We start from the raw sequence: 43,706 nt of genomic DNA on the forward strand, positions 1-43,706 counted from the left end.
CGTCGCGCTCAGGCGGCGCTGCGACGCCGCGCGAGCACCAGGCCGCCGACCCCGGCGGCGGCGAGCAGCCCGCCTGAGGCGAGCAGGGCGCCGACATCACCCGCGGTGCCGCCGGCGCCGGCGTCGACGCCGCCGGAGGGCATGGCCATGCCCTCCTCGCCGCCGCCGGTGCTGCTGGAGCCGCTGCTGGCGTAGTCCGTGTTCTCGCAGGCCTGGCCGTCGTCGTCCCGGTCGAGGCCGGACGGGTCGCCGGAGACCCGGTCGAACTCCGCCTGGGCCTCCGCCTGGCTGCTGAAGTCGTCGCAGTCGTAGGGGTCCGCCGCGAGGGCCGGGGAGCCGGCGAGGCCGACGACGCCGGCGGCCAGGGCGATGGACAGAGCGGTGCGGTAGGTGCGCATGTGTCGTGGTTCCCCCGTGTGAGTCGTCTTGCCCAGGTCGAGCACGCATGACGCTAGGCGCGCACTGCACCCCTCGTGCGGCTTTCGGGAGACCCGAACGGGTGACTCTCCGCGATGGAGAGGCAGGACGACGACGGCCCCCGCCCGACTGCGTCGGACGAGGGCCGTGAGGTGGTGCGCCGCCTGGGACTCGAACCCAGAACCCACTGGTTCTGGTCGAGCCGCACCGACGGTGCCACGGTCACGCCGATCCGCCGTGCGGCCGAGCGCCGTGCACCTGGCGAGCGCGAGCTCGCTCCGGCGGCGGCTGCGGCGTGACGCGCTACGGCGCCGCGGTGGTCGGCGTTCAGGCGGCCGTGCCGGTGTCCCCCGATGAGGGGACGCGACGTGCCCACCTTCGTGTGGTTGCCCCAACGACGCGTAGCGCTGTGCATCGAACGGGTGTTCGGGTGGCGCCCATGGGGGAACTGACCGTCACGACGGCGTGGCAGCAGCAGCTCGACGAGTGGGACCGGTGGCTGACCGTCGCCGGACGCCCGTCCACGACTAGAGGTCTGCGGACCTACCACCTGCGCCGGCTCGCGCACCGCTACCGCGACCGGGCGCCCTTCGACCTCACCCATGACGACCTCGTCGGCTGGATGGCCGAGCACGAGTGGGGGCCGTCGACGCTCAGGTCGGTGCGCGCGTCCCTGCGTGGCTTCTACGGGTGGGCTGTGCGCACCCGGCTCCTCGAGGACGACCCGACCACTGCGCTGCCCATCGTGAAGGCGCCTCGGCGGACGCCCCGGCCCACCCCCGACGACGTTCTCCTCGACGCGCTCGAGCGGGCCCCGCTGCGGGAGCGGCTCATGCTCGTCATCGCCCACCGCACCGGCCTGCGCGCCGGGGAGGTTGCCCGCGTCCGCCGCGAGGACGTCGTCCCCGGCGTCGCCGGCGCGTCGCTGCACGTGCGCGGCAAGGGCGCCCGCGAGCGCCTGGTGCCCCTCGACGACGAGCTGGCGCGGATCCTGCGGCTCATGCCCGCCGGGTGGGTCTTCCCGTCCTCGACGAGGCCGGGGGAGCACCTGACCGCGCACACGGTGTCCCGGCTCATGTCCGACGCCCTCGGGCCCGGGTGGACCGCTCACACGCTGCGGCACCGCTACGCCTCGCTGGCCTACTCCGTCGAGCGGGACCTGCGCGCCGTGCAGGAGCTCCTCGGCCACGCCCAGGTCACGACCACGCAGGTCTACACGCTCGTCCCCGACGAGGCCCGACGTCGCGCCGCCGCCGGCGCCGGCGTCATCGGCGGTCACGGCGGCGAGCGCTGGTCGGTGCTGCGGCCGGCGGCGTGACCCGATCGAGTGGCCCCGGTCACGAACCGGTCACGTCGCTGCGAGATGGACGACGCCTCGCAGACCATGCCAGCACCGCACGTCACGACCACGGGGGATCCACCATGCGCCGCTCACTGCTCGTCACCACCACGGCCCTCGCGGCCGCGGCCGCCCTCGCGGGCTGCGCCCTCGGCCAGCCCGCCTCGCCCGCGACCGTCACCGTCACCGCGCCGGCGCCCGCGGCGGCCGAGGAGACGCCCGAGGACGCTGTCGAGGCGGTCCCGGCCGACGTCGAGACCACCGACGGCGCACCGATGGACGACATCGACGTCGAGGACGAGGAGGCGGCCGCCAGCGAGACCGACCTCTTCGCCGACAACAGCGTCGATCCCGGCGCGGCGCCGGTCGGCACCGAGCGGCCCGTCGGCGACTACCGCGTGACGCTGCTGTCCCTCGACCCGGACGCGACCGACGAGGCCGTCGGCGGCAACTTCTTCAACGAGCCGCCCACTAACGGCGCCTACGCCATCGCCCGCGTGAGAGCGACCTACACGGGTAACGACGAAGGCAACGTCAGCTACGACACGTCGATGCACGTGAACGGCACCGACGGCGTCCAGTACACCGACTACGACTGCGCCGCCACGCTCGAGGACGGCGTCTACAGCGCCCCCACCCTCAACAACGGCGGCACCGCCGAGTTCAGCCTCTGCTTCGACGTCCCCCCGGGCGCCCTCGACGACGGCGCCACGTTCGAGGTCCAGGACGACCTCGGCTTCACCGGCGCCAGCGAAGAGTGGGACATCCGCTGACCCACGCGGTCAGCGCGCCACGACGCCCCGCCCACCACTCAGGTGGGCGGGGCGTCGTCGTCCCGGGTCGGCGGCGCGCCGCGGCCGCGGCGAAGGACGCCGCGGCGCTGCAGCAGGTTCCGCACCGCGCTGTGCGACCGGTCGGTGAGCTCGGCGATCTCCCGTAGCGAGCGCCCCGCGGCGTACTGCTCGAGCACGAAGGCGACGAGCTCGGGGTCGGCGTAGGCGCCGCCGCCCTGCCCGGCGGTGCCGGCGAAGCGGGGGAGCGGCCGGAGGACGGGGCGACCCGGGTAGCTCATGGCTCGGGCAGTGACTCGTCTGCGTCGAGGAGGTCGCGCAGGAGGCGCTGCCCGGCGGGCGAGATCTTGAAGAGCGGATTGCCGACGTGGCCGAGGAGGCTCTGGCCCCCCAGCGTGTCGACGAGACCGTCCCGGAGGAGGCCCGCCAGCAGGAGCGAGACCTCCTCTTCGAGCTCTGGAAGCGCGAGGCTCATCTGCCCGGGCGACCAGACGCCCGGCGGATCATCCGCCGGCTCGTCGTCCTGGCTCACCCCCGTTCGTGGAGGGACGTCTCGGTCCATCGTCTCGAGGAGCCAGAGCTGCGGCTCCTCGAGACGGGCGATGGCCTGCGCCCAGAGCCGGTGCTTGTCGCAACTGGCCGGCTCGCGCAGACCAGCGGCCAGAGCGCGCGCGAGCACATGGATCTTCGCCTCTACGACGGCGTCGGCGGCGGCTCGCCACGTCTCGTCCGCCAGCGCGCGCGTGCTCCCGTCGACGCGCATGCGCTGAGCCACCGTCTCCACGCTGACGCCCGCCTGAGCCGAGGCGAGCGCGAGGGCGGTCTGCGCCTGAGCCAGCTGCTGTTCTCGCGGGACCTGGTCGAACCGCGCGAGGACGGCTTCTACGGCGGGCGCCAACATCGCGGCGCCGACAGCCAAGGCTGTCTCGCCGGAGACGCCGGCAGCAGCCACGCCGCCCGCGAGGACGACGCGCGAGGGCGTCTTCCGCCAGTGACGCAAGTGGTTGGTCATCGGGTCGCTTCCGGCGGCGAGCCGACGAGCTGCCGGACCTGGTCTGCAGCGAGGTACGACTCGATGAGGTCGCCGTCGAGGGCGTAGACCACGCGGACGCGGTCGCCGCGGACCTCGCAGATGATCCCGGGTAGGGCCCCGTCGACGTCGTCGCCGAGGCGGGACTCGGCGAGCACCTCGCAGTGCCCTACGCGCATGGGCGGGGACTGGCGGCCCATGAGCCGGTCGAAGGCCCGCGTCGTCGGCGGGGGCGCCGGCGCGTCGAGGTGCCCGTCAACCGAGCGCGCGCCGAGCGGGGTCCCGGGGCCGCGCCGGGGATGCATGCCGCCTGCCATGGGGCAGGAGCGTAGGCGCGGGGGCGGACGGTGAGCTGTCCCTCATCGAGGCGACGAAGCCTGCGAGGGATCGGCCTCGCACCCCCGCTGGCCTGGTTACCCTCCGGCGACCACGTCGCAAGGGGGAAGTTGCCGGGATGTCTCACTCAGCTCAACCGTCCTCACACCTGGGCGCTGGCGAGGTGCTCATCCAGGTGGTGAAGCTCCTCGTGTGGCCCGCCGCAGTCTTCGGCTCGGTCGTGCTGGGGTTGCCGCGCCTCGGTGAAGCGATCGCTGGGCAGGAGACGGACGTGGCCTTCCACTTGGAGACGGGTCTCGGCTTGAGCCTCGGCATCAACGTCTTCCTAGGAGGCGGGCTGCTCGCATCCGAGCGGCTCCGCCGGCGAGCCGAGGGGCGGCTCTCGGCCTCGGTGCAGCCGCCCGGGAGAGCCCATTGAGCCGAACGTGAACAGATCGGCGAGACTGTTCCCGCGGACACGTGAGGCTGCGACGATGCAGCCTCAGGCGCGTTGAGTCCAGGAGGTGGCGTCCCATGGAGGCGTCGGAGCTGATCCTCATGCTGCTGCTGCTGGGCACCACGGCGGCCTTCTTCTACATGCTGATCGTCGTCATGCCGAGCCTCGCACGCACTCGCTTCACGATCCGGCTCTACGACGCGCTGCGTGAGCTCGACCGACTCACCGAGAGCCCGCGGTTGGCCAAGCAGCCTCGTCTGCTGGAGGTTCGCCAGCGCATCCTCGCGCTCATGAGCACGCCGACCCCAATCGGGGCGCGGCCACTGCTGCGCGCCTACCGCTCGATCATGACGGGTGAGGCGCAGAGCCAGATGGAGTCCATGCCCAAGCCCGAGCATCTCGGCCTCACCACCGCGGAGAGGAGCACCGTCGCACGCTGCAACCGGGTGCTGGTCTTCGAGCTGACTCGCAGCGCCTTCCTCGGCAGCGTCGTGTGGCCAGTCCTAGTGCCCGCCTGGTGGATGGCGCGTTGGGTGCTGTCCGGGCGACGTCCTGTGCCCAACGCTGCAGTCGTCGTCGACCGCACGGTCAGCAACCACCGGGACGACTTCTTGCACGTCCGCTAGCGGACCTGCGCGACGAAGAGCGCCCCCGCCCGGCCGTGTGGCCGAGCGGGGGCGCTCTGTCGTGCTGGGCGGTGCTGAGGGCATCAGGTGCCGAAGGGAAGACCGGCAGCGACCGCCCGGTAGGCGGCGTAGTGGTCCGTCGGGTTGCTCGGGCTGCCGTGCGCGAGCGCCTCGAGGAGGTAGGCGCGGGCGTCGCCGCCGAGGTTGGGCACGTCGACCTGCTCGCCTGAGGGCAGACGGACGCTGTACGGGCCCGTGTGCTCAGAGGTGGGCATGGGCGTCACGGTGGTCTCCGGGAGCTCGTGTCCGCCCGGGAGCGTGCTGAGGAAGTGCGCTGCGGCCGGCTCGAGGTAGTGGCTGTCGCCGCGGGGCGCCAGCTCGGTGAAACCGACCGTCGTAACGGTGGGGGCGCCCGGGCGGTTGGTGTAGGCCCCCGCCGCTGGCGGCACTTCTCCGTGCGGGTCGAAGGAGAGCATGATTACCCGGCCCTGCTCGTCAAGTCTGTCCCACCACTGCTGCAGCTCTTCCGTCGTCATGCATCGACGGTAGGGAAGACGGCGGCGGCGCGTGCTCGCCGTGCACAGGGGTACGACGAAGAGCACCCCACTCGCGCTGTCTGGTGGCCGTTCGGGTGGGGGGCGCTGTCGTGCTCGAGGCGCGGCAGGTGAGCGGTCAGGTGCCGAGCTGGTCGTCCTGGACCCACTCCGACCAGGGGTCGGTGTTGGGGAGGATGACGACGCCAGCAGCGGTGAGGACGGCGATGGCGACCTGCAGCCACGCGGACAGGTCGACGCCGTCGCCGAGTACGGCGACGGCGAGCGCCTGCAGCCCTGCGGCGATGGCCGCGGCGGCGAGCTTGGCGTAACGGCGCCACCCGGCCTCGAGGTTCGGGACGAGGTAGACGACGACGGCGCTGACGAGGGCGATGCCCACGTTGATCAGCTCGACGGTGGTGACGGTGTTGTCGGCGAGCGCGGCGACGAGGACGACGAGGACGGCGCCGATGATCGAGGCGACGGCCTTGGCGTAGTTGCTGGCGCGCTCGATGGGCTGGGCGTCGCGGAAGTGGCCGTCGTCGGGGCCGGGGAGGTCGGCGGGGTCGGTGACGGTGCCGCGGGTGGGCTCGCCGGCGGGGGCGGGGTAGGCGGTGGCCATGGTCAGGCTCCGGGGGTGAGGGCGGGCGCCTGGGGGGCGGGCGCGTGGACGGTGACGTCGACGGCGACGGCGCCGCCGGTGAGGGCGGCGCGGACGGCGGCGGTGATCTGGGCCTCGGTGAGGGGGGCGCCGCTGTCGGTGGTGGCGGCGGCGAGGTCGCGAATGGTGCGCTCGACGCGGAGGGCGACGAGGCGGGCATCGGCGGCGTCGGCCTGGGCCTGGGCGGCGTAGCCGAGGACGGTGTCGTCGCGGACGAGCGCGCCAGCCTTGCGGGCGGGCAGGCGGAGGGTGGCCTCGTGCCAGGTCTCGTGGAGCAGCTGGACGAGGGTGCGGCGGCGGCCTCCGCCGACGTCGTGGCCGGTCTCGGCGGAGCGGAAGACCTTGGAGCCCTCGGCGGGCGGGCCCATGTGCTCGACGAGGAGCCGCTCGAGGATGTCGCTGAAGCGGGCGTCGTCGGCGCGGGCGGCCTTCAGCCACGCGTAGACCTCGTCCTGCTGGGCGTCGGTGAGGGCCATGAGGAAGCCTCCTGCTCGGGTGGTGCCGGTGAGGTCGTGGCGGGCCCGGAAGGGGCCCATGGGGAAGTTCGGGTCGGACTTGCGGCCGGCGGGCGCGGCGATCTCCTTGTGGCCGAAGAGCCGGCCGATCGGCAGGCCGAACTCGCGGAGCAGCTCCTCGTTGAGCGCGATGAGCGCGACGAGGACAGTCCCGGACCACGGCTCGGTGGTGCCGTTGTTCGCGACCTCGATGCCGACGGCCCGGGAGTTGCCCTGGTAGGGGTGGAAGGTGCGGCCGGCGTGGTTGGCCAGGCCCGCCGCGATGAGGCGGATCGCGCCGGTGCGGCCGACGCCCCACTGCGCGAGCGGGCCCGGCAGGTCCGACCGGCCGTCGCGGACCACCCGCAGGGACGGGTAGTCGCCGGGCGGCTGGTCGACGGTGTGGTGGTCGACGACGGACTCGACCGCCGTCAGCGACCGACCCTTGTAGCCCCGGTCGACCCAGCCGGGCTCCTCGAGGACGGTGAAGCCGCGAGCGCGCAGCCGGGTCGCGACCCGGGCGAACGCCGCGGCGTGGCGCATGGGCATGAGGTGGCTCCTGCCAGTCGGGGCGGGCATGGGCGAGGGCCGGCACCCGGGGTGGGGTGCCGGCCCTCGCGGGTCGGTCGGCGAGCGCTGCTCGCGAGCGTCAGGTCGGTGGGCTGGGGGTCTCGGTGCGCTGCTCGGGGTCAGGGAGCAGCAGCGGGACGTCGGGCCGCTCGGGGTCCAGGTGGGGTGGCAGGCCGCCGGGCGTGGCGGCGAGCGCGACGCGGAGCTGGTGGGTCTCGGCGACGAGGCGGACCTCGCGGCGGCGGCACTCCTCGAGCTGGGCGCGGTGGCGGGTCTCCTGGGCTTCGCGGCGGGCGTGCTGCTCGGCTTCGACGGCGCGGACCTTCTCGGCGTGGGCGACGTCGCGGGAGCGGAGCTCGGCGGCGTGCTGGCCGTCGCGCTCGGACATGGCGCGGCGGACGCCGGCGAGCTCTTCGCGGACGCCCTCGAGCTCGGCGCGGACCTCGTCGAGCTTCTCGTCCCGCTCGGTCTCGGCCCGCTCGGCGCGCTCCTCTGCGGCCTTGGCGCGCTCCTGGGCGGCGGAGTACCCGTCGTGGCGGAGCTTGGAGATGTCGCCGACGAGCTTGATGGCCAGGCCGATGACGGTGGCGATGCCGGCGAGGACGGCGCCGGCGGCGCCGGCCGTGGCCAGCGGCACCGCGGGGACGGCGGGCGCCGCCGTGAGCGCCGCGGTGGTGAGGAGGTCGGCCAGGGCGGCGGCGGGCGTCACGTGGCGGTGCTCCTGTCGTCGCGGCGGCGGGCGTGATGGCGCCGCTCGGCCGCCGGGGGCAGCCCGGTGAGGGGGTCGGCGGCGAGGGTGCGGACGACGAGGCTGATGTGGACGAGCGTCAGCAGGACCCACAGGACGGCCGCCACCGCGGTGGTGAGGGGGAAGCGGGCGCCCGGTCCTGCGCCGGCCTCGAGCCACCCGCCCGTCAGGGAGGCGGCGTAGGAGACGTAGGTCCCGGCGATGAAGGCGTGCGCGGCGAGCACGACCCAGTTGCGGCGCGCGAGCGGCACGAGCATCGACAGGATCACCGCGAGGGACGCCGCGACGAGGGCGATCCCCCACTCGAGCTGGCCGATCTGGGAGACCCACAGGTTGATCTCCGCGGTCGACGTCGGCGAGCGCACGAGGTCGGCGCCGCGGACGAGGCCGGCGCAGGCGACGACGACCGACAGGGTCGGCGTCATCCACGTCGGCAGCTGCTGCGGCGCCCAAGGGCGCAGGGCGCCCGACATGACGGTGCCGTAGCGGACGCGCTGACGGGCGATCACGTGCCGTTCCTGACCGTCGTGGTGGTCAGGAGCCGCTCGACGCCGCCGGCCCGGTAGACCACCGACTCGACGGGCCGGTCGATGCCGCCGGCCCGGTAGGTCCAGCTGGGAGCCGACGGGGAGGGCGCGGCGTAGGGGCCGGGGTCGGCCGTGGTGTCCCAGGCGTGCTGGTCGGTGAGCATGACCAGGGTGCCGCCGGGGGCGTTGACGAAGCCGTCGTGGGTGCGGTCGAAGCCGCCCGCGCCGAACGGCGCGCTGATGGTCTCGAGGACGACGTCGTCGGCGGCGCGGCGCACGGTCAGGGACTGGGTGGCCCCGTCGATGGCGTGCACGAGCCGGTAGGTGCCCGGCCCGTAGGCGGCGGTGGTCTCGGTCCGCAGCGACTGGACCTCGCGGAGGCCGAGCGTGCCCGTCGCGCGGCGGGTGACCTCCCCGCGGAAGGTAGTCCCGGAGATGACCGAAGACAGGACCGCGTTGCCGGCGGTGGTGGTCCCGTCGTCGAAGGTGACGTACCAGGAGTGCACCAGGGCGCTCCGGGTGCCCGTCAGGAAGCGCAGGAAGCCGGAGCCGTCGGCCGCGGACCGGCGCGCCGCGAAGCCCCCGTCGACGGGCGACGGGGCGTAGACGGCGGCCACGCCGACCTGGGCGGCGTGGACGGTGTCAGCGGCGTCGATCGGCTCGCCGGCGGGGCCCTTGCTGTAGCTCTCCCGCGCGAGCAGCGTCACGGCGTGTACCTCACGACCACGCACGGGTCGGGCAGGTCGGCGGGGAGGGTCGCGCCGGTCGGGAGGGCCACGACGGGGGTGCGGACGTTCGGGGCGGTGACCTTGCCGGTGCCGTCGACGCCGAAGAGCGTGACCCGGTTGTCGCGGGCGTCCTGCACCTCGAGCACCGACCCGACGTGCGCCGGGTCAGCGGCGGCGGTGCGCGAGAAGATCCGCAGCGCGACGGTGTTCACCTTCGCGGGCACGAGGCGGTGCTCGCCGTACTCGTTGACCCACTGCACGAGCGTGCCGGTGGCCTTGCCGACGGCCCGGAACAGCCACTCCCACCGGTTGGGCCAACCGGCCGTCGACGAGCCGTCGTCGACGACCGTGTAGCTCGCGACCAGGCCCGTCGCAGCCGGCTGGTCCCCGCCGAGGGTCGGGGCCGGGCCCGGGGTGCTCGTGCCGCCCTTGCCGGGGCCGAAGCTCAGCGGCATCAGCGCACCGCCTGCACCGAGACGACCGCCGCCGCAGCCGAGAGCAGCTTCACCACGCTGGGGCGGAAGGTCGCCGGCGTCCGCAGGTCCGAGGCGGGGGCGGCGGGGATGACGAAGGAACGGGGCCCGCGGACGGCCGGGTCGGTGCCGTCGACCGTCAGCCACACCGGCGCGGTCGAGGAGTGCACGACCACCTCGACCTCGAGCACCGCCCGCGACGGCAGCGGGCCCGGCGCGGCGGGCTCGGTGGTGAAGCGGATCTCGGTGATGACGCCGGCGGCCAGGTCGACGTGCGCGGCGACCTCCGGGGTCGGGGTGGCGGTCCCGTTGACGGTGACGGTGGGCATGGCTCTCCCGAGGGGCGGGGGCGCGCGAGCGCCCGGCAGGTGGGTGGGCTCAGGTGGTGGGCATGTGGGTGGCGACCACGCCCACCCGGGTGCCGTCGGCCATGAGGGCGGCCAGGCCGGCGTTGCGGACCCGGACCGTCACCGCGGTGCGGGTCTGCGCGGAGACGCCGTCGATGACGACCTTCCCCAGCAGCGACGACGACGCCATGAGCACGGGCGCGGCGACGTAGGTCGCGTCCGGCATGGGCTGCTCGAGCGCCACGACGACGTCGCGGGTGCCGCCGGCGAGCAGCTGCCCGGCGACCGCGACGGCGCCCTTGGTCACGACCTGCCCCCGGGACGGCGGGGGTGGGCCCATCCGCAGTGGCACGGCGCGCTGGGCCTAGGCGCTGAAGAGGGTGGTGCCGTCGCGGACGACGCGGGCGTAGGAGTTCGCGCCGGGCGCGCCGACGACATGGGTCCCGCCGGAGGGGACGGTCACGAAGGCGGACAGGAGAACCTGCGGGGTGCCCGCGAACTCCAGGCCCGTCGTCTGAGGCCAGCGGCCGCCTGCGCGGGAGGTCGCCCGCAGGCCGGTGAAGACGCCGGCGCCGGCGATGCGGAAGCCGGCGCTGTTGGAGTCGGCGAGGAAGCCGGTGACGGTGGCGTCCGCGGAGGAGACGTTGAGGCCGTAGCCGCCGCAGTCCTGCGCGGCGCAGCCGGTGACCTCGCACCGTGACGAGGAGATCTTGATGCCGTCGGCCCCGGTGGTCGACCCGTCGGTGTTGCCGCGGTAGTAGACCTTCGAGTTGGCCAGGCGCGTGTTCCCACCGCCGAGCTCGATGCCGGGGAAGGCGCTGCCGCCGGTGGCGCGGATGTCGCTGATCTGGGAGTCCGAGGAGGAGTCGACGAGGAGGCCCTGCTCGAAGCAGTTGAAGAGGACGCACTCGAAGATCTGCATCTCCCGCGAGCCACCGGACGAGCCGGTGCACCAGATGCCCTTGCCGGCGGCCTTGTGGACGTTGACCCCGGAGATGCGGTTGAAGGGGTCGTTGCCGGTCTTCAGCTCGTAGGTGTCGCCCGTCCCGGCGCCGACGTACTTGATCCCGTGGCCGTTGAAGGCCGAGGCGTTGGCGCGGGCGATCGTGAGGTCGCTGACCCTCGACCGCGTCACGTTGGCGTTGACCAGCTGGATGGCGCCCCGGTCGATGGCGGAGGGGTACATGGGCTGGATGAGGGTGCCGTCACCGGCGCCCCGCAGGTGTGTCGAGGGGTGCATGAGGATCGACGTGGCCCCGTCGTGGCCGACGTAGAAGTTCGGGCCCACGAGCTCGACGCCGACGTACCCCTGGCCCCCGAAGCCGTCAGCGGGGCGGGACGCCTTGACCAGTGCGGCGGTGATCTCCGCCTGGTCGTTGGTGCCGTCGCACACGAAGTCGGCGCCGGCCTTCACGTCGGCGGGCAGGTCCGCGGACGCGACCTTCAACAGCCCCGGGCGGGGCGTCGTGGTCGCCGGCGTGGTGCCCTTGCCGGCGTCGTAGTCCCGCGCCAGCGCGCGCAGCGCCTGCCCGAGCCGGAAGAGGTCCGGGCCGCTCTTGCGGGCGGCCTGGGCGGTGTCCGACGGCAGCGTGGCCGGCGCCGCGTCGTCGAAGGTCTTGAAGTCCGGCTCGCGGTCGATCAGCGCCACGGGTCCTCCTCAGGTGATGGCTGCCGCTTGACGTTCATGCCCACGAGCCGGCCCACGTGCCGGCCCACGTGCTCGAGGTGGTGTCACCCCCGGGGGACTCGCCCCCGGGGGTCAGCGAGGGTCGTAGAGGTTCACCGCCACCCCGGGCGCGTAGGGGCCCGGTCCGACGTTGTTGACGGCCCGGACGTCGTAGAAGTAGCCGTTGCCCGAGCCCAGTCCCGTGTCATCGAGGCTGGTGCCGGTGACCCGCCGCGGGGTGACGGCCCCGATGTCCTGGCCCTGGACGACCCGGCGGACGTCGTAGCCGGTGACCGGCTGCCCCGTCGGCGCCGTCCACGAGACCGTGGCCGTCGTCGTCGAGGTCCTCTGGCCGGTCAGCCCGGTCGGGGCGGCCGGAGCGGCGGTGGCCGTCGTCGGCGCCGTGTAGGTGCCGAGCGTGGCCGCGGCCGAGGGGTCGGAGACGTTGGGCACCGCGTCGAAGGCGACCACGGTGACCCGGTAGGACGACGTCGCGCTGAGGTTCGGCAGCGTGGCGCTGGTCGTCGTCGTCTCGACGGTGACCGAGCTGCCCGAGGCCAGCGAGACGCGGGTGACGCGGTAGCCGCGCACCCCGGTGCCGGCGTCGGTGGACGCCTGCCAGGTCACGCGGCCCTCGGTGTCGCTGGTGCGGGTCGCCACCACCCCGGTCGGTGCGGTCGGTGGGGTGGAGTCCACCGGCGCCGGGGTGGTCGAGCCGCCGCCGGCGGGCGTGGTCGCCCCGATCGTCCCGTCGGTCACCGACACGCCCATCACCGACCGCGAGCCCGGCGGGGTCGCGTTCGGCCCGGTCGGCGCTGAGGTGATGGCCGTGGCGCCGACCGGGCGCACGCCCCGCCAGTCCAGGTGCTGGGGGTAGGTCCCCTCGTCGCGCCAGGACAGGCCCGCGTTGACCTTGCCGTCCATGACGACGTCACGGAGGACCACCGTGCCGTCGTCCATCGCCGATGACCCGTACTGCACCATCTGGATGAAGGCGCCGTCGACGACGCGGCCCTTCTCCAGCAGGACGTTCGACTGCTTCTTCCCGCCGGTCACGTTGCTGGCGATCATCTTCAGCCACATGCCGTCCTGGATGAGGCTGCTCGTGCTGCCGCCCTGGGAGTAGTAGGGCCGCAGGCCCAGGCGGTACCGCGAGCGCAGGAAGGTGAAGCGGCGCAGCTGCACGTCGGAGGTGTTCGCCATGTCGCCGTCGGAGCCGACGAGGATGTTGGCCTGCGCGCCGCCGTCGACGAGCATGTCGGTGACCAGGCAGTGGTGGGTGCCGCCGAAGGCGAGGCCGCGGCCCCAGTCCTGGCCGATGGTGACCGGCGCGTCGAAGTAGATGTTGTAGGGGCGGTTGGCGTCCCCGTTGCTGCGGTAGCCGATGATCCCGTCGTCGTCGCCGCAGTAGACCGAGGTCTTGCGCACGAAGTAGCCGTCGTGGGCGCTGGCGGTGACGTGGGTGCCGTCGGCGTTGGTGTGGTCGGCGACGACGTCGACGATGTGCCAGTCGGAGGGGCCGTTGTAGACCAGGAAGCCGGCGTCGCGGCCCCGCTCGGCGTAGCAGCGGAGCAGGCGGATGCCGACGGCTCCGGCGCCCTCGATGAACCACTGCCCGGAGTCGCCGTTCTTCCCGTCGCCGCGGGTGCCGGGGCGGGCCGGGTACTTGGGGTCGGCGCCGGTGGGGGCCCACAGCTGGTGGACGTCGCGGTAGGTGACGTCCGGGAGCGTGATGCGGGTGCCGGCGGTGTCGTAGCGGTTGGAGGTGAACAGGCACCCGGCGCCGTCGAGGGTGAAGCCGCCGCGGCCGGCGTTCGTCCCGCCGAGGCCACCGTCGAGGTCCATGTGGTTCACGAGGTAGGTGGGGTAGCCGACGACGGCAGTGGTGCCCGTCACGGCGGTCGTGACGGCCTTGGCGAGCGTCGCAGTGCGCCCGTCGCTGCTGACGGCGGTGATGGTCGTGCGGTGCACCCAGTTGTCGAGGGGGTCCGCGGCGCCGGCGTTGCCGGCCGCGAGGGGCCCGTCGGTGCGGCCGGCCCGGTGGACCATGACCTTCTTGCCGACCATCGAGGACGGGAAGGAGCCCGCCGCGGCGGTCAGCGACGTCCCGGACGCCGTCACCGCGGTGACGACCGTGCCGGGCTTCTTGGAGCGCACGACGTCGCCCGGGTTGCAGGCGCGCAGCGCCTCCCGCAGCGGGCCGGTGCCGACGCCCGCGACGAAGTCCGTGCCGTCGACGGCGACGCCGTCGCCGACCGCGCCGAAGTCCTCGAGGAACAGCACCCGGCCGGTGGGCGCGACGAAGCGGGTGGAGTGCGTCAGCGACCACTGCCCGTCGGAGGCCTGCACGCGCACCACACCGCGGTAGCGGCGCCCGGCCACCGGGGCGGCCGTCGACGGGGCGGTCCAGGACTCCGCCGCGCCCTGCGCGACGCCGGAGGTGACCACGACTCGCCCGGCGGTGCCGCCGTCGCCGCCGACCTCCTCGACCCACGCCTCGTAGGCCGTCTGCGTCAGGACCGGCACGTCGACCTCGAGGAGGGTGGACGGGAGCCGGGAGTCGGGCATCGAGGAGACCCACGCCACCTGGAAGCGGCCGCCGGTGCCGGTGGCGCCGCCGACGACGTCGGTCTCGTAGGTCGCCCGGGCGTGCGGCTTGGAGGCGAAGGGGATCCACCAGCGGCAGCCGCTCGGCGGAGCCGGGTTGGTGCCGACGACCTGGTTGGCCACCGAGACCGTCAGCTCCGTCGAGCCGGTGTTGCCCGACCCGTCGGTCGCGAGCGCCCGCAGGGTGATGGGGCCGTTCTGCACGGACGTCGTCGACCAGGCCGGCAGGGACCACTCGAGGTCGGCGCCGGTGCCGGTGAGGGTCGCCAGGCCCAGGTCGATGGTGCCGGCGAAGACGCGCACGGACGTGACGACGACGTCGTCGGAGGTGGTGCCCCGCAGGGTGAGCGTCCCGGCGACCGAGGCCCCGGAGGCGGGGAAGGTGAAGGCGACCAGAGGGGACTGGGTGTCGCTCTTGGACTGCTGCAGCGCGGCGACCTGGTCGCGCAGCTGCTGCACCGACGCGCGGAGCTCGGCGACCGCGAGCGCGGCGGTCGCGTCGACGGTGGCGAGGCGGTCGGTCTCGGTGACGGCGGCGGCGCCGATGTCTCCGCGCAGGGCGGCGGCGTCGACGGCGTCGACGAGCTCGCGGAAGAAGTCCGACGCCGCGGGCAGGCCCTGCAGGCCGAGCTCGCGGACGATGTCGGTGAGCGTGTCCAGGCGCAGGACGCGCTTGCCGCCGGAGCGGGCGTCCTTGATGTCGTCGACGGTCGGCTGGTAGTCGCCGCGCAGGGCGTCCGTCGCGGCGGTGCCGACCTTGACGTTGGAGGTGCCGGCGCCGATGCCCTCGCGCCACGACGACCCGGTGCCGCGCTGCAGCAGCTCGGCGGAGAACGCCGACGCCGACACCCCACCGCCCCCGCCGCTGAAGCCCTGCAGGGCCTCAGCGAGCTCGTCGTCGGTGACGTAGCCGCCGAGGGAGGCCTCGAGGCGCGCCAGGGCAGCGGCCATCTCGGTCACGGTGGCGAGCGCGTCGACGCCGGCGCGGGTGGCCTCGACGGACACCGTCGGCAGCTGCACCGACCCGAAGTCCCACACCGCGGTAGCCGCCGTCGTCAGGACCGCGGGGAAGGTGCCCAGCGCGGCGGACGTCGCCACCTGCGCGAGGGGCTCCCGGGAGACCGGGTCGAACATCGGCAGGACCGCGGTCGACCCCGCCTCGGGGCGCAGGACGCCGGTGGCGCCGCGAGCGGTCGTAGCCCCGTCGGCGGACAGGGCCACGCCCGGAGGGATCGTCCAGCCGGTCGAGCCGTCGGGCAGCGTGGGCATCGGGCCTCCGTAGGCGCGCGAGCGGGGAGGACGCGCCAGAGGCGGCCCTCGCGGGGGACGAGCGGTGTGGGGAGCGCGGTCAGGCGGCGAAAGGCGTGGCGCGCAGCAGCCCCGAGGGCGCGTGGTACTCGCCGCGTGAGGTCCCGTAGACCCGCTCGGCGACGACGTAGACCTTCTGGGAGCCGGTGAAGACCTGGTTGTAGGGCGTCGTGACCAGCTGCCGCCAGATCGCCCTCTCCTGCTCCCGGCCGCCCAGGCACAGCAACTGCCCGATCTGCGGGCCCGTGGCGGAGCCGACGCGGGCGAAGAAGTCGAAGCGGGTGCCAGAGCCCTCGGCGCCGGCCCAGAAGCCCCAGTCGACCGCGAGGCGGTACGGGCGCCCCGGGTCGGGGACCGCGACCTCGCCGAGGGTGATCGTGTCGGAGTTCCAGATCTTCCAGTTCGCGTCCCCACGGACCGGGGACGCCGACCGGGTCGTGTACATGCCGCCGGCGGCCGAGTCGAGGACGCCGCCGCGCTCGACGAAGCCCTGCACGACGATGTTGCCCGCGGCGTCGCGCCAGTAGCGGAAGGCCTCCCCGTTCGGCTTGCGCACCTCGGTGCCCGCCGGGGCGTCGCCGCCGCGGCCCAGGGCCGCCGCGAAGTCGCTGAGGGTGGCGTACTGCGGGGACGCCACCACCCGCAGGTCGTCGATCGCCTGCACGGCCGTCGAGCCACCCCGCACCCGCACCCGAGCCAGCATCTGGTCGGCGACCACGCCCGGGTTCTTCGCCAGCGACGACGGGACCGCCGCATTCGACGAGCCGCCCGCCACCCGGGTGAAGGCACTAGTGCCCTCCGGGGTCGGCCGCCAGTCCCGGCGCACCGTGATCCAGTCCCACCGGTCGGCCGTCCCGGACGGCACCGGCAGGGTCATCCGGAACGCCGCGTCCGTGGTGTCCCGCACCGCGTCCCCGACACCCGCCCCGGGCGCGATCTGGATGGTCGGCTCCGGCTGACCCGGCACCGCCGTGACCTTCCACGACCCGTCGCCCAGCACCACCGGCAGGCTCCCCAGGGCCGCGCCCCACACCGCGAGCTGCCCCTCGGTGATCGTGCCGTCGTAGCCGATGGACTCCACGAACGGGGCGACGAGCGGCATGGGGGTCTCCTACCTGCGGGTGAGCCTGCGGACGGTCGACTGCGCCTTCTTCAGCGCCTTGATGAGCACCACGTCGGGGGACTCGTCCCGGTCGCCCACCGACAGGGCCGGGACCTGCTGCTGACCGCCCCAGGAGACGGTCACCTCCCGCAGCCGCTCCGTGAGCTGCACACCGCCCGCGAGCGCCATCGGCAGGCGGGCGCCCAGCTGCACCGCGCCGGTGCCGAAGCGGAAGGTCCTCGTCTCGGAGAGCTGCACCGAGGCTGAGCCGCGGGGAGCGCCCTCAGCGAGCGCGGCCGCGCCGCGGGCGGCGAGCTCGGCCTCGTACTCGGTGCGCTCGGTCGCGACGAGCGCGGCCGCGGCGCTCTTCTGGGCGGTGGTGGCGTCGGGGTCCTCGGCCAGGCGCTCCTGGTCGGCGAGCGCGCGGTCGAGGTCGGAGCGGGCGTCGCGGGCGTCGACGGTCGTCTCGATCGCGACGTTGTACTGGGCCTCGAGGGGGTAGTCGGCGAAGTGCCGCAGGTCCCGGTCCTTGCCCTCGCCGCCGCCCATGACGATGACGCGGGTGGCGGTGGGACGGCCGAGGCTGACGCGGGAGGAGCGCACGACGCCGGAGGCCTTCGTCAGGCGCACCGGGTAGGTGGGGGGCTCGTGGACGTCGAGGACGAGGCCGGTGCGGCGGTGCTCGGGCCCGGTGGGGCGGATGGTGAGGCCGAGGCCGGCTTCCTCGAGGAGGGGGTAGACGAGCTCGTCGAGCTGGTCGAAGCGGGACCGGACGGTGACCTTCGGCAGCCCGCGGCCGAGGTTGGGGGCGATCTGCACGGGTAGGCCGACGCGGGCGAACTGCCCACCCACGATGGCCTTCACGACGCCCTCGGTGGTGCCCCGCCAGGTGGCGTACTCCCGGCCCTGGTCCTCGATGGGGCGGGAGGCGTCGACCCACCCGAGGGTCTGGCGGAGCAGCTCGGCGTAGTCGAAGACCTGCAGGCGCAGGACCTCGACGTCGCCGGTGTCCTCGGGCTCGACGACGGTGCGACCGCCGAGGAGGTACTGGTCGCGCCAGTCGACCTCCACGCGGGCGGCCTGCTGCTGCAGGGCCGTCGCGCGCGGGTGGTCGAGGGGCACCTCGATCGTCGCCGTGCTGACGCCGAGGTGGCGGCCCGTGGCGACGAGCAGCCGCGGCGCGCCGAGCAGCCCCAGGCGCCGCCGCTCCCGGTCGTAGACCCGCACCCGGAACGGATGCGCCTCGTCGGGCTCCAGGGCGGCGAGGACGGCAGCCGCGGCGGGGGAGGGCACCTCAGAACCCCCTGTCGTGCAGCGGGACGAGGGAGGCGCCCACCAGGCCCGTGCCGCCGTCCATGCGGATCGTCAGGGGCACGTCCCGCCCCGGCGGCACCGGGGCGAAGGACAGGCGGGTCAGCTCGTGGGTGCGGTCGCCCGCCGAGCCGGGCGCCGCGATGTCGCGGACCCGCACCCGCCCCGCCTCGTCGAACGTCGGCCGCCCGGCGGCGTCGGTGACGACGGTCGCCTCGAGCGCCCACTGACGGCCCGGGTCGCCGTCGAGGACGACGGCGCGCCCGTCGGCGATCTCGAAGCCGAGGATGTCGACCTTCCCGTTCACGCCGAGCTGCAGGCCCGGCGGGCACGGCCCGCACGCGATCCACTCGACCCACGTCTCGACGTCGCCCGGGTTGTCGATCCGCGCGCGGGCGAAGGAGGACCCCGAGCCGATGACCAGCGGCGGGCCGGCGCCCGGCTCACCGACCGGGCCGCCGCCGAGGAAGGACCGCGGCTCGGCCGACTTGAAGGCCGTGACGACCGGCTCGCCCTCCCAGTACGGCTGGTCGTCGGCCATCAGCGACACCCGGTAGCGGGCCCACCCGAAGCGCACCGGGTCCCGCAGGTACGCCCACTCGCCGTCGGACTCGAACCGGCACGTCAGCGTCCGCGCCGGCCGCCCCGGCGCCCGGACCGTGAAGCGGCCCGGGCGCCGCGGCGACATGGTCCGCCAGAAGGCCTCCTCCTGGTCGAGGTAGGCCTGCTCGTCGCCCTTGGAGAAGACGTACAGGTCCCACTCCACCGGGCGGGGCTTCGCCTGCCACGACAGCCACCGCTCACCCGGCAGCGCCGGCGAGGAGTCCCGCCGGTGCTCGCCGGGCCCCTTCCCCAGGCCCTTCGTGCCCGTCGTCAGCCGCACCGTCGACCCAGCCGCGTTCAGCGGCCAGACCGACCCGTCCCAGCCCTCCCACGTCAGCTCCAGCGCCTCCCGCGGCGGGACCGCGGGGAAGGGCTGCGTGGGCGGGAGGTAGGCGGCGGGGAAGACCCCGACGCTCACGACAGCAGCCCCGCCGCCGCGAGCGCGTCCCGCTGCGAGCGCTGCAGCTCGCGGAGGTCCTCGTCGCTGCGGATGACGACGTCGCCCGACACGTAGAGCCCTCCGATCTGCTGCTCGCCGGCGCCGGTCAGCTGCCCGCGCTGCTCGACGAGCTCGACGAGCCGCTCGAGCACCGGCAGGGACCGGTCGTAGGTGTCGGTCTGCCGGGGCGAGAGGACCCGCTCGGGGCGGGGCGTCAGCTTCGGCAGGTAGCCGCGGCCGGTGGCCACGCCGCCGTCGTCGTAGACGCCGAGGCGGCGAGGGTTGATGAAGGAGCCGTTGAGCTTGACGTTCTGGTGCAGGTGCTTGCCCGTCACGCCGCCCGTGGCGCCCTCGAGGCCGACCAGGCCGCCCCGGGCGATGACCTGCCCGGCGCGCGCCTGGATGGCGCGCAGGTGGGCGTAGCCCGTGACGTAGCCACCGGCGTGGGCGATCTGCACGAAGTTGCCGTAGGACCCCGAGGGTCCCGCCGACAGCACCCGCCCGGCCTGCATGGCGTAGACCTGCCCGCCGTTGGCGCCGCCGGCGAGGTCGATGCCGTTGTGCAGGCGCATCACCCGACGGATCGGGTGGAAGCGCATGCCGAACTCGCTGGTGACCCGCCCGCCGCGCATCGGCCGCATCCACGGCCCGGCGGTCGGCGGCAGCGGCCCCGTCCCGTTCGACGTCGCCACCGCCGCCGCGGCCGCGGCCTTGTTGACCGCGCCCGTCATCGTGGAGACCGCCGCAGCGCCCTCCTGCACCAGCCGCAGCGACGACGCGTTGAGCGTGCCCACCAGGTCGTCGATCGCGCCCGTGGGCGGCGTCGTGCTCGTGACGTGCACGCCGCGCCCCGTGCGGCCCGGGGAGGACGAGGAGCCCTGTCGGCGCGCCAGCTCGGCGCGGGCAGCCGCCGCAGCCGCAGCGCCCGCCGCGGTGCCGCCAGCCGTGCGCGGACGCCACGACCCGTCCTCGAACATGACGTCCGTGGCCGCGTCGTAGGCGCGGCCGAAGCGGGCCGCCGACTCCCGGCCGTTGACGACCGGACCGCCGTCACGACGACGAAGCACGCCGCGACGCATCGCCTCGACAGCGGCGTGCCCACCCGCGGCGGAGACCTCCTTCGCCGACCAGACGTGCTCGTTGTTCGAGAGCATCGCCGGGATCGAGTCGGAGGTCTCCGTGCCGGGGCCGCGCACGGCACCGCCCGACGCAAGCATCTTGCGCGCGAGCGCTTGCGCCTCGGACGCCGAGACGCCGCGGGAGGCGGCCAGGTACTTCGCGCCGGCGTCGAGCTGGGCGCGGATGTTGACGTCGCGGTCCTGGATGCCCGACAGCTGTGCGTTGACCTTGTCCTTGAACTTCGAGAACTCGTCGGCCGCCGTCTGCAGCTTGGGGCCGATGCCCGGCACCCAGCCGAAGGCGTCGGCCGCGCCCCGGATGACCTTCTCGACCAGGTCGAGGAAGGACCCGACGGCCGCTCGCGCGCCCTCACGGAAGGCGATCTTGACGACCTCCCAGACGGCGGAGAGTCGGTCCCGGAACTCCTGGAAGCGCAGCCACCCGTCGATGACCGCGGCGACGAGGGCCTGGAAGACCGGCTGCAGGACGTTCTCCCACATCCAACGGCCGGCGTCGGCGACCGCACGCAGCGCGCCGTCGACGATGTTCCTGAAGGTCTCGCTGTTCTTGTAGGCGAAGACCAGCCCGCCGACGAGGAGGGCGAGCGCGGCGATGACCAGCCCGATGGGGTTGGCCGTCATCGCCGCGTTGAGCGCCCACTGCGCGGCCGTCATCGCTCCGGTCGCGACCGTCGAGGCGACCTGCGCCACTCGAGCCGCCACGGTCGCGGCCACCTGCTTCGTGGACGCGACGACGCCGCCGTTCTTCGCGACCGTGCTCGCGACCTCCGAGGCGGTCGCGCCCTTGGTCGCCGCGGACGACGCGTTGATCGCCACGGTGTTCGCCGCGAGCGCCGCGGTGTGCCGCTGGTTGGAGAGGATCTCCGCGACCCGCAGGGGCACCGCGGCGGCCATGGCGACGTTCCCGGCCGCCTGGGCGACCTTGACGGCGACGAAGCCGGCCACGAGCAGCGGCATGAGCTCGATGAGCGTGTCGACGTGGTCGGCGAAGAAGCCGAGCACGGGAGCCGCGACCGAGAGGACGTCCGAGAGGGACGGGACCTCGCGGATGAGCTCGACGACGAAGGGCAGCAGCTCGCCCGCCGACGTCGCGATCGACGACAGGGCGGGGCCGAGCTCGTCGCCGTCGCCGGCGGCGCCCTTGATGGCCGCGCCGAGGGAGGACCAGTCGAAGGCGGCGATCGCGTCGACGGCGTCGCGGGCGGCGTAGGCGGCGTCACCGACGCGGCCGAGCCACCCGACGGTGGTGACGTCCTCGCCGGCGAAGGCCGCACGGGCGACGGTGGCGGCGCGCTGCACCTGGTCGCCGGCGTCCTTGACGACGTCGATGACCTCGCCGATCTTCACGCCGGCGCGCTCCATGTCGCCGACGAAGCCGTCGGAGGTGACGTCGCCGTCGCGCATGGCGTCGAAGAGAGCGCGCACGCCGAGGCCGGCCGTGTTCGCCCGGCCGGTGAAGCCGTCGATCGGGCCGCGGCGGTCCAGCCCGACGATGAAGGCGCCGACCTGCTCGGCGGCGTCACCGAGCGCCGCACCGACCGCGGGCGCCTTCTCCTCGGCGAGGGCCGTCAGCGCGGGCAGCACCGCGGTGTTGACCTGGTTGACCAGGGTCGTCTGCGCGGGCAGGAGGCCCTTGCCGATGACGCCGGTGAGGTTGCCCCACCCGGCGGCGGCGATCCGCTGCGCGTTGGCCAGGCCCGTCGAGGTGTTGGCGAAGTCGCCCTGCACGTCGGCGGTCTGCTGGGTGATGAGCGCGAGGGTGGCCTGCGCCTTGGCGTTGGCGTCGAGGGCGCCCTTGCCGGAGTACATGCCCATCTCGAGCGCCTTGGCCTTCACCCGGGCGTCGTCGATGGTCACGTTGAAGGCGCGGATCGGCTCGGTCTCCCCGCGCAGGGCGGCGCCGATCGCCTCGACGGCCTGCGCCGGGTCCTTGTTGAAGGCCGACCCCAGGTCGGCGCCGAGAGTCAGCACCGCCTTCGACGTCTGCGCCGACTCGCTACGCGTGTAGCCCATGTTGTTGAGCAGGCCGCCGATGTTCGACGCCGCCTGCCGCGCCGCTGCCTCGGTGAGGCCGATGGACTGCGCGCTGGTCTTGAAGAAGGTGTCCAGCTCCGGCGTGGCCTCGCGGAAGGTCAGCGAGACGACGTTCATCGACTCGTCCAGGTCGGAGGCCTGAGCGACGGCGTCCTTGAAGAACGAGCCGACCTGCAGCGCACCGAAGGCCGCCGCGGCGACGCCGGCCGCCCGGCGCATCGTGCGGCCGATGCGCTCGGGGACCTCGCGGTCGAAGCGCCGCGTGTCCGGGCGCACCTCCACCTCGGACGCGCCGGAGCGCTCCACCCGCCGGGCCGCGTCCTCCACGCGGGTCTGCAGCTCGCGGGGCAGGCGGGCGCCGTCGACGCCCACCTCGACGTCACCGGCGCCCGAGCGGGACACCCGGCGCGACGCCTCGATGACCCGGCCCTCGAGGACCCGCGGCAGACGGCGCGTGTCCGCGCCCACCTCGACGTCCGCGCCGCCCCCGCGGGAGACCCGCGCGGTGATGGCCCGCACGTCCGCCTGCAGCTGGCGGGGCAGCTGGCGGGTGTCCGCGCCAACCTCGACGTCGGTGACGCCGCGGCCCGACGCCCGGGAGAAGATCGCCCGCAGGTCACGCTCGAGCTCGCGGGGGAACACAGAGGTGTCCGGGCGCACCGTCACGAAGGCGTCGCCGAGGGTGCGAGCCACGAGCACCTACCCCCTCGACGACGTCCGTACCCGCCAGGACGGGCCTCAGCCCGCCTCGGCTTCCATCTGCGCGATCAGCGCCCGCCGCGACGTCGACGGGCCGCCGGTGCCGCCGGGGGCGGTCAGGTCGCCTTCGAGCGCCGCGTCGACCGCGCGGCGGTGCTCGCGCTCCGCCTCCGAGGCGACGTCGTCGACGACGTGGGCGTAGACGACGTCGAGGAAGTCCCCGAGCTCGAGGTCGAGGAGTCCGCCGGCGCCTTCCTGGCCGCGAGCACCGCGGCGAGCTCGTCCTCGGACAGCTGCACCGCGACCGGCGGCCCGTCCCCGGCCAGCGTCACCACCGGCCCCTCGAGCGCCGCCGCCGGCGACCCACCTCCCGTTGAGGAGGTGCCAGTCGGCGAGGGCCCAGGCGCAGAGGTTGAGGGCCGCTCGGTAGGGCGGCCTCCGAAGTCCTCCACCAGGCCGGCGAGGACGTCCATGAGGACGTCGTCGTCGAAGCGCTCACCGACGAGCCGGTAGAAGCGCTTGTACTCGCGGACGTCGTCCTCGCCGGGCCCGAAGGCGTGGCGGAAGAAGTCCGCGATGAGCGCGGCACCCTCGGGGGTCGCCGCGTCGAGGTCGGCCTGCCGGGCGAACTCCGACAGCAGCAGCACCGGGACGCGGCCGCGGCAGGTGAAGGTCTCCACCTGCTCGCGGACCGCGTCGGGCACCGGCTGGCCGGTGGCCTCGTCGGGCGTGAGGTCGGGGACCTCGTAGGTCAGCTCGAAGGTGACCGGCTCGGCGACGGCGGCCCGCTTGGCGGCGGCGTAGCGGCGGCTCACGCCGCAGGCTCGCGCTCGTCGCTGATGATGCTCTTGAAGAACTTCTTGCCGTCGTCGGGCTTGTACAGCGTGAAGGTGTTGCTGATGGTCGTCTTCGCGGCGCCCTTGCGACGCGCCATCTCGACCGACCCGGTCTGCTTGCCCTTGCGCCAGACGTGGCGCTCCTTGCCGTCCTCGGACTCGAAGCCGATCATCACGTAGAGCTCCTCGCCGAGCTCCGGCGGCTCGAACGTCTTGAAGCCCGCCCCGGTCGTGATGGTGCCGCCGTTCATCGCCCGGCGCAGCGACTGCGTCGTCACCTCGGCCGAGGCGAAGGACACCGAGCCGGTGCGGCCCGTCGGGGCCGAGTCGAGGGGCTCGAGCTCCTCGGCGACGGGGACGTCCTCGAAGGACGTCTCCATGTTGAAGGTCGAGCCCTCCTCGGTGTAGCCGATGCGACCCCAGGCCGCCGGCCACGGCGACGACAGGTCGACCGGCTCCTCCGAGCCGATGGGGGCCATGAGCAGGTGGCCCGGCCCGAGGGACAGGGCGCGGGGGTTGCCGCGAGCGCCAGCGACGGCCATGAGCGGAGTCCTTCCAGGACGGGGACAGCACGAAGAGCCCCGAGGCGGGCGCCAGGGGGCCGGAGACCGGCGCGGGCGGCGCCGGGGTGGTCAGATGCGGGTCGCCTCGAACGCCGGCCGCAGGAACGGCTGGGCGCGCTGGCGCACGGTGCCCTCCTCCGCGAAGCGGAGGTAGAACTGCTCGGGGGACCAGCCCACAGCGACGAACGGCCCTTGGGCGTCCACGTCGAGCTCGGCGTGGATGCTGCGAGCGCCAGCCCCGGTGAGCACCGGGGCGCCCTCACGGGCTCGGTCGGCGATGTCGTCGCCGATGTCCTCGAGGAGGTCTTCGACGTCGTCGTCGTCCTCCAGGTCGTCGATCGCCGCCTGGTCGAGGACGAGCCGGACGTCGACGGCCACGGTCAGCTGCGGGTGGAGGAGGACGCCTGGGCGGCGGCCTCGGCCTGGGAGGCGGTGGCGTCGCTGGTCAGGCCGAGGGCCTTGCGGCCGGCGGCCGTGGACGCCTTCGCGACGTCCTTCTCCCAGCCGTTGCGCTCGACGTTCTCGGGCGGGACGACGTCGCCGACGTTGTGGGCGCGGGCGCGGCCGATGTACAGCGGCTTCGTCGCGACGACGGTCTCGGTGGTGGCCATGGGCTCACTCCAGGGGGCTCGTGTGCATGCGCACGGTCAGCAGGTAGCGGGGGCGGTCGTTGGTCGGGTCCGGGGAGGTGTAGGGCTGCAGGTCGATGCCGACGCCGGCGACCCACCCGCCGTCGAGCTCCCCGCGGATCGACTCGACGCCGACCCGGTCGGCGGTCACCGCGGAGGCGAGCTGCCACGCGGACCCGTCGTCGGTGCCGTCGCCGAGGTAGCGGCCCCAGCAGCCGATCTGCACGAGCGGGGACGCGGAGCCGTAGCCCATCGGCCCGCCGATGACGTCGAGCTGGATGCACGGCTCGTCGCCGACGACCTCGGTGCCGACCCGGTCGCCGGCGAGCGCGGCCACGTCCGGGAGGGCGAGGAGGCCGAGGCGCAGGGCCTCGGTCGCCTCGGGGTAGCGACCACCGGCCACGTGGCCCTCCCTCAGCTGGTCACGCGGCGCAGGACCGCCTCGACGTGGTGCGGGACGCCGCGGTGACGCCACCGGGCGACCTCGCCGTCCACCTCGAGCGGGGCTGGCTGTCCGGTGGTCTCGTCGAGGACGCCGTCCCACTCGATCCGGTCGGTGGGCAGCAGGTCCGTGGCCGGGCCGGCGAAGAGCCGCCAGCTCGTCACGGTGGTCTGCCGTCCGCCGGCGTCCTCGTCGGCCGCCTGCGGCTGCACCGACGCCGCCAGCGGCTGCGAGCGCTGCGCCGCCGACCAGTCCCGCGCCCGGACGCCGTTGCGGCCCGGCTCGCCGAGGCTCGCCCGGACGACGACGACGCGGTCGTGGTAGCGGCTCACGGCCACGCCACCGGGTCGGGGAAGGACCCGGACGGCGTCCCGCCGGTGCGCAGCGCCGCGGTGACGCCGGCGAGGATCTCGGCCCGGCGGGCGGCGAACCACCCGTCGGACTCGTCGCCGGTGACGGACTGCGAGCGCGACGTCGGGTTGTCGACGGCCAGGCCCGCGAGCTCCAGGCACGCGGACCACAGCGCCTCGGGCACCGGGTCGGGCCACTCGGCCAGGCCGGTCGCGCCGCGGAGCCAGCCCTCGACGACCCGGACGGCGAGGACCGCCCGGCCGTCGGGGACGGCCGTGTCGTCGCGGCCGAGCCACTCGCGGACCTCGTCGGGCGTCACGAGCGGCTCGGCCACGTCAGCCCTCCGTCTGCTGCGCCTCGTGCTCGCGGACCCGGGCCACGAGCTCGTCCTTCGTCAGGGCGTCGGCCTCCTCGCGGGGCAGCACGCCGGTCTCGACGACGTAGTCGGCCCACACGGCCTTCGCCGCGACGCGCGGCGGACGCTGCGGCCCGTCGCTGTCCTGGCCGCCGTCGGGCGCCTCGTCCGGCTCGTCGGCGCCCTCGGCGTCGTCGTCCGGCTCGTCGGCGCCCGTGTCGGTCTCCGTCGGCGGGGGCGTCGGGGCGCCCCCGGTCGGCGGGGTCGACGGCTGCGCGCGCCGGCGCCGCACCGGCTGCCCCGTGATGGCCGCGCGGGCCTCCGGGGACAGCGCCGCGAGCGCCGCCTCGTAGACGGCCTTCGCGGCCTCCGCGGCGGCCTTCTCCCGGGCGCCCGGCTCGACGACCGCGCCCGCGAGCACGAGCCGCCGGGCCTCGGCCGCGTCGAGGTCGACGAGCGCGCCGGTGCGGTGCCGGACGTAGGTCAGCGGCTGCCCGGGCTTCGACGTCGGCACGTCGAGCTGGACGGCGGCGACCTCGTACCGGCCGGCCTTGATCTCGTCGGGGGACGTCACGCTCACGCCGACCGCACCCCCGTGATCCAGCACGCCGCCTTGGGCTGGTCGACGCCGAGGACCCGCTTGCGGGTGGCGTCGCAGCGCCAGGACTCCGTCGGGCCGCCGTTGGGGCCGCCGCCCTCGCCGTACAGCGGGGTGACGCCGAGCGGGCGGGTGTCGGACCAGAAGCCGACGGTGCCGGCCTCGGTGACGAGCACCCGGTCACGCGGCCAGAAGCGCGACGTGAGCCCCGTCATCCCGGCGATGGTCCGCGGGAGCGTGCCCGTGTAGGCCGGGTTCTCCTCCGCGAGCCCGTCCTTGTAGATCGCGAGGAACTCGTCGTTGTCCATGAGCGCCGGCTTGAGACCGCCGTGCATGACGACGGTGTCCGCCTCGAAGGCGAAGGTGTCATCGTCCTGGCCGGTGTCCGGCTTGGCCGAGGCGACGATCTCCTGCGCGGCGAAGATGTCGTGGCGGATGCGCGCCGTCGGGGTGTCCCACGCCGCCGCGGCCGGCACGGTCGGGATCGCCGGGTTGAGGAGCGTGGCCCGCAGGGCCCGCACCTCGGCGCGCAGCATCGTGTTGACGAGCTGCCGGACCTGGGTGTTGACCTGGTCCAGCTTGTTCTCGTCCCGCATCTCGAGGGACACGCGGATGCCGAGGGCGTCCTTGAGGCCGATGGAGATGCGCGGCAGGCCGCGCTGGCCGGCCGCCACCGGGATCTCGCCGAACTCGGCGACGGTGGCGACGTCGTCGCCGAGGAAGAGGGGTGTGGACTCCTCGAAGGAGACCAGGCCGTTGGTGTTCGCGCCGGCGTCGCGCAGCAGCGCCGGGATCACCGACGTGCCCTGCAGCATCTCGATGATGCGGGCGGGGATCGCGAGGGGGGCGCCGACGAGGTCGGCGACCGTGGTGCGGCCGCCGTCCGTGACGCTCGTGACGGTCGTGGGCATCTTCTTCTCCTCCAGGCTCAGGCGGTCCGCATGAGCCCGGTGGCGCCGGAGGCGACCCCCAGGGGCTCGGTGCAGATGCCGACGACGAGACGGGCGTCCGGCGTGGCGCCGGCCGCGACGACGGTGCCGCCGGCGGCGGCCTTGAGGCGGTCGCCGAAGGCGGCCGCGCCGGAGTACCTCACGGGCACCTCGATGCCGCCGTAGGCGACCGAGACGGCCGCCGGGAGCACCGCGGTGTTGAGCACCGAGCGCCCGCCGACGTCGACCGGCGTGGTGACCTGGGCCTCGGGGGCGATGCCGTCGACGACGGCGACCCCGAGGACCTTCGCGGAGTCCGCGGCGGCGACGCCGACGCGGCCCGCGGCGCGGGCCTCCACCAGCTGGCCACCGAGGATCGGCTCGGCCGGGACGAAGGTCTTCGGCCCGGTCTTCGTGCGCATGACTGCTCCGGCCATGTCAGACCCTCCAGTTCCGGTAGACGGGGCTCTCGCGGACGTCGGCGACCGGGTCGTTGCCCGCGCCGTCGTGGTCGCCGTCGTGGCCCTTGGCGGCCAGCGGCACGGTGCCGGGCTCGAGCGAGGCCAGGACCTCGGCGGCGCCCGGGTCGGCGGCCAGCTGGGCACGCCAGTGGTCGGCGCGCACCGGCGGGATGCGCCCGTCGTCGACGGCCGCGCGCACCAGAGCGTCGTTGCGGTCGGTGATCTGCTGCGTGCGGGCCTCGCGGCCCGCGCGGGCGTCCGCGCGCAGCTCGTCGAGCGTCGCCGTCTCGATGAGGGACGTGCCCTCGGGCAGCGACGCGGTGGGGGAGGGCGCCGACGGCTCGGCGCGCTCGGCGAGCGCCTCGGTGAGCGCGGCGACGATGGTCGCCTCGTCGGCGTCACCGCCGAGCCCGAGCTCCTGGCGCATGGTCGTGAGCTGCTCGTCCGTGAAGGCCACGGCGCGGCTCCCTTCCTGCAGGGGGGTGGACCCGGACCCGGCGGGCGCCGGAGCGGGGGTGTGGGGGGCCGGCGCGGCGGCGCGGCCGGCGTGGGCGAAGACCGACAGGTCGAAGCGGGCCCGCGCGGTCGCGGCCTGCTCCTCGTCGCCGTCCTCGTCGACGCGGTCAGCGAGCCCTGAGGCGACGGCCTCCTCGGCGGTGAACCACGTCTCGGCGCGCATGACGTCGCGCCACTCGTCGGCGGTGCCGCCGGCGCGGCGGGCGTACAGCCCGGCGAGGTTCTGGGACTCGCGGGAGAGGTCCGCGGCCATGCGCTCCATCTCGGCGGCGTCGCCGACGCACAGGCCCCACGCGTCGTGGACCATCAGTTCGGCGCCGGGCGACATGACGACCTCGTCGCCGGCCATCGCGACTACGGACGCGGCGGAGGCGGCGATGCCGTCGACGACCACAACGACGCGAGCCGGGTGCTGGCGCAGCGCGTTGTAGATCGCCAGGCCCTCCCACACCTCGCCGCCGGGGGAGTTGACGTGCAGCTCGACCGTCGTCGTGGTGGCGGGCAGCTCGTCGAGGACCGCGGCGAACTCCTTCGCCGAGACGCCGAACCACTCGCCCCACGAGTCGATCGGGTCGTACAGCCGCAGCACCGCTACGGCCGCCGTCCCGCCGACCGACGGCGCGGTCGCGCGCACCGGCGTCTTGTCCCGGCCGCCCGTTCGGGCGAGGAAGTGGAAGCGGTCGGCCAGCTGCGTCACGACGTCGTCCCCTCTGTCGGTGCGGGCGGGAGCGCCTTGGGCGGCAGGCCGAAGGTCGTGCGCACGAACTCCTCGAGCTCGCGGTCGGGGAAGACCACCCCGGCGTCGACGAGCCACTTGATGGCGTCGGCCGTCGCGGCGTTCCGCGAGCCGATCTCGTCGAAGCGCAGCAGCGGCACCGCGGCGTCGGGCCCGAAGTTGAGGTCGACGAGGTCCTCGACGACGTGCTGGTTGGCGATGTCGGCGATCTGCATGGCGACCGTCTGCAGCGACAGCGTGAAGAAGTCCGCGAAGGTGCTGCCGAGCGCCCACGAGCCGGTCTGCTGACCGAGGTTGAGGAAGTGCCCCAGCGCCGTCCGGCCGATCTGCTCGTCGTGGTAGCGGATCGGCGCCATGGCGTCGGGCAGGTCGCCCTCGACGCCGCGGAGCACGAGGTCGGCGTCGGCGGGCACCGCCGCGCCGGCCGTCAGGCCCGAGCGCCACTGCGTCGCGAGCTTCCGTCCCGCGGTGAGCTCCTCCTCGAGCGCGCTGGCCGCCTTGTACAGCGGCACGCCCATCCCGTTCCGGTCGATCATCTGCGCCTGCGTGCGGATGAGCCGGTCCTTGATGAGCCAGTGCTTGTAGGCCGCCCGGAGCATCGACGTGCCCCGCCAGTCGCCGCCCTCACGCTCGTTGACGTAGGCGACGAGCCGGTCCACCGGGATGACGACCTTCTCGACCCGGCCGCGCCGGTCCGCCGGCGGCTGCTGCTCGATCGACACGAGCCCGCCGTCCGAGGCGACGTTGATGGCCGACAGCGTCCGGGGGAGCCGCGGCGCGAGCTTGCGCAGCCGCGCCCGGCCCTGCCCGTCGATCCGGTACACCTGCTCGAAGAAGGAGTGCCCGAACGGCAGGCACAGCAGCGCCTCCTGCAGGTGCTGCGGCCACGAGAAGCGGTCCCGCGAGCGCGGCACCGTCGTGGCCGGGCCGGCGCCCTCGCCGGGCACGCCCATCCCGACGGGCAGCCCGAGGTCCTCGGCGACGAGCTGCACGACGGCCGGGTCAGCGCCGTTCGGGTCGACGTACCAGCGGGTGCGCTGCAGCGGCATCGTCACGGCCCGCAGGACCGAGCGGACCTGCCCGTCCTGCTTGCGCATCCGGTCGTAGACCTGGACCGCCTGCGGCCACCGCAGCTCGGGCGTCTCCTCCTCGAGGAGCGCCGACCACCACGACGTCGAGGACAGCGCGTAGCCGACCTCCGACGTCGGTGCGGCGACGACCGGCGGCGCCGGCTCCACCGCGGCGCGCGGGCGGGCGATCGCGGCGGGGCGGTGCCCAGCGACGCGGGAGGCGCGGACCGTGGGACGGGCCACGAGCACCTCCCGTCGTCAGAAGCCGATCGTGGCCAGGTCGCCGCCGCCGGCGGCGTCGGCGGCCGCAGCGGCGGCCAAGACGTCGGACTGCGGCAGCGCCATCGGGGCGGGCGCCTCGCCGAAGCGGCGCAGCCCCCACACCGCGAGCGCTCCGCCGACGAGCGGGGTGATGTCCTCGCCGCCCTTCGCGCGGGCGAAGAGCAGCTGGTCGGACGTGCCGCGCCGCTGGGCGGTGCGGACGGCGTCGTTGAGGCGGACGTCATCGCGGTGCGCGAGCAGCCCGTCGTTGAGGGCGTCGGTCCACCCGCTGCAGGCCTCGACGAGCTCGCCGTAGGTGGTGACGGCCGGCTCGATGCCTGCCTTGCGGAGGTCCGGCAGGAGCGCGGCGGCGGGGCCCTTGGCGTCGAGCACGAGCGCGCACGGGTCCCACTTCGCGATGAGCCCGAGCAGCCGGTCGACGACCCACCCGGTGCCGCGCTCACGCTCGACGACCTCGACGCGGATCCGCCCGGACGGGGTCCACCCGGCGACCATGACGGCCGTCGAGGAGCGCACCGGGTTGGTGTCGACGGCGAGAGCGACCGGGTCGGTGATGGGCTCGTCGTGGTCGGCGAGCTCGCGCCACCGGGCGAAGTCGAGGGCGCCGCCGGCGGCCTGCTGCTCGACCGGCCACGCGCCGACGCCCATGCGCTCGACGGCGAAGCCGCGGCGGGTCATGTCGGGCCGCTCCGCGTCGATGCCCGCCCACGACAGCCGGTAGCCCAGCGCCGGGTTGGCCGTGGCGATCGCGTCGTCGTCGTCGACGTCGGCCTGCTCCGGGTTGTCGCCGGGGGAGGACCACTCGCCGTAGAAGAGCGACGGGTCGCCGCCGGCGAGCGCGCGGTTGCGGACCCGGGTCAGGGTGAGCCCGTCGGGGTGCTCGCTGACGTCGACGGCCGACGCCGCGTAGATCAGCTGCGGGTTCGGGCGGGCGGCCATCGTCGGGCGCAGCGCGTTGACCTGCGCCGCCGGGGCGTACATGGCCTCGTCGAAGACGACGAGGTCACCGGAGAAGCCGCGGCCGCCGGACTTCGTGCGGGTGCGGAACTCGATCGTCGCCCCGGTGCGCAGGCGGATCGCCTGCTCGCCGTTGGCGAAGCGGAAGGACCGCGACGGGTCGCCGGGCAGCAGCTGCTTGCGCAGGTCGCGGTGGGACTCGAAGAGCCGCCGCAGCCGGGCGAAGTGCTTCCCGGCCGTCGAGGCCTCGTGCGCGGAGTGCACGACGAGCTCGTCGCCGAGCAGGTACAGCGCCACGGCCTCGCGGGCCTCGAGCACCGTGCCCTTGCCGTTCTGCCGGGGCACGACCAGCCCAGCCGTGCCGGCGGCCCACCGCAGCGGCGGGCCCTCGCCGTCGTCGTCCCCGGCTGGACGCTCGCCGAGCATCATCTTCAGCGACCACGCCTGCCACGGGTCCAGGCGCATGCCCACGGACTCGCACCACGCGACGGCGTCCTCGCCGAGGCCGTAGTCAGCGCCCGGCGGGGTCCACAGCACCCGGGGCCGCTGAGCCCCGTGCCGCGGCCTCGCGGGCCTGACGGCGGCGGGTGAACTCGTTGGCGTCGACACCGCCCGCCTCCTCGTCGGCGTCCTGGCCCGCCGCGGCGGTCGTCAGCTGGCCCAGCAGGTGCCGCAGCCCGGTCGCCGTCTGCCGCGCCTCGACCATCGCGTTGCCGACCTGCAGCACGAGCGGCTCCCCCTCGCGGGCGGGGAGAGAGATCTGAGCCCACGTCTCGCCGTCACCGTCGAGCACCCGGTCGAGGTGCTCGAGGCGGTCGACCATGCGCGCGGCCTCCATAACGAGGAGCCGCCGCGCCGTCGTTACGGTCCCGGTCGCCGTGAGCTCGTCGTAGAGCGCCCGGCCCTGCGGCGCGAGACGCGCTACGGCGGTGGAGAAGACGTCCCCGCCGTCGTGCTCGACGTCGTCACCGTCCACCGCTACGCCTCCCGCTCATCCGGCTCGGGCGTTCGACCCGTGGGGAGAGATTTCCTGGCTGGGCGCGGGGTCTAGGCGCCGGCTCGCTGGATTTTCTAGCGGTCCGGCGCTGCGCCCCAGCCGGTCTCACCAGTCCCGGCTGGTCACGGGCCGCCGCGAGCGCTGCACCGGCACGCCGGTCAGGGCCGGGCGCAGGTGGTCGCGGGACCCGTCACCCCGGGACCGGTTGCACGGTGAGTGGAGCAGTCGGTCCGCCTGGTGCCCGCCGTGAGCCCTCGCTCGGCCGTGGTCGGCATCAAGCGTCCCCGGCTGGGTCTGCGGGTACATCGGCCGCCCGCACCACCAGCACGGCGTTCCGTCCGGTGTGACGCGCAGCAGGTAGGCCCGGCGCTGCTGGTGGCGGTAGCCCAGGCCTCGCGCGGTGGAGCTCGTCGGCTTACCCACGCTCACCGCCCCCGAGATGACGCGAGCCCCGGGCCGGCGGCCGCGGGGCTCAACCCGCCGACTAGGCAGACGGGTGCTGTTGGGAAGTGTGGCATCACCCAGCGTCTACGGCAAGAACCCGCCTACGGTGCGCGCCATGGATGCTCTGCTGGTTGCCCTAGCGGCTGCCGTCCTCGGCGCCTACCTCGGCCATCGTGGCTGGTTGCGACAGGCCAGGGCCGAGCACTACGCCGCCTTCGTCACCAGCGCTCTGACGACGCTCCGCTTGCGCATTGAGAGGGATCACTACTCAGGAGATAAGCAGGCCATTCTGGACCTCCAAGAAAATATGCGTGCTTTCCAGATGGTCCGCATGTTTGCCGGTCCGGAAGTCGAGGCAAGCGCCCAGCAGCTTTTCACCGAAATGACGACCGTCAGTCAAATGACGTCCATGGAAGCGACTGGCCGTGTCGGTGCGGCCGTCGACGCCTTCCGGGAGGATGCCCGCCAAGAGGTGGTGCCCCTCTTCCCCTGGCGGCTGTGGCGTCAGCGCGTTGAGGTTCGACCTGAGCAGTCCCGAGAGAATGTCTGAGCTTCGACGTCCAGAATATCGTCAGCCGCCCAGAGAGACGAGCGACCGCGTCGCCCCCGCGCCTTGAGGAGGCCGCGACGTTGCCAGTCGCGCACGGTCGCCGGGGACACGCCCGCTAATAGGGCGGCGTCCGCCGTCGTGAGAAGCGCGGGCCCGCTCATGCGGTCCGCCCGCGACGTGCCTCGAGGCGCTGGCGCCGGGCCTCGGCGCGCTGGGCGGCCTCGGTCTCGGCGCGGCCGAGGAGGTAGTCGGCGTGGGTCTTCGACCAGCCGCAGCGGCCGCAGCGCACGACGTCGTCGCCGACGGCGCGCGTCAGCGCCCGGGTGCTGCAGCCGGGGCAGCGGCCCGGGAGCCGGTGCACGAGGTCGAGGCCCGTGGCTCGCTCGAGGTCGGTCTCCCACCGCAGCGTCGCCCGCCCGGCGGTCTCGCCGTCGACGAGGTCGCCGAGCCAGACGTCGGCGTGCTCGACGAGGTAGGCGACCGCCCGGGTCAGCCACTGCTCCGAGAGCGCGGCCAGCGGGTCGTTGTCGGCGCCCCGGCCGCCGGTGACCGCCTCGGCCACCCGGGCCGCCTCGGCTGCGGCCCACCGGACCGCGGCGTCGAAGAGGTCGTGGGCCGGCGAGGGCGAGGGTGCGTGCACCTCGGTCGAGCGGACGTCGACCTCACCGTCGCGGCCGGCGTTGAGCCGGCCGTCGCCGCGGACGTTGACCGCGGCGACCAGGTCCGGCAGCCGACCCAGCGCCTTCACGATCGCCGCGGCGTCGTCGGCGCACCACACCGGCTCGCCGGCGTTCGGGAACGCCCGCCCCTGCAGCGCCACCGGGTCGACCGCCCGGTCGGTCCGCTCGGCATCGGCCACGGCCTCGACGGCGCGGCGCACCGCCGACCGCCACCGGGCACCGCACTGGCCCGGACACAGCCGCGGCGTCGACTCGTGGGTGAGCTCCTGCACCACCGCGGTGGTCGCGCGCGGGACGTTGCCACCCTCGGCCTGTAGCAGCGACGAGACGGCGTCGACGTCGACGAGCACCTCGGACCGCACGACGTGAGTTGGCGGCGCGACGGCGATGTGGTCCGCGCCCGACAGGACGTGCAGCCACCGAGCGTCCTCGTCATCCCAGACCACCTCGCCGCCGCAGGCCGCGCACGAGCGGACGTCGTCCCAGCGCTTCACGTGCGCTTCCTCCTGGTCGTGGTCTTGGGGAACAGCGGCCCGCAGGTCGCGTGCCGGGTGTGGCCCTCCTCGACGTCGAGGACGGGCAGCAGCTGACGGCAGCCGGCGCAGGCGACTCGCGACATCTCGACGCAGCACGGCTGCGCGGCCGTCTTCACCGCGGCCGCCGGCGGCGCGCGGGCGGGCCGGGCAGGGCCTCGCCGAGGTCGGTGACGAGCAGCGTCACCGCCGCCATCGGCGGATCCATCACGGCGTGGCGCGCCCACCCGGTGGGCGACCCGACGCGGAGGTCCGGGCCCTCGAGGTGGCGGCGGTCGTCGTCGGGCAGCAGCCCTCCGTCGACGAGGCCGTCCACGACGGCCTTGACCGTCGGCGCGTAGTTCGCCGTGTCGCGCCGCTGGCCGTCACCGTGGTGCAGCACCGCGACGATGTGCGCGCGCTGCAGGCGGACGCTGCGCAGCCGCCCCCTGACGGCCCACCCGGCGGCGGCCCGCCAGTTCTGCGTCAGGCGGTTCTGGGCGTGGCGGTTCCTGCGGTCGTTGGCCGACAGCCACGACGCCGGGTCCTGGACGCCACACTCCACGCGCAGCAGCCAGCGGTCGGCGTCAGCCGCCTCGGCCGGCGGCTGGTGGGTCAGCAGCAGCGCCTCCTGCGCGACCGACAGCGCCTGCCCGGTCACGACGCCACCTCGGCGGGGACGACGCGAAGCTGGCCGCGGCGACGCTGCTCCGCCCGCCGCCACGACTGGTAGCGGCGCTCACCCGCGGCGGTCTCCTCGTCGCGGCGTCCGCGCTTCCACGCCGCGTGCCAGGAGCGCAGCTGCTCGGGCGACTCGGGCGCCGGCTCAGCCCAGGCGAGCAGGTCGGACGCCGGCGCGTCGACGTCGACCAGCGCGGCCAGGGCGACGGCCAGGGCCACGAGCTCGTCCCGCTCCAGCCGGTCGGTGACGGCGGCGACTCCCTCGACGCCCTCGTCCCGCACGGCACCGGCCAGCGCCAGCGCCCGGGGCATGGCCTCCTCGAGCAGCTGCTCGCCGTCAGGGTGAGCTTCGCGCGACGGCCCGGTCGGCAGCACGAGCTCTCGTGGTCGTGGCATCAGGTCTCCTCGGTGGTGCGGCGTGCTCCTCGACCGCGGGCGCCTCGCCGACGTGGCGGGCGGGCGCGGCCTGGTGAGGGCAGGGGGATGGCGTCGGTCGGGGATGGCGATGCGCGTGCGGCAGGTGGAGGGCTGGGGGAAGCGGCGCCCGACCCGTCCCGTCCCGGCCCGTCCCGACACGGAGGGCACGGATCTGCCGGACCGGCAGAAGCGGTGAGCCCGTCGGGGGTGGCTGACGTCTCGCGCTGGGCGCCTGTGGCTGCTCCTGCTGCGGTGGCGGGGCGGGGCCGGGCGCTGGGCGCTGCCTGCTGCTCCTGGGCCCGCGTGGCGCGGGTCTGGGCGCTGGGCGCTGGCTGCTGCTCCTGCTGCACCGTGCCGTCGCCCGTGGGGGTGACGTGGTAGCCGAGCCGGGTGAGGAATTCGGCGCTCTCCCGCGAGTAGTACGGGCGCACCGGGGCGGGCTTGAGCGGGGGGAGCTGGTCGCGGACGTTGTCCGGCGGCGCGGGCTGGCCGACGCGGCCGTTGCGCTGGGTGTTGCACTTGCCGCAGACGACGAAGAGCGTGTCGACGGTCGCGGCCTGGCGGGGCGGGAAGTGGTCGTAGGTGCCGTAGATGTTGCCGACGCGGTGGCCGGGCCCCCAGGTCACGATCCGGGGGCAGTAGCGGCACTCGTCGCCGTCGCGGAGCCGGACGGGCCCGATGAGCCGGTCGTCGCGGAGGTCCCGCTTGCGCTGGGCCTCCCAGTCGACGTCGGCCTTGAGGCGGAGGTGCACGTAGGCCGGGTCGTCGAAGAGCATCCACTCGCGGCGCCGCGGCACCTTGGTCATCAGCCCGACCTTGACCGCGACGCGCACGAGCTCCTCCCAGCGCTCGACGCCGCCCTGGTCGATGGCCATGCCCTCGGTGACGAGGTAGTCCGTCTTGTGGCCGGCGCTCTCGCTGTAGCACCCGTCGATGAAGCCGCGGACCTCGTTGAAGAGCCGGGGGTCGCCCTCGCGGACGGCGAGGGCCTTGACCGCGAGCGCCTTGGGGTGGGTCGCGGCGTTGTCGCCCTTGCGGCTCCACACCATGGGTGGCGGTCTCCTGTCGGTGGTGGTCGGCGCGCTGGGGCGCTGGTGGGTGGTTCGCCGGGGTGGTTCTGGTCGGCGGCGGGCCGCGAGCGCGGCCGGTGACGCTCACGCGAGGGACCCGACGGCGCAGGCGGCCGCGAGGAGGAGCAGCGCGAGCGCGAGGAGAAGGACGCCGAGGAGGGCTGCCTCTTCGTCGCGCGATCGGAGGGCGTCGAGGGCGTGGAGGCCGGAGAGGGCGGCCGCGGCGCCGGCGAGTACCCCGAGCGCGACGGCGGCGAGGACTGCCGCGGCAGTCATGTACCGGCCTCGCGCTGATCGGCGTCGATGCGCACGCGCTCGACCGTGTGGCCGAGCATGGCCCAGTGGTACGCCTGCTCCCGCCCGTGGACGACGAACGAGGCGTCGACGAGCCACAGGTCGTGGTCGGCCTTCACCCGGCCGCGGAGAGCGTCGGCGCGGAGTCGGTCGGCGGCGACGGCGGGCGTGTGTCCGTCGTAGGCCGGCGGTAGGTCGACCTCGGGCACGAAGTCGAAGAGGTCCCAGTGCTCGGCGCGGTAGTGGTTGGACACCTGCCCGGTCGGCAGCGTCGCGCTCACGATGAACCACCCGCCGCCGAAGCACGGCTCGCCGTCGGAGTGCCGCCACGACCGGACGACGGCGACGCCCTCAGCCAGCCACCCGCGGGCCGCGTGGGCGTTGTAGAGCATCCGGTAGTCGTAGAGCTCGGTCATCGTGTGGTGCTCGTCGCGCGGGTCCTTGCGGAGAGCGATCAGCTCGTCGACGGCGCGGATGGCGAGCCGAGCGTCGAGTGAGGTCTGCGGCACCAGGTGGGCGCGGAGGTCGCGCAGGTCGGCGTTGGTGAGCTCGGTCATCGGGGGACTCCGCTGTCGTCGATGAGCGCGTCGAGGGCGTCCAGCTGGCCGTCGACGTGGTCGTGGTGGTGGGTGCGCTGGGTGATCCAGCGGTGGATCTGTGCGCGCCGGTCGGGGGTGAGGTGGTCCCACCAGGTGTCGGCGGGGGTGGCGCCGAGGGCCGGGCGCGGGGTGGTCGCGGGGCGTGCCGCCGCCCGCCGGGGCGCCGGGGGTGGCGCGGGCGCCGGCAGCTCGAGGTCGAGGGCCGGGTGGTCGGCGGGCGGCGTGGGCACGGGGCGGGTCAGCCGGCCATGCGGACGGGCATGAGCAGCGACACGAGGTGGTCGTCGGCCTCGGGGGTGGCGGCGAGGTCGTCGGGGTCGGGGGTGGGGCGCACCGGGGACTGCAGCGCGACGACGGGCTTGCGGGTGGGGTAGTCGTCGTCGAAGACGAGGCGCACGGTGGTGGCCGTCAGCGAGCGCAGCAGCTCGGGCGCGAACCCGCGGTTGAGCGCGATCGCGATGCGCCCGGGCTCGTCGCCGGGGGCGGACCAGGCGACGACGGGGACGGCGGTGTGGGCTTCGCCGCCGTGGGACGTCGAGGACACGCGCAGCACCGCGGCCTCGGGCCCGCGGGCGAGCTCGATGCTGAGCGGGTCGTTCATGGCCGCGAGGACGGACACGCGGGCGAAGGCGGTGAGCAGCGCGTCCCGGTCGACGTCGACCCAGGTGTGGCGGTCGGCGACGTCGGGCAGCAGGGCGTCGATCTTCGGGTACTCGCCGTCGACGACCAGCTGGGTCCAGGTCTCGCCGCCCGCGGACCAGCGCACGAGGTTGGGGCGGTTGGCGGCCCCGTCGAGGCGGTGCCACCAGACGGCCCGCTCGGCCCGCCACCGGTCCGCGAGCGCGGTCAGGGCGCCGGAGGGGACGAGGAGGTCGCGGGTGGGCTCGGTGATGGTGGCGGGGGCGGTGGCGCGGGCGAAGCGGTACCGGTCGGTCGCGGCGGTGGTGACCTGGTCGTCGTCGAGGTGGACGCGGACGGCGCTGAGGATCGGCAGCGAGTAGTCGTGGGAGGCGGCGTAGGCGGGGCGGGCGGTCGCGGCCATGGCCTCGCCGGTCATGGTGGCGAGGAGGACGGCGGGGGCGGCGTCGAGGTCGGCCCAGTCGTCGTCGAGGCTGCCGAGGGGTACGCCGTAGGAGGCGCCGGCGCCCTCGACGTACAGGCGGGGCCCGCCGTCGTGGAGCTCGGACGCGCGGGGGGCGGTCCCGACGGACAGGTGGACGGTGGCGCGGCGGCCGATGGCCCTCACGAGGGCGGGCAGGTCCGCCGCGGCGGCGAGCACCCGGCCCTTCGCGCCGGGGCAGACGATCCGGGCGGAGGCCTCGACGGTGCGGGCCTGGTCGTGGTCGCCGCCGGTGATGGTCAGGGCGGTGCCGTCGTGCTCGAGGAGCACGTGCCGGCCGCCGCGCCGGGCGCCGGCGCCGGCGGAGCGGACGAAGGCGAGCGCGCGGGCGAGCTCCTCCTGGGCGACCTGCGCGGCCAGGCCCCGCCGTGGGCCGTCGGTGGTGGGCGTGGCTGGGGCGTCGGCGAGGACGGTCATCGAGGGCTCCTGGCGGCGTCGTGGGCGGGCGTGGACTGCTGGGGGAGGCGGCCGGTGTCGGCGAGCGCGCGGAGCTCGTCGAGAAGGGCGGAGGGGGCGGCGTCGGACCACCGGTCGAGGACCTCGACGAGGTGGCGGACGGCGACGGTCGAGCGGGGGCGCGGCGCCCGCGGCGCGGCGGCGGGGGCGTCACCGCCGCGCAGGACGGTGCAGCCGCCCGGGTTGGTCACCTCGTGGGTGATGTCCGTGACCGGCGCCGCTGCGGCGGCGGGCGCGGGGTCCTCGACGCCGGCGCCGTAGCGCTGCACCGTGGCGACGGACACACCGAAGATCGCCGCGACCTCCTGCCAGGTGGCCTTGAGGTCGCGCAGGCGCCGGACGGTGCGGGCGCGCTCCTGGTCGTCGATGGCGGCGCGCTGGACGTTCTCCTGCACCGACGCCGCGAGCCAGTCCCGCAGCGGCAGCGGGTCGGCGTGGATGACCGCCGGGAGCGTCTTGATGCCCGCGACCCGGGCCGCGGCGACGCGGCGGTGGCCGGCGCGCAGCCGGAGCCGGTCGCCCCACCGCTCGACGCTGATGGGCTGCACGCACCCGTAGGCGAGGAGGGAGTCCGACAGCGAGCGCAGGTCCCCGAGGTCGCGGCGAATGTTGTGGGGGTGGAAGTCGACCTGGTCGAGGCGGACCAGGCCCACCCGGGTGGCCGGCCCGGTCACGACCCGACGTCCTCGGACGCGGCGTCGTCGGCGAGCACGCCCTCGGGCAGGAACTCGAGCTCGACGGGCGACCACTCGTACCCCGTCGCGGCGACCTGCTGCAGCCAGCCGGTGGCACGGCGCCAGGCCCACGGCTCGGCGCTGGTCAGCTCCTCGTCGCGGTCGAGCAGCTGGCTCAGCGAGACGAGGCCGACGAGCTCGAGGACGCCCCACCCGGCGAGGGCCTCGGTGACGACGTCGCGGCGGTCGGCGGCGTCCTGCTCGCGGAGGCGCTGGCGGGCGTCGTAGTCGGCATTTTCGGGTGCCTGGCGGGGCGGCGGGAAGGTGATGCCGAGGACGTCGGCGATCGGCCAGGCGACGGGCTGGCGCCCGAAGCGGGTGTCGACGGTGCGTGCGACCTGGGCGACGAGGTGGCGGCGGGCGGCCTTGTCGTCGGTCCCGCGGACGTGCTCGCCGAGGTGGCGGCGGCGGACCTTGGCCGCGGCCGCGAGCGCCGCGGCCTGCTGCTCCTGACGGGCGCGCGCCTCCTCGGCCGCCCGGGCACGCTCGGCGGCCTGATCCGGCTGGGTTTCCTCGGTCGAGTCGGCGGGCGCCTGGCGGCCCGTGGCGTTGTCGTGCAGCCGGGCCTGCAGGCAGACCCATTCGACGTGGGGCACCGAGGTGAAGCTCTCGCCCTCGTAGACGACGCCGGCGTGCCCTGGGCAGGTGTGGTGGCCGTCGCGCTCGAACGCCGTCAGCGCTTCCCCGGCGGCCTCGTCGGCGGCGGCCTCACTCTCCTGGTCGACCTCGCCGTCCTCGTTGGCGTGGGCCGCGTAGACCGCGTCGCGAGCGGCCGACATGGCGTCGGTGGCGAGGACCTCGAGGAACTCCGCCTCGCCGCCGGTGGCCACCCACTCCTGCGGGGTGAGGAGCCGCCACTCGTTCCGCTCGGCGAGCTTCGTCTCGGTGCGCAGCTTGCGCTGGGCGACGCGGCGGTCCTTGGCCACCTGCAGCGCCCACGCCCACGACGGCGTGCCGAGCGCCGACTCGAGGGACGTGCGCACGACGTCGTCGTCCTCGAACTCCGCCAGTGCGATGGCCTGTTCCAGCGGCACCTGACCGGCGATGACGCGGGTGCGCACCGACTCCGGGGAGGTGGCCAGGGTGATGCGGCCGCGGACCATCTGCTGGGAGCGGCCGACGCGGGCGGCGAGGTCCTTGAGCGGGACGCCGTAGTCGAGGGTCAGGGCTCGGTAGGCGTCGCCCTCCTCCACCGGGGTGAGGTCCACCCGGTGGCCGTTCTCCACGAGCATCGCCTGCAGCTGGTCGGCCTCCTCGGTGAGGTCGTCGCGGACCACGCACGGCACCTCGGTCAGGCGGGCGACCTTCGCGCCGGCGAGGCGCCGGTGCCCGGCGATGACGACCCACCGGTCCTTCTTCTTCGCGGCCGGCGCGACGACGAGGGGCTGCAGCACGCCCTGCGCCTTGATCGACGCGGCGAGCTCGGACACGTCGCCGACCTCCACGCGGACGTTCTTCGCGTGCGGCACGAGCTGCTTGACCGGCAGCACCGCGAAGCGGGCGCCGGCGGCGGTGTCGATGGGCATGGGCTCGGTGGCGGTGCTCACGTGGTCCTCCGGGGCTTGGTGATGTCGACGACGCCCTCGGCGACCTGGGCGCCCCTGCGGGCGAGCCACCCGGCGCGGGCCGTGCAGACGTCGTCGTGGTCGTGGTGGCGGTGCTCGCCCGGCTCGAGGGGCCGGGCGGACGGGGAGCGCAGCGACCGGGCGACCCACGCGCCGGTGCCGGTACGGCGGACCGCCATGACGGCCCGGGCGTCGTCGGGCGCGGCGCGGAGCCGGTTGACGAGCACGACGTCGCCGTCGAGGGCGGCCCGCTCGACGGGGGCGCCGCACCCGTAGGGGCAGGTGGGGGTCGGGTCCGTCAGCCGCCGGGCGCGGCGGCGGCGCTCCGCCGCCCGGGCCTGCCGGGTCGGCCGGGCGCCCGGGCTCACCGGGGCCGCCTTCCCAGCCGGCGGCGGCCGCGGCGGCGCCCGTCGGCGATCACCGCGTCGAGCGGCTTGAGGTACGGCGAGCGCGCCGGGTAGGTCACGCCGTCGACGACGATGACCTCGGTCGGGGACCCGGCGGCGTCGGGCACGGTGCGGCGCTCGACGACCGGCTCGACGGGAGCGGTCGCCTCGCGGCCGGTGGGCGCCTGGTCGCGCTCGTCGCCGGTCAGCACGGGGGCTCCGTAGGCGGCGGCTCGTCGTCGGTCTGCTCGGCGGCGTGCTCGAGCGCGACGGCGAGGGCGCCCTCCTCGCCGAGGAGGGCGACGAGCTCGTCGGCCTGCTCGCGGTCGCCGCGGAGGACGTCGAGGACGCGCTGCTCGACCGTGGACAAGGGGCGGCCGGGCCCGCCGTTGCGGGGGACCGGGGGAGCGTCCGGTGCGGGGTCGCCGCCGTCGGCGACGGCCTGCCGCAGGGCGCGGCGCGCGTCCTTGACGGCCAGCCGGTTCGCCGCCGACATGTGCCGTCGGCTCATGCCGTTGAGCAGCTCGAGCGCGCGGACGACGGGGGACGGGGCGGCGTGGTCGAGCCAGCGCTCGTCGACGCCGTCGCGCCACTCGTCGGCCCCGGTCACGGCGAGCGGGTGGCCCGCCTGGCCGGTCACCGGCTACCCCGCTGGCGGACGGCCGCGGCGACGTCGTGGAGGGCGCTGGCGCAGCGGTGCCCCGCGGAGGCGACCTGCCCGACGCTGCGGGCGGTGGCCATGGCGACCAGGACGGCGGCCTCGACGCGGCGACCCGCGACGGCCCACCGCTCGCCGGCGGCGGCCGCGGAGTCCGCGTCGTCGAGCGCCGCCTGAGCCCGGTCGAGGAGCTCGCGGGTCTCCTGCTCCGACCAAGACCGGTGCCGCTCGCCCGCGGCGGCCTGCGCGGCGGCAGACGGCTGCGGGTCGGCGGTCCCGGGCGTGCGGATCGCGTCGACGACCTCCTGCGCGGTGACGCCGCGGGCGGCCATGTGGTCGGCGAGGACGCCGACCTCCTCGAGGTTCTCGCCGAGCCAGGACCCGTCGGTCAGGCCGAGGCGGGCGGCGACGTCGCCGGGCGTGGGGACGGAGGTGGGGGTGCTCACGGCTGGCTCCTCACGGTGGCGATGGCGACCGGGTGGGCGTGGACGCGGCCGGACGCCCGGACCTGCAGGCGCCACGCCGGGTCCGGCGGCAGGACGGCCCACCACCGGTAGGCGCCGCAGCCGGCGGGGAAGACCTCGAGGCGGGTGCCGTGCACACGGCCGATGAGGTCGGCGACGTCGAAGGCCTCCCGCTGCGTCGGGAAGCCGCGCACGACGTCCGAGCCGGCCAGCAGCGCTACCGGCGTCGCGCAGACCAGCCGCTCGGGGTGCTCCTCCGGCTCCTTCTGCGGGCGCGGCTCGGCCGCCTGCCCGCTCACCGGGCCCGCCCCTCGGTCACGAGCCGCAGACCCGGCCGCTGACCGGCGCCGGCGCGTCGCGCGTCGGCGGCGTCGAGGGCGGCGAGGGCGT

55 protein-coding genes are annotated in these 43,706 nt (G+C 75.0%); 5 read left to right on the forward strand and 50 right to left on the reverse strand.

Annotated elements, in window-relative coordinates:
* Window positions 1–8: 8 nt before the first annotated feature.
* Window positions 9–443: an excalibur calcium-binding domain-containing protein gene (locus tag HLB09_RS00655; RefSeq protein WP_212755673.1), complete on the reverse strand. Its 435-nt coding sequence runs from the start codon at window positions 441–443 to the stop codon at window positions 9–11.
* A 413-nt stretch (window positions 444–856) separates the two neighbouring features.
* Between HLB09_RS00655 and HLB09_RS00660 the strand changes: the two genes are divergently transcribed.
* Both HLB09_RS00660 and HLB09_RS00665 read left to right on the forward strand, forming a co-directional pair.
* Window positions 857–1,735, forward strand: a complete 879-nt coding sequence (locus HLB09_RS00660; protein ID WP_171201486.1) for a tyrosine-type recombinase/integrase — start codon at window positions 857–859, stop codon at window positions 1,733–1,735.
* Between the two features lie 104 nt (window positions 1,736–1,839).
* A complete protein-coding gene (locus HLB09_RS00665) occupies window positions 1,840–2,529 on the forward strand; it encodes a DUF4352 domain-containing protein (protein WP_171201487.1) in 690 nt (229 codons plus the stop codon).
* A 38-nt stretch (window positions 2,530–2,567) separates the two neighbouring features.
* On the opposite strand, the gene HLB09_RS00670 is transcribed toward HLB09_RS00665, so the two are convergent.
* The 3 genes from HLB09_RS00670 to HLB09_RS00680 are packed head-to-tail and all read right to left on the reverse strand — an operon-like array spanning window position 2,568 to window position 3,894.
* Window positions 2,568–2,828, reverse strand: a complete 261-nt coding sequence (locus tag HLB09_RS00670) for a helix-turn-helix domain-containing protein (protein WP_171201488.1) — start codon at window positions 2,826–2,828, stop codon at window positions 2,568–2,570.
* Window positions 2,825–3,499 (reverse strand): hypothetical protein, encoded by a 675-nt coding sequence (locus HLB09_RS00675; RefSeq protein ID WP_171201489.1) that lies wholly within the window; start codon window positions 3,497–3,499, stop codon window positions 2,825–2,827. Before HLB09_RS00675 ends, HLB09_RS00670 begins: the two co-directional genes overlap by 4 nt.
* Window positions 3,500–3,555: 56 nt before the next feature.
* Complete coding sequence (locus HLB09_RS00680; RefSeq protein ID WP_171201490.1) at window positions 3,556–3,894, reverse strand: hypothetical protein; 339 nt, start codon at window positions 3,892–3,894, stop codon at window positions 3,556–3,558.
* A gap of 182 nt (window positions 3,895–4,076) precedes the next feature.
* Here HLB09_RS00680 and HLB09_RS00685 point away from each other — a divergent pair, with 182 nt between their 5' ends.
* Together HLB09_RS00685 and HLB09_RS00690 are read left to right on the forward strand one after the other, a co-directional pair.
* Window positions 4,077–4,331, forward strand: coding sequence for a hypothetical protein (locus HLB09_RS00685; protein WP_171201491.1), 255 nt, complete (start codon window positions 4,077–4,079; stop codon window positions 4,329–4,331).
* Window positions 4,332–4,426: 95 nt separating this feature from the next.
* A complete protein-coding gene (locus HLB09_RS00690) occupies window positions 4,427–4,975 on the forward strand; it encodes a hypothetical protein (protein WP_171201492.1) in 549 nt (182 codons plus the stop codon).
* An 83-nt stretch (window positions 4,976–5,058) separates the two neighbouring features.
* Here the strand turns inward: HLB09_RS00690 and HLB09_RS00695 are convergent, their stop codons facing one another.
* From HLB09_RS00695 to HLB09_RS00835, 29 genes are all read right to left on the reverse strand, one after another.
* Window positions 5,059–5,511: a hypothetical protein gene (locus tag HLB09_RS00695; protein WP_171201493.1), complete on the reverse strand. Its 453-nt coding sequence runs from the start codon at window positions 5,509–5,511 to the stop codon at window positions 5,059–5,061.
* 136 nt (window positions 5,512–5,647) lie between these two features.
* Entirely contained in the window at window positions 5,648–6,130 is a 483-nt protein-coding gene (locus HLB09_RS00700; protein ID WP_171201494.1) for a hypothetical protein, read from the reverse strand.
* A 2-nt stretch (window positions 6,131–6,132) separates the two neighbouring features.
* Window positions 6,133–7,212 (reverse strand): peptidoglycan recognition protein family protein, encoded by a 1,080-nt coding sequence (locus tag HLB09_RS00705; protein ID WP_171201495.1) that lies wholly within the window; start codon window positions 7,210–7,212, stop codon window positions 6,133–6,135.
* A 100-nt stretch (window positions 7,213–7,312) separates the two neighbouring features.
* Window positions 7,313–7,942, reverse strand: a complete 630-nt coding sequence (locus tag HLB09_RS00710) for a hypothetical protein (RefSeq protein ID WP_171201496.1) — start codon at window positions 7,940–7,942, stop codon at window positions 7,313–7,315.
* Window positions 7,939–8,490 carry a hypothetical protein gene (locus HLB09_RS00715; protein WP_171201497.1) on the reverse strand — a complete coding sequence of 184 codons (552 nt, stop codon included), beginning with the start codon at window positions 8,488–8,490 and terminating at the stop codon, window positions 7,939–7,941. The genes HLB09_RS00710 and HLB09_RS00715 overlap by 4 nt, the downstream gene beginning before the upstream one ends.
* Window positions 8,487–9,215, reverse strand: coding sequence for a hypothetical protein (locus tag HLB09_RS00720; protein WP_171201498.1), 729 nt, complete (start codon window positions 9,213–9,215; stop codon window positions 8,487–8,489). Before HLB09_RS00720 ends, HLB09_RS00715 begins: the two co-directional genes overlap by 4 nt.
* Entirely contained in the window at window positions 9,212–9,691 is a 480-nt protein-coding gene (locus HLB09_RS00725; RefSeq protein WP_171201499.1) for a hypothetical protein, read from the reverse strand. Before HLB09_RS00725 ends, HLB09_RS00720 begins: the two co-directional genes overlap by 4 nt.
* Window positions 9,691–10,038, reverse strand: a complete 348-nt coding sequence (locus HLB09_RS00730) for a hypothetical protein (RefSeq protein WP_171201500.1) — start codon at window positions 10,036–10,038, stop codon at window positions 9,691–9,693. The genes HLB09_RS00725 and HLB09_RS00730 overlap by 1 nt, the downstream gene beginning before the upstream one ends.
* Window positions 10,039–10,087: 49 nt before the next feature.
* Complete coding sequence (locus HLB09_RS00735; protein ID WP_171201501.1) at window positions 10,088–10,363, reverse strand: hypothetical protein; 276 nt, start codon at window positions 10,361–10,363, stop codon at window positions 10,088–10,090.
* 57 nt (window positions 10,364–10,420) lie between these two features.
* Entirely contained in the window at window positions 10,421–11,704 is a 1,284-nt protein-coding gene (locus HLB09_RS00740) for a right-handed parallel beta-helix repeat-containing protein (protein ID WP_171201502.1), read from the reverse strand.
* A gap of 111 nt (window positions 11,705–11,815) precedes the next feature.
* Window positions 11,816–15,598: a fibronectin type III domain-containing protein gene (locus HLB09_RS00745; protein ID WP_171201503.1), complete on the reverse strand. Its 3,783-nt coding sequence runs from the start codon at window positions 15,596–15,598 to the stop codon at window positions 11,816–11,818.
* Between the two features lie 79 nt (window positions 15,599–15,677).
* A complete protein-coding gene (locus HLB09_RS00750) occupies window positions 15,678–16,739 on the reverse strand; it encodes a hypothetical protein (RefSeq protein ID WP_171201504.1) in 1,062 nt (353 codons plus the stop codon).
* A 9-nt stretch (window positions 16,740–16,748) separates the two neighbouring features.
* A complete protein-coding gene (locus HLB09_RS00755; RefSeq protein WP_171201505.1) occupies window positions 16,749–18,032 on the reverse strand; it encodes a Gp37-like protein in 1,284 nt (427 codons plus the stop codon).
* A gap of 1 nt (window position 18,033) precedes the next feature.
* Window positions 18,034–19,071 (reverse strand): hypothetical protein, encoded by a 1,038-nt coding sequence (locus HLB09_RS00760; protein ID WP_171201506.1) that lies wholly within the window; start codon window positions 19,069–19,071, stop codon window positions 18,034–18,036.
* Window positions 19,068–22,958 carry a peptidoglycan DD-metalloendopeptidase family protein gene (locus tag HLB09_RS19640; protein ID WP_171201507.1) on the reverse strand — a complete coding sequence of 1,297 codons (3,891 nt, stop codon included), beginning with the start codon at window positions 22,956–22,958 and terminating at the stop codon, window positions 19,068–19,070. Before HLB09_RS19640 ends, HLB09_RS00760 begins: the two co-directional genes overlap by 4 nt.
* Before the next feature lie 122 nt (window positions 22,959–23,080).
* Window positions 23,081–23,779: a hypothetical protein gene (locus tag HLB09_RS00770; protein WP_171201508.1), complete on the reverse strand. Its 699-nt coding sequence runs from the start codon at window positions 23,777–23,779 to the stop codon at window positions 23,081–23,083.
* Window positions 23,776–24,342 (reverse strand): phage tail tube protein, encoded by a 567-nt coding sequence (locus tag HLB09_RS00775; protein ID WP_171201509.1) that lies wholly within the window; start codon window positions 24,340–24,342, stop codon window positions 23,776–23,778. Before HLB09_RS00775 ends, HLB09_RS00770 begins: the two co-directional genes overlap by 4 nt.
* Window positions 24,343–24,432: 90 nt before the next feature.
* Window positions 24,433–24,741 (reverse strand): HK97-gp10 family putative phage morphogenesis protein, encoded by a 309-nt coding sequence (locus tag HLB09_RS00780; protein ID WP_171201510.1) that lies wholly within the window; start codon window positions 24,739–24,741, stop codon window positions 24,433–24,435.
* Window positions 24,742–24,743: 2 nt separating this feature from the next.
* A complete protein-coding gene (locus tag HLB09_RS00785) occupies window positions 24,744–24,974 on the reverse strand; it encodes a hypothetical protein (RefSeq protein WP_171201511.1) in 231 nt (76 codons plus the stop codon).
* Window positions 24,975–24,978: 4 nt separating this feature from the next.
* On the reverse strand, window positions 24,979–25,395 hold the full coding sequence (locus HLB09_RS00790) for a hypothetical protein (RefSeq protein ID WP_171201512.1): 417 nt from the start codon (window positions 25,393–25,395) through the stop codon (window positions 24,979–24,981).
* 11 nt (window positions 25,396–25,406) lie between these two features.
* Complete coding sequence (locus HLB09_RS00795; RefSeq protein WP_171201513.1) at window positions 25,407–25,766, reverse strand: hypothetical protein; 360 nt, start codon at window positions 25,764–25,766, stop codon at window positions 25,407–25,409.
* Entirely contained in the window at window positions 25,763–26,119 is a 357-nt protein-coding gene (locus tag HLB09_RS00800) for a hypothetical protein (protein ID WP_171201514.1), read from the reverse strand. The genes HLB09_RS00795 and HLB09_RS00800 overlap by 4 nt, the downstream gene beginning before the upstream one ends.
* Window position 26,120: 1 nt before the next feature.
* Complete coding sequence (locus HLB09_RS00805) at window positions 26,121–26,720, reverse strand: hypothetical protein (RefSeq protein WP_171201515.1); 600 nt, start codon at window positions 26,718–26,720, stop codon at window positions 26,121–26,123.
* A complete protein-coding gene (locus HLB09_RS00810; protein WP_171201516.1) occupies window positions 26,717–27,649 on the reverse strand; it encodes a phage major capsid protein in 933 nt (310 codons plus the stop codon). The genes HLB09_RS00805 and HLB09_RS00810 overlap by 4 nt, the downstream gene beginning before the upstream one ends.
* Window positions 27,650–27,666: 17 nt before the next feature.
* Window positions 27,667–28,089, reverse strand: a complete 423-nt coding sequence (locus HLB09_RS00815) for a hypothetical protein (RefSeq protein ID WP_212755675.1) — start codon at window positions 28,087–28,089, stop codon at window positions 27,667–27,669.
* A gap of 16 nt (window positions 28,090–28,105) precedes the next feature.
* Complete coding sequence (locus tag HLB09_RS00820; protein WP_171201518.1) at window positions 28,106–29,341, reverse strand: head maturation protease, ClpP-related; 1,236 nt, start codon at window positions 29,339–29,341, stop codon at window positions 28,106–28,108.
* Window positions 29,338–30,693 (reverse strand): phage portal protein family protein, encoded by a 1,356-nt coding sequence (locus HLB09_RS00825; RefSeq protein WP_212755677.1) that lies wholly within the window; start codon window positions 30,691–30,693, stop codon window positions 29,338–29,340. The genes HLB09_RS00820 and HLB09_RS00825 overlap by 4 nt, the downstream gene beginning before the upstream one ends.
* A gap of 15 nt (window positions 30,694–30,708) precedes the next feature.
* Window positions 30,709–32,226, reverse strand: coding sequence for a hypothetical protein (locus HLB09_RS00830; protein ID WP_171201519.1), 1,518 nt, complete (start codon window positions 32,224–32,226; stop codon window positions 30,709–30,711).
* Window positions 32,201–32,665 (reverse strand): hypothetical protein, encoded by a 465-nt coding sequence (locus HLB09_RS00835; protein WP_171201520.1) that lies wholly within the window; start codon window positions 32,663–32,665, stop codon window positions 32,201–32,203. The genes HLB09_RS00830 and HLB09_RS00835 overlap by 26 nt, the downstream gene beginning before the upstream one ends.
* Before the next feature lie 580 nt (window positions 32,666–33,245).
* Here HLB09_RS00835 and HLB09_RS00840 point away from each other — a divergent pair.
* Window positions 33,246–33,680 (forward strand): hypothetical protein, encoded by a 435-nt coding sequence (locus tag HLB09_RS00840; RefSeq protein ID WP_171201521.1) that lies wholly within the window; start codon window positions 33,246–33,248, stop codon window positions 33,678–33,680.
* Here the strand turns inward: HLB09_RS00840 and HLB09_RS20235 are convergent.
* From HLB09_RS20235 to HLB09_RS00920, 17 genes are all read right to left on the reverse strand, one after another.
* Window positions 33,635–33,841 (reverse strand): helix-turn-helix domain-containing protein, encoded by a 207-nt coding sequence (locus HLB09_RS20235; RefSeq protein WP_171201522.1) that lies wholly within the window; start codon window positions 33,839–33,841, stop codon window positions 33,635–33,637. The genes HLB09_RS00840 and HLB09_RS20235 overlap by 46 nt on opposite strands.
* On the reverse strand, window positions 33,838–34,854 hold the full coding sequence (locus HLB09_RS00850; RefSeq protein WP_171201523.1) for a hypothetical protein: 1,017 nt from the start codon (window positions 34,852–34,854) through the stop codon (window positions 33,838–33,840). Before HLB09_RS00850 ends, HLB09_RS20235 begins: the two co-directional genes overlap by 4 nt.
* Window positions 34,851–34,979 carry a hypothetical protein gene (locus HLB09_RS19050; protein ID WP_281359150.1) on the reverse strand — a complete coding sequence of 43 codons (129 nt, stop codon included), beginning with the start codon at window positions 34,977–34,979 and terminating at the stop codon, window positions 34,851–34,853. The genes HLB09_RS00850 and HLB09_RS19050 overlap by 4 nt, the downstream gene beginning before the upstream one ends.
* A gap of 29 nt (window positions 34,980–35,008) precedes the next feature.
* Entirely contained in the window at window positions 35,009–35,533 is a 525-nt protein-coding gene (locus tag HLB09_RS00855) for a RusA family crossover junction endodeoxyribonuclease (protein WP_171201524.1), read from the reverse strand.
* Window positions 35,530–35,949 (reverse strand): hypothetical protein, encoded by a 420-nt coding sequence (locus HLB09_RS00860; protein WP_171201525.1) that lies wholly within the window; start codon window positions 35,947–35,949, stop codon window positions 35,530–35,532. The genes HLB09_RS00855 and HLB09_RS00860 overlap by 4 nt, the downstream gene beginning before the upstream one ends.
* Window positions 35,949–37,019: a hypothetical protein gene (locus HLB09_RS00865; protein WP_171201526.1), complete on the reverse strand. Its 1,071-nt coding sequence runs from the start codon at window positions 37,017–37,019 to the stop codon at window positions 35,949–35,951. The genes HLB09_RS00860 and HLB09_RS00865 overlap by 1 nt, the downstream gene beginning before the upstream one ends.
* A 105-nt stretch (window positions 37,020–37,124) precedes the next feature.
* Window positions 37,125–37,316 carry a hypothetical protein gene (locus HLB09_RS00870; protein WP_171201527.1) on the reverse strand — a complete coding sequence of 64 codons (192 nt, stop codon included), beginning with the start codon at window positions 37,314–37,316 and terminating at the stop codon, window positions 37,125–37,127.
* Window positions 37,313–37,891 (reverse strand): WDGH domain-containing protein, encoded by a 579-nt coding sequence (locus HLB09_RS00875; RefSeq protein WP_171201528.1) that lies wholly within the window; start codon window positions 37,889–37,891, stop codon window positions 37,313–37,315. Before HLB09_RS00875 ends, HLB09_RS00870 begins: the two co-directional genes overlap by 4 nt.
* Window positions 37,888–38,163, reverse strand: coding sequence for a hypothetical protein (locus HLB09_RS00880; protein WP_171201529.1), 276 nt, complete (start codon window positions 38,161–38,163; stop codon window positions 37,888–37,890). The genes HLB09_RS00875 and HLB09_RS00880 overlap by 4 nt, the downstream gene beginning before the upstream one ends.
* A gap of 8 nt (window positions 38,164–38,171) precedes the next feature.
* On the reverse strand, window positions 38,172–39,470 hold the full coding sequence (locus HLB09_RS00885; protein WP_171201530.1) for a DNA polymerase III subunit beta: 1,299 nt from the start codon (window positions 39,468–39,470) through the stop codon (window positions 38,172–38,174).
* Entirely contained in the window at window positions 39,467–40,183 is a 717-nt protein-coding gene (locus HLB09_RS00890) for a ParB/RepB/Spo0J family partition protein (RefSeq protein ID WP_171201531.1), read from the reverse strand. The genes HLB09_RS00885 and HLB09_RS00890 overlap by 4 nt, the downstream gene beginning before the upstream one ends.
* The gene (locus HLB09_RS00895) at window positions 40,180–41,790 is read right to left on the reverse strand and encodes a ParB/RepB/Spo0J family partition protein (protein WP_171201532.1); all 1,611 of its coding nucleotides are present in this window, start codon (window positions 41,788–41,790) and stop codon (window positions 40,180–40,182) included. The genes HLB09_RS00890 and HLB09_RS00895 overlap by 4 nt, the downstream gene beginning before the upstream one ends.
* On the reverse strand, window positions 41,787–42,176 hold the full coding sequence (locus tag HLB09_RS00900) for a hypothetical protein (RefSeq protein ID WP_171201533.1): 390 nt from the start codon (window positions 42,174–42,176) through the stop codon (window positions 41,787–41,789). Before HLB09_RS00900 ends, HLB09_RS00895 begins: the two co-directional genes overlap by 4 nt.
* Window positions 42,173–42,406 carry a hypothetical protein gene (locus tag HLB09_RS00905; protein ID WP_171201534.1) on the reverse strand — a complete coding sequence of 78 codons (234 nt, stop codon included), beginning with the start codon at window positions 42,404–42,406 and terminating at the stop codon, window positions 42,173–42,175. The genes HLB09_RS00900 and HLB09_RS00905 overlap by 4 nt, the downstream gene beginning before the upstream one ends.
* Entirely contained in the window at window positions 42,400–42,834 is a 435-nt protein-coding gene (locus HLB09_RS00910; RefSeq protein WP_171201535.1) for a hypothetical protein, read from the reverse strand. Before HLB09_RS00910 ends, HLB09_RS00905 begins: the two co-directional genes overlap by 7 nt.
* Complete coding sequence (locus HLB09_RS00915; protein WP_171201536.1) at window positions 42,831–43,298, reverse strand: hypothetical protein; 468 nt, start codon at window positions 43,296–43,298, stop codon at window positions 42,831–42,833. Before HLB09_RS00915 ends, HLB09_RS00910 begins: the two co-directional genes overlap by 4 nt.
* Window positions 43,295–43,615, reverse strand: a complete 321-nt coding sequence (locus tag HLB09_RS00920; protein WP_171201537.1) for a hypothetical protein — start codon at window positions 43,613–43,615, stop codon at window positions 43,295–43,297. Before HLB09_RS00920 ends, HLB09_RS00915 begins: the two co-directional genes overlap by 4 nt.
* Between the last annotated feature and the right edge of the window lie 91 nt (window positions 43,616–43,706).

It is taken from the genome of Pseudokineococcus marinus, assembly GCF_013004605.1.
Lineage (GTDB): Bacteria > Actinomycetota > Actinomycetes > Actinomycetales > Quadrisphaeraceae > Pseudokineococcus > Pseudokineococcus marinus.

Coding starts and splice junctions, on each gene's coding strand:
- HLB09_RS00885 (WP_171201530.1), bottom strand. CDS start 39,470: ATGACCGTCCTCGCCGACGCCCCAGCCACGCCCACCACCGACGGCCCA.
- HLB09_RS00875 (WP_171201528.1), bottom strand. CDS start 37,891: ATGACCGAGCTCACCAACGCCGACCTGCGCGACCTCCGCGCCCACCTG.
- HLB09_RS00745 (WP_171201503.1), bottom strand. CDS start 15,598: ATGCCCACGCTGCCCGACGGCTCGACCGGCTGGACGATCCCTCCGGGC.
- HLB09_RS00750 (WP_171201504.1), bottom strand. CDS start 16,739: ATGCCGCTCGTCGCCCCGTTCGTGGAGTCCATCGGCTACGACGGCACG.
- HLB09_RS20235 (WP_171201522.1), bottom strand. CDS start 33,841: ATGAGCGGGCCCGCGCTTCTCACGACGGCGGACGCCGCCCTATTAGCG.
- HLB09_RS00730 (WP_171201500.1), bottom strand. CDS start 10,038: ATGCCCACCGTCACCGTCAACGGGACCGCCACCCCGACCCCGGAGGTC.
- HLB09_RS00660 (WP_171201486.1), top strand. CDS start 857: ATGGGGGAACTGACCGTCACGACGGCGTGGCAGCAGCAGCTCGACGAG.
- HLB09_RS00700 (WP_171201494.1), bottom strand. CDS start 6,130: ATGGCCACCGCCTACCCCGCCCCCGCCGGCGAGCCCACCCGCGGCACC.
- HLB09_RS00860 (WP_171201525.1), bottom strand. CDS start 35,949: ATGCCACGACCACGAGAGCTCGTGCTGCCGACCGGGCCGTCGCGCGAA.
- HLB09_RS19050 (WP_281359150.1), bottom strand. CDS start 34,979: ATGTCGCGAGTCGCCTGCGCCGGCTGCCGTCAGCTGCTGCCCGTCCTC.
- HLB09_RS00680 (WP_171201490.1), bottom strand. CDS start 3,894: ATGGCAGGCGGCATGCATCCCCGGCGCGGCCCCGGGACCCCGCTCGGC.
- HLB09_RS00725 (WP_171201499.1), bottom strand. CDS start 9,691: ATGCCGCTGAGCTTCGGCCCCGGCAAGGGCGGCACGAGCACCCCGGGC.
- HLB09_RS00665 (WP_171201487.1), top strand. CDS start 1,840: ATGCGCCGCTCACTGCTCGTCACCACCACGGCCCTCGCGGCCGCGGCC.
- HLB09_RS00695 (WP_171201493.1), bottom strand. CDS start 5,511: ATGACGACGGAAGAGCTGCAGCAGTGGTGGGACAGACTTGACGAGCAG.
- HLB09_RS00840 (WP_171201521.1), top strand. CDS start 33,246: ATGGATGCTCTGCTGGTTGCCCTAGCGGCTGCCGTCCTCGGCGCCTAC.
- HLB09_RS00775 (WP_171201509.1), bottom strand. CDS start 24,342: ATGGCCGTCGCTGGCGCTCGCGGCAACCCCCGCGCCCTGTCCCTCGGG.
- HLB09_RS00865 (WP_171201526.1), bottom strand. CDS start 37,019: ATGGTGTGGAGCCGCAAGGGCGACAACGCCGCGACCCACCCCAAGGCG.
- HLB09_RS00815 (WP_212755675.1), bottom strand. CDS start 28,089: ATGCGCACGAAGACCGGGCCGAAGACCTTCGTCCCGGCCGAGCCGATC.
- HLB09_RS00870 (WP_171201527.1), bottom strand. CDS start 37,316: ATGACTGCCGCGGCAGTCCTCGCCGCCGTCGCGCTCGGGGTACTCGCC.
- HLB09_RS00690 (WP_171201492.1), top strand. CDS start 4,427: ATGGAGGCGTCGGAGCTGATCCTCATGCTGCTGCTGCTGGGCACCACG.
- HLB09_RS00785 (WP_171201511.1), bottom strand. CDS start 24,974: ATGGCCACCACCGAGACCGTCGTCGCGACGAAGCCGCTGTACATCGGC.
- HLB09_RS00705 (WP_171201495.1), bottom strand. CDS start 7,212: ATGCCCATGCGCCACGCCGCGGCGTTCGCCCGGGTCGCGACCCGGCTG.
- HLB09_RS00670 (WP_171201488.1), bottom strand. CDS start 2,828: ATGAGCTACCCGGGTCGCCCCGTCCTCCGGCCGCTCCCCCGCTTCGCC.
- HLB09_RS00810 (WP_171201516.1), bottom strand. CDS start 27,649: ATGCCCACGACCGTCACGAGCGTCACGGACGGCGGCCGCACCACGGTC.